Origin of the sequence: Qipengyuania mesophila (genome assembly GCF_019711655.1) — a bacterium.
GTDB lineage: Bacteria > Pseudomonadota > Alphaproteobacteria > Sphingomonadales > Sphingomonadaceae > Qipengyuania > Qipengyuania mesophila.
Genome location: NZ_JAIGNU010000001.1, coordinates 279,906 through 334,662, shown reverse-complemented (window position 1 = coordinate 334,662; position 54,757 = coordinate 279,906). Strand labels below are relative to the sequence as shown.

General features: G+C 64.7%; 62 protein-coding genes and 1 riboswitch (2 of these 63 only partly in view). Of the genes, 43 read left to right on the top strand and 19 right to left on the bottom strand.

Annotated elements, in window-relative coordinates:
- Positions 1–789: the 5' portion of a hypothetical protein gene (locus K3181_RS01655; RefSeq protein WP_221600197.1), read on the bottom strand. 84 nt of this gene lie to the left of the window's left edge; only the first 789 of its 873 coding nucleotides appear in the window; the start codon lies at positions 787–789; the stop codon falls past the left edge of the window.
- Positions 790–834: 45 nt separating this feature from the next.
- Positions 835–1,893 carry a DUF262 domain-containing protein gene (locus tag K3181_RS01650; protein ID WP_221600195.1) on the bottom strand — a complete coding sequence of 353 codons (1,059 nt, stop codon included), beginning with the start codon at positions 1,891–1,893 and terminating at the stop codon, positions 835–837.
- A 491-nt stretch (positions 1,894–2,384) separates the two neighbouring features.
- On the opposite strand from K3181_RS01650, the gene K3181_RS01645 reads away from it, so the two are divergent.
- The 26 genes from K3181_RS01645 to rpmD all read left to right on the top strand — a co-directional run bounded on the left by K3181_RS01645 (position 2,385) and on the right by rpmD (position 17,812).
- Positions 2,385–2,648: a cold-shock protein gene (locus tag K3181_RS01645; protein WP_221600194.1), complete on the top strand. Its 264-nt coding sequence runs from the start codon at positions 2,385–2,387 to the stop codon at positions 2,646–2,648.
- 86 nt (positions 2,649–2,734) lie between these two features.
- Complete coding sequence (locus tag K3181_RS01640; RefSeq protein ID WP_221600192.1) at positions 2,735–3,154, top strand: hypothetical protein; 420 nt, start codon at positions 2,735–2,737, stop codon at positions 3,152–3,154.
- Between the two features lie 350 nt (positions 3,155–3,504).
- Positions 3,505–3,876, top strand: a complete 372-nt coding sequence (rpsL, locus tag K3181_RS01635) for a 30S ribosomal protein S12 (protein ID WP_006831873.1) — start codon at positions 3,505–3,507, stop codon at positions 3,874–3,876.
- Between the two features lie 148 nt (positions 3,877–4,024).
- A complete protein-coding gene (rpsG, locus tag K3181_RS01630; protein WP_221600190.1) occupies positions 4,025–4,495 on the top strand; it encodes a 30S ribosomal protein S7 in 471 nt (156 codons plus the stop codon).
- Positions 4,496–4,631: 136 nt separating this feature from the next.
- The gene (gene fusA, locus K3181_RS01625; RefSeq protein ID WP_221600188.1) at positions 4,632–6,764 is read left to right on the top strand and encodes an elongation factor G; all 2,133 of its coding nucleotides are present in this window, start codon (positions 4,632–4,634) and stop codon (positions 6,762–6,764) included.
- Between the two features lie 94 nt (positions 6,765–6,858).
- The gene (tuf, locus tag K3181_RS01620) at positions 6,859–8,049 is read left to right on the top strand and encodes an elongation factor Tu (protein ID WP_221600187.1); all 1,191 of its coding nucleotides are present in this window, start codon (positions 6,859–6,861) and stop codon (positions 8,047–8,049) included.
- A gap of 330 nt (positions 8,050–8,379) precedes the next feature.
- Positions 8,380–8,691 (top strand): 30S ribosomal protein S10, encoded by a 312-nt coding sequence (gene rpsJ, locus K3181_RS01615; RefSeq protein ID WP_006831877.1) that lies wholly within the window; start codon positions 8,380–8,382, stop codon positions 8,689–8,691.
- A gap of 249 nt (positions 8,692–8,940) precedes the next feature.
- A complete protein-coding gene (gene rplC, locus K3181_RS01610) occupies positions 8,941–9,807 on the top strand; it encodes a 50S ribosomal protein L3 (protein WP_221600185.1) in 867 nt (288 codons plus the stop codon).
- A 3-nt stretch (positions 9,808–9,810) separates the two neighbouring features.
- Positions 9,811–10,434, top strand: a complete 624-nt coding sequence (rplD, locus tag K3181_RS01605) for a 50S ribosomal protein L4 (RefSeq protein ID WP_221600183.1) — start codon at positions 9,811–9,813, stop codon at positions 10,432–10,434.
- Positions 10,427–10,735 carry a 50S ribosomal protein L23 gene (locus tag K3181_RS01600; protein ID WP_221600180.1) on the top strand — a complete coding sequence of 103 codons (309 nt, stop codon included), beginning with the start codon at positions 10,427–10,429 and terminating at the stop codon, positions 10,733–10,735. The genes rplD and K3181_RS01600 overlap by 8 nt, the downstream gene beginning before the upstream one ends.
- Positions 10,736–10,749: 14 nt before the next feature.
- Positions 10,750–11,586 carry a 50S ribosomal protein L2 gene (rplB, locus tag K3181_RS01595; protein ID WP_221600179.1) on the top strand — a complete coding sequence of 279 codons (837 nt, stop codon included), beginning with the start codon at positions 10,750–10,752 and terminating at the stop codon, positions 11,584–11,586.
- A gap of 6 nt (positions 11,587–11,592) precedes the next feature.
- On the top strand, positions 11,593–11,868 hold the full coding sequence (gene rpsS, locus K3181_RS01590; RefSeq protein ID WP_067464762.1) for a 30S ribosomal protein S19: 276 nt from the start codon (positions 11,593–11,595) through the stop codon (positions 11,866–11,868).
- The gene (gene rplV, locus K3181_RS01585; RefSeq protein WP_221590210.1) at positions 11,868–12,245 is read left to right on the top strand and encodes a 50S ribosomal protein L22; all 378 of its coding nucleotides are present in this window, start codon (positions 11,868–11,870) and stop codon (positions 12,243–12,245) included. Before rpsS ends, rplV begins: the two co-directional genes overlap by 1 nt.
- A gap of 1 nt (position 12,246) precedes the next feature.
- The gene (gene rpsC, locus K3181_RS01580) at positions 12,247–12,942 is read left to right on the top strand and encodes a 30S ribosomal protein S3 (RefSeq protein WP_221600177.1); all 696 of its coding nucleotides are present in this window, start codon (positions 12,247–12,249) and stop codon (positions 12,940–12,942) included.
- 21 nt (positions 12,943–12,963) lie between these two features.
- Entirely contained in the window at positions 12,964–13,398 is a 435-nt protein-coding gene (gene rplP / locus K3181_RS01575; protein WP_221600174.1) for a 50S ribosomal protein L16, read from the top strand.
- Complete coding sequence (gene rpmC / locus K3181_RS01570) at positions 13,398–13,607, top strand: 50S ribosomal protein L29 (protein ID WP_221600172.1); 210 nt, start codon at positions 13,398–13,400, stop codon at positions 13,605–13,607. Before rplP ends, rpmC begins: the two co-directional genes overlap by 1 nt.
- A gap of 10 nt (positions 13,608–13,617) precedes the next feature.
- On the top strand, positions 13,618–13,908 hold the full coding sequence (gene rpsQ / locus K3181_RS01565) for a 30S ribosomal protein S17 (RefSeq protein ID WP_221600170.1): 291 nt from the start codon (positions 13,618–13,620) through the stop codon (positions 13,906–13,908).
- Positions 13,909–13,970: 62 nt separating this feature from the next.
- On the top strand, positions 13,971–14,339 hold the full coding sequence (rplN, locus tag K3181_RS01560) for a 50S ribosomal protein L14 (protein WP_006831888.1): 369 nt from the start codon (positions 13,971–13,973) through the stop codon (positions 14,337–14,339).
- Positions 14,339–14,659, top strand: coding sequence for a 50S ribosomal protein L24 (rplX, locus tag K3181_RS01555; protein WP_221600168.1), 321 nt, complete (start codon positions 14,339–14,341; stop codon positions 14,657–14,659). The genes rplN and rplX overlap by 1 nt, the downstream gene beginning before the upstream one ends.
- Entirely contained in the window at positions 14,652–15,230 is a 579-nt protein-coding gene (gene rplE / locus K3181_RS01550; RefSeq protein ID WP_221600166.1) for a 50S ribosomal protein L5, read from the top strand. Before rplX ends, rplE begins: the two co-directional genes overlap by 8 nt.
- Before the next feature lie 26 nt (positions 15,231–15,256).
- Positions 15,257–15,562, top strand: coding sequence for a 30S ribosomal protein S14 (gene rpsN / locus K3181_RS01545; RefSeq protein WP_221600164.1), 306 nt, complete (start codon positions 15,257–15,259; stop codon positions 15,560–15,562).
- Positions 15,563–15,573: 11 nt separating this feature from the next.
- Complete coding sequence (gene rpsH / locus K3181_RS01540; protein ID WP_221600162.1) at positions 15,574–15,969, top strand: 30S ribosomal protein S8; 396 nt, start codon at positions 15,574–15,576, stop codon at positions 15,967–15,969.
- Entirely contained in the window at positions 15,969–16,502 is a 534-nt protein-coding gene (gene rplF, locus K3181_RS01535) for a 50S ribosomal protein L6 (RefSeq protein WP_221600160.1), read from the top strand. The genes rpsH and rplF overlap by 1 nt, the downstream gene beginning before the upstream one ends.
- A 1-nt stretch (position 16,503) precedes the next feature.
- Positions 16,504–16,848: a 50S ribosomal protein L18 gene (gene rplR, locus K3181_RS01530; protein WP_221600158.1), complete on the top strand. Its 345-nt coding sequence runs from the start codon at positions 16,504–16,506 to the stop codon at positions 16,846–16,848.
- Positions 16,848–17,621 carry a 30S ribosomal protein S5 gene (rpsE, locus tag K3181_RS01525; RefSeq protein ID WP_247714827.1) on the top strand — a complete coding sequence of 258 codons (774 nt, stop codon included), beginning with the start codon at positions 16,848–16,850 and terminating at the stop codon, positions 17,619–17,621. The genes rplR and rpsE overlap by 1 nt, the downstream gene beginning before the upstream one ends.
- A gap of 5 nt (positions 17,622–17,626) precedes the next feature.
- On the top strand, positions 17,627–17,812 hold the full coding sequence (rpmD, locus tag K3181_RS01520; protein WP_221600156.1) for a 50S ribosomal protein L30: 186 nt from the start codon (positions 17,627–17,629) through the stop codon (positions 17,810–17,812).
- Between the two features lie 59 nt (positions 17,813–17,871).
- On the opposite strand, the gene K3181_RS01515 is transcribed toward rpmD, so the two are convergent.
- Complete coding sequence (locus K3181_RS01515; protein ID WP_221600154.1) at positions 17,872–19,359, bottom strand: hypothetical protein; 1,488 nt, start codon at positions 19,357–19,359, stop codon at positions 17,872–17,874.
- A 151-nt stretch (positions 19,360–19,510) separates the two neighbouring features.
- On the opposite strand from K3181_RS01515, the gene rplO reads away from it, so the two are divergent.
- The 12 genes from rplO (at position 19,511) to K3181_RS01455 (ending at position 30,339) form a co-directional block, all read left to right on the top strand.
- Positions 19,511–20,035 (top strand): 50S ribosomal protein L15, encoded by a 525-nt coding sequence (gene rplO / locus K3181_RS01510; protein ID WP_221600152.1) that lies wholly within the window; start codon positions 19,511–19,513, stop codon positions 20,033–20,035.
- A 105-nt stretch (positions 20,036–20,140) separates the two neighbouring features.
- Positions 20,141–21,505, top strand: coding sequence for a preprotein translocase subunit SecY (gene secY, locus K3181_RS01505; RefSeq protein WP_221600150.1), 1,365 nt, complete (start codon positions 20,141–20,143; stop codon positions 21,503–21,505).
- A 31-nt stretch (positions 21,506–21,536) separates the two neighbouring features.
- Entirely contained in the window at positions 21,537–22,184 is a 648-nt protein-coding gene (locus tag K3181_RS01500) for an adenylate kinase (protein ID WP_221600148.1), read from the top strand.
- Between the two features lie 69 nt (positions 22,185–22,253).
- On the top strand, positions 22,254–22,901 hold the full coding sequence (locus K3181_RS01495) for an SRPBCC family protein (protein WP_221600145.1): 648 nt from the start codon (positions 22,254–22,256) through the stop codon (positions 22,899–22,901).
- Positions 22,902–22,984: 83 nt separating this feature from the next.
- Positions 22,985–24,343, top strand: coding sequence for an NADP-specific glutamate dehydrogenase (gene gdhA, locus K3181_RS01490; RefSeq protein ID WP_221600143.1), 1,359 nt, complete (start codon positions 22,985–22,987; stop codon positions 24,341–24,343).
- A 278-nt stretch (positions 24,344–24,621) separates the two neighbouring features.
- Entirely contained in the window at positions 24,622–24,990 is a 369-nt protein-coding gene (gene rpsM, locus K3181_RS01485) for a 30S ribosomal protein S13 (RefSeq protein WP_221600141.1), read from the top strand.
- A gap of 54 nt (positions 24,991–25,044) precedes the next feature.
- Positions 25,045–25,434 carry a 30S ribosomal protein S11 gene (rpsK, locus tag K3181_RS01480; RefSeq protein ID WP_160607305.1) on the top strand — a complete coding sequence of 130 codons (390 nt, stop codon included), beginning with the start codon at positions 25,045–25,047 and terminating at the stop codon, positions 25,432–25,434.
- Between the two features lie 107 nt (positions 25,435–25,541).
- Positions 25,542–26,597, top strand: coding sequence for a DNA-directed RNA polymerase subunit alpha (locus K3181_RS01475; RefSeq protein WP_221600140.1), 1,056 nt, complete (start codon positions 25,542–25,544; stop codon positions 26,595–26,597).
- 224 nt (positions 26,598–26,821) lie between these two features.
- Positions 26,822–27,241, top strand: a complete 420-nt coding sequence (rplQ, locus tag K3181_RS01470) for a 50S ribosomal protein L17 (protein ID WP_221600138.1) — start codon at positions 26,822–26,824, stop codon at positions 27,239–27,241.
- 91 nt (positions 27,242–27,332) lie between these two features.
- Entirely contained in the window at positions 27,333–28,766 is a 1,434-nt protein-coding gene (locus K3181_RS01465) for a serine hydrolase domain-containing protein (RefSeq protein ID WP_221600136.1), read from the top strand.
- 133 nt (positions 28,767–28,899) lie between these two features.
- Complete coding sequence (locus K3181_RS01460) at positions 28,900–29,490, top strand: hypothetical protein (protein ID WP_221600134.1); 591 nt, start codon at positions 28,900–28,902, stop codon at positions 29,488–29,490.
- A 126-nt stretch (positions 29,491–29,616) separates the two neighbouring features.
- Positions 29,617–30,339, top strand: coding sequence for a hypothetical protein (locus K3181_RS01455; RefSeq protein ID WP_221600132.1), 723 nt, complete (start codon positions 29,617–29,619; stop codon positions 30,337–30,339).
- Here K3181_RS01455 and K3181_RS15585 read toward each other — a convergent pair.
- From K3181_RS15585 to K3181_RS01445, 3 genes are read right to left on the bottom strand one after another with little or no spacing between them, the layout of a single operon-like run.
- Positions 30,336–30,959, bottom strand: a complete 624-nt coding sequence (locus K3181_RS15585) for a trimeric intracellular cation channel family protein (protein ID WP_345725431.1) — start codon at positions 30,957–30,959, stop codon at positions 30,336–30,338. The genes K3181_RS01455 and K3181_RS15585 overlap by 4 nt on opposite strands.
- Entirely contained in the window at positions 30,956–31,657 is a 702-nt protein-coding gene (locus K3181_RS15580) for a PepSY domain-containing protein (RefSeq protein WP_247714826.1), read from the bottom strand. Before K3181_RS15580 ends, K3181_RS15585 begins: the two co-directional genes overlap by 4 nt.
- A gap of 15 nt (positions 31,658–31,672) precedes the next feature.
- Positions 31,673–33,007: an amidase family protein gene (locus K3181_RS01445; RefSeq protein ID WP_221600130.1), complete on the bottom strand. Its 1,335-nt coding sequence runs from the start codon at positions 33,005–33,007 to the stop codon at positions 31,673–31,675.
- Positions 33,008–33,136: 129 nt separating this feature from the next.
- Between K3181_RS01445 and K3181_RS01440 the strand changes: the two genes are divergently transcribed.
- On the top strand, positions 33,137–34,816 hold the full coding sequence (locus K3181_RS01440; protein ID WP_221600128.1) for a dipeptidyl-peptidase 3 family protein: 1,680 nt from the start codon (positions 33,137–33,139) through the stop codon (positions 34,814–34,816).
- Here K3181_RS01440 and K3181_RS01435 read toward each other — a convergent pair.
- The 8 genes from K3181_RS01435 to K3181_RS01400 all read right to left on the bottom strand — a co-directional run bounded on the left by K3181_RS01435 (position 34,798) and on the right by K3181_RS01400 (position 45,058).
- Complete coding sequence (locus K3181_RS01435) at positions 34,798–35,598, bottom strand: hypothetical protein (RefSeq protein ID WP_221600126.1); 801 nt, start codon at positions 35,596–35,598, stop codon at positions 34,798–34,800. The genes K3181_RS01440 and K3181_RS01435 overlap by 19 nt on opposite strands.
- A 46-nt stretch (positions 35,599–35,644) precedes the next feature.
- Positions 35,645–37,054, bottom strand: a complete 1,410-nt coding sequence (lpdA, locus tag K3181_RS01430) for a dihydrolipoyl dehydrogenase (protein WP_221600124.1) — start codon at positions 37,052–37,054, stop codon at positions 35,645–35,647.
- 120 nt (positions 37,055–37,174) lie between these two features.
- Positions 37,175–38,413: a 2-oxoglutarate dehydrogenase complex dihydrolipoyllysine-residue succinyltransferase gene (gene odhB, locus K3181_RS01425; RefSeq protein WP_221600122.1), complete on the bottom strand. Its 1,239-nt coding sequence runs from the start codon at positions 38,411–38,413 to the stop codon at positions 37,175–37,177.
- 17 nt (positions 38,414–38,430) lie between these two features.
- Positions 38,431–41,262 carry a 2-oxoglutarate dehydrogenase E1 component gene (locus K3181_RS01420; RefSeq protein ID WP_221600120.1) on the bottom strand — a complete coding sequence of 944 codons (2,832 nt, stop codon included), beginning with the start codon at positions 41,260–41,262 and terminating at the stop codon, positions 38,431–38,433.
- 99 nt (positions 41,263–41,361) lie between these two features.
- Positions 41,362–42,252 carry a succinate--CoA ligase subunit alpha gene (gene sucD, locus K3181_RS01415; RefSeq protein WP_221600119.1) on the bottom strand — a complete coding sequence of 297 codons (891 nt, stop codon included), beginning with the start codon at positions 42,250–42,252 and terminating at the stop codon, positions 41,362–41,364.
- Positions 42,253–42,286: 34 nt separating this feature from the next.
- Positions 42,287–43,249: a malate dehydrogenase gene (gene mdh, locus K3181_RS01410; protein ID WP_221600117.1), complete on the bottom strand. Its 963-nt coding sequence runs from the start codon at positions 43,247–43,249 to the stop codon at positions 42,287–42,289.
- 275 nt (positions 43,250–43,524) lie between these two features.
- Positions 43,525–43,863, bottom strand: coding sequence for a hypothetical protein (locus K3181_RS01405; RefSeq protein ID WP_221600115.1), 339 nt, complete (start codon positions 43,861–43,863; stop codon positions 43,525–43,527).
- A gap of 115 nt (positions 43,864–43,978) precedes the next feature.
- A complete protein-coding gene (locus tag K3181_RS01400; protein WP_247714825.1) occupies positions 43,979–45,058 on the bottom strand; it encodes a cell wall hydrolase in 1,080 nt (359 codons plus the stop codon).
- 157 nt (positions 45,059–45,215) lie between these two features.
- Positions 45,216–45,419: riboswitch (cobalamin riboswitch) on the top strand.
- Between the two features lie 91 nt (positions 45,420–45,510).
- On the opposite strand from K3181_RS01400, the gene K3181_RS01395 reads away from it, so the two are divergent.
- From K3181_RS01395 to K3181_RS01380, 4 genes are read left to right on the top strand one after another with little or no spacing between them, the layout of a single operon-like run.
- On the top strand, positions 45,511–47,388 hold the full coding sequence (locus K3181_RS01395; protein WP_221600114.1) for a TonB-dependent receptor plug domain-containing protein: 1,878 nt from the start codon (positions 45,511–45,513) through the stop codon (positions 47,386–47,388).
- Positions 47,385–48,200, top strand: a complete 816-nt coding sequence (locus K3181_RS01390; RefSeq protein WP_221600111.1) for an ABC transporter substrate-binding protein — start codon at positions 47,385–47,387, stop codon at positions 48,198–48,200. The genes K3181_RS01395 and K3181_RS01390 overlap by 4 nt, the downstream gene beginning before the upstream one ends.
- The gene (locus tag K3181_RS01385; RefSeq protein WP_221600109.1) at positions 48,197–49,150 is read left to right on the top strand and encodes a FecCD family ABC transporter permease; all 954 of its coding nucleotides are present in this window, start codon (positions 48,197–48,199) and stop codon (positions 49,148–49,150) included. Before K3181_RS01390 ends, K3181_RS01385 begins: the two co-directional genes overlap by 4 nt.
- Entirely contained in the window at positions 49,147–49,875 is a 729-nt protein-coding gene (locus K3181_RS01380; protein WP_221600107.1) for an ABC transporter ATP-binding protein, read from the top strand. Before K3181_RS01385 ends, K3181_RS01380 begins: the two co-directional genes overlap by 4 nt.
- Here K3181_RS01380 and K3181_RS01375 read toward each other — a convergent pair whose 3' ends face one another.
- The 5 genes from K3181_RS01375 to K3181_RS01355 all read right to left on the bottom strand — a co-directional run.
- Positions 49,876–52,125, bottom strand: coding sequence for a M3 family metallopeptidase (locus K3181_RS01375; protein ID WP_221600105.1), 2,250 nt, complete (start codon positions 52,123–52,125; stop codon positions 49,876–49,878).
- Between the two features lie 133 nt (positions 52,126–52,258).
- Positions 52,259–52,888, bottom strand: a complete 630-nt coding sequence (locus K3181_RS01370; RefSeq protein ID WP_247714824.1) for a hypothetical protein — start codon at positions 52,886–52,888, stop codon at positions 52,259–52,261.
- A complete protein-coding gene (thpR, locus tag K3181_RS01365; protein ID WP_221600103.1) occupies positions 52,885–53,430 on the bottom strand; it encodes an RNA 2',3'-cyclic phosphodiesterase in 546 nt (181 codons plus the stop codon). The genes K3181_RS01370 and thpR overlap by 4 nt, the downstream gene beginning before the upstream one ends.
- 40 nt (positions 53,431–53,470) lie before the next feature.
- The gene (locus tag K3181_RS01360; RefSeq protein WP_221600102.1) at positions 53,471–54,634 is read right to left on the bottom strand and encodes a GGDEF domain-containing protein; all 1,164 of its coding nucleotides are present in this window, start codon (positions 54,632–54,634) and stop codon (positions 53,471–53,473) included.
- Positions 54,635–54,696: 62 nt separating this feature from the next.
- Positions 54,697–54,757 carry the 3' end of a lysozyme gene (locus K3181_RS01355; protein ID WP_247714823.1) on the bottom strand. 863 nt of this gene lie beyond the right edge of the window, so the window shows 61 of its 924 coding nt (coding positions 864–924); the start codon falls outside the window, past its right edge; its stop codon occupies positions 54,697–54,699.

Here is a 54,757-nt window from a genome sequence, read left to right as displayed (position 1 = left end):
TCCAACCGCCTCATCATCGTGCTTTTTAAGACACCGTCCCGTCGGATCGTTCCGCTCACTCCATGCTCCGTCGAGGCGCTTATCGATATATCGAATGCGTGGTTCACTACCAGCTACCTTGGAAACGTAATCGTTGAAGTCGCTAGCGGATCTAATTGCTTTGACGATTTTCGCCATGACTAGATCGAAACAGACGCTCAAGATCGTCGCGTTTTCTATATGCTGCTGTACGTCGTAGGTTGGTACATTTGATGATGGATTGTGAGCGGAGGAGTTCCTTGTGCGGCTCATATTCTCGAAGTCGTTCCGTAGATTTGGAGTTCCACCGCCGACTACAGATGCATAAGAGCTAAGAATATTCCAAGGGCCTTCTATCGAGAACGCTTTCAAGGCCGTCGCGACATCACCCTGACCAATATTAGAACCGCGAGGGGAAAATCCGAAAGCGGTAAAGGTGGGATGCTGACTATCGAAATTAGAAAGTACTCTCAGATTTTGATCGGCGAAAACCAATTTGTCTGAGTTGGGAAGAAACCCCACTCGATTGCCCAAACCGATGATGCCATCAACTATGAGGAAGCTTTGTAATTCGTCACTGAAACTCGAAAATGGAAAGCCGACGTCAGCGAAAATATTGCAGATCTCCGCCAATCGGTCCTTGAAATATGTTTCTACCGAAGAGAACGAGCAAACGACAAGGCCATGCCTCAGAATACTAGCTCTTTTATTGTGGGCAGTGTGATTGGGAGCGAGATCCACGAGCAGTTCATGATCGGTCAACTCGCGCATGGCGCGTAGGCTTTGATAATAAAGAGACTGATCAACGGGCATGGCTCAATTCACCATTAGAGTGTGAATTGCATCGACACGGTACCTTATTCGTGCCGGAGTGTTGGTTCCTGTTCTTACGGCTTTATCAAAATCTTCGTCGTTTTCGAAAAGATAACGCGTCCCGTAGATAACCGCCGCATTGTTGTTGATTGCATTTTCAAGTTGTGCGTCGGTGGACTGATCAACTGCAATCATTTGCGCATCATACATCCCAGCTAATGCTTGATCACGCCAGCCATCTCCCTCGGGCCGCTTAAACGCGGCATCGTGCCAAACGGCCTCCACACCTTCTATAGCCCGCAAAAATCTTTGCCTGAATTCGCCCAAGGTCGCGTCACTAGCGTCTTGGTGTTCACGCATGAATCGATCCATCTCATTGACAAGGCTGCCACTGAAATCATCTAATTGCCTCGAGAGCGTGAGGAAGCGGAGCACGTATTCTGCATCGTACATCTCACGGTATGCAGACGATGATTTTGACGTGATTTTTAAGCGTTCGCGAAGAAAATCATTTTGCGCGAGCTCGTAAATCAGATCGTTCAATGGTCCGCGATATGCGACATTTCTGATTTCTTGAGCATTCAAGCGCTCCCCTCCTCGGTTCAACCGCAAAAAGACTTCATACTTAAGCGAGGGAGCAGTTTGCTTGAGGAGCGTGACAACCCGTAAAAAAGGCCTCAATCGAAAGGAATTTTGAATCTCTGAAGGGAGATCCTGAAAGTGAATTCCTTCGGCGGATCGGATCCGATCTAATTGTCGAAGCCTAAGCTGACCAGTCATGAAATCAGTGACAGCTCGCAACCTCTGCTTGCCATCGATTGCGGTAAATGTCCCATCGCGTTCTTCAGAAAGGTAGATCGGTGGGACGGGGACATTCAGGAGAAATGATTCAATGAGTGCCGATTGTTTCTCTGGCTTCCATCGCTCGCGACGCTGAAATCCCGGTTGGAGATCGATTGCGCCTTCATCAACCATTCCCGCCAAGGCACCCAAGGGTAGGTCCGAAGTTTGAATCACTAAGTCAGCTTGTGCACGGCGGAATTCTTCTAGAAGATCGGACATTTCTTATTCCCCTCTGGAAGTTTCGGCGACTAAACCTTTGACTAAGCGTCATCAAGCCTTGCCGAGAGTTGACTTCCCACATTCTTCACCTCCCTTGACCCATCCCCCCATCGCACTCTGTGCGCGCCCATCCGGTGTTGGACCCGCCTCGCGTGATTCCCTCGTCGGTCAGATAGAGCTGAACATTGCCGGTCATGTCCCGGGGCCTGGTGCGCGTTGCACTCGGCTCTCTTCTATTGCGGCGCAAGCTGGGGGCAGCCGTCAAAGTAACCCGCAGGCAGCGTCCCCGCGGGCGAAGGCTTCGCGGCCGGACGATTGTCTCCCGCGCCGCCTTGTAACCCCGCCTCCGGCACCCCATCTCCTATCCAGCTACCAGTCGCGATCGACGGTCCCGAGGGCGAGTTGCCCTCCCTTCTTTCCATTTCGCCTTCTAGCCCCGCGCACAAGCGGTCGCTGATGAGCGCCTGCGCGAAATCGAAGGACGGTCTCCCATGACACATTTCGGCACCATCGAGAGCTACGACAACGGCAAGGGCAGCGGCACGATCGCTCCCGAACAGGGCGGCGACGTGCTCCCCTTCGGCAAGGACGACCTGCAGCAGCAGGCCGGCGAACCCAGGCAGGGCCAGCGCTGGGGCTATGAAACCAGGCAGGTCGACGGCGGCACGGTCAGCGCGACCAATCTGCGCCAGCAGGAGCAGGAGCAGGTCCGCCAGCAGGGCGAGAAGGTCGCCGGCCGCCAGCAGGCCCACTAACCGGTCCCCGACCGTGATGGCCCGGCCGCGCCGCGAGGCGGCGGCCGGGCCGTTCCCGCATCCTCTCGACCCGGAAGGGGCGCACCATGGACCTCAACGAACTGCTTCACCAACACCAGGCCTCGGTCATGCGGGCGGGCATGGCGGGCGACGACGATGCGCGCGACAACCACTTCGCCAAGGTCGCCGAATATGCCGAGCGCGTGCGGCAATTGCGGGAGTTACGCCAGATGCCCGATACCAAGCCCCCGGTCGCCGCACCGGAAACCATTATCTACGGCACCTATGCCGGAGACCCCGCGCCCGCGCCCGCGGAGAAGGCGGTCGATTCCTGGGAAGGCGAGGGCGGCGCGCTCGATCCGCCCGAAGCGCCCTTGCCCGAAGGCGTCACCGTGAAGCTGGTGCGCGAGTATCACGTGGGCCCCTATGTCTACTCCGACCTCGGCCTGGCGCTGGCCGAACACATGCGCCAGCTGTCGCAGGAGCCCGACGAGCGACCGGCTTGACCGCGCACCCCCATCGCACTATGTGCGCGCCCATCCGGTGTTGGACCCACCTCGCGTGATTCCCTCGTCGGTCAGATAGAGCTGAACATTGCCGGTCGATGTCCCGGGGCCTGGTGCGCGATGCACCCGGGCTCTTTTCTATTGCAGCGATAAGCTGGGGGCAGCCGTCAAAGTAACCCGGTGGCCGTGTGGGCCGATGGGTGGAGCGTTTCAGGCTCGTGCGGTTAGCACCCCTCGCGGTGCCTGTCCTTCGACAGGCTCAGGACGAGCGGGAATTCGCTGATCCGCCGATCCGGACATTCCATCCCCGAACCCCTAGTCGCCGCCATCACACGGTGAAGAGAGAACTCATGCCGACGATCAACCAGCTGGTCCGCAAGGGCCGCGTTCCGCAGAAGGCCAAGAGCAAGGTCCCTGCAATGGAGCAGAACCCGCAGAAGCGCGGCGTTTGCACCCGCGTCTACACGACGACCCCGAAGAAGCCGAACTCGGCTCTGCGCAAGGTGGCCAAGGTTCGCCTGACCAACCAGCGCGAAGTCATCTCCTACATCCCGGGCGAAGGCCACAACCTGCAGGAACACAGCGTCGTGCTGATCCGCGGCGGCCGTGTGCGCGACCTTCCCGGCGTGCGCTACCACGTGCTCCGCGGCGTGCTCGACACCCAGGGTGTCAAGGACCGCAAGCAGAGCCGCTCGAAGTACGGCGCCAAGCGTCCGAAGTAAGGTTTGAGGCGCGGCAAGCGCCCGGATCCTGACCGATCCGCCGCCCGGCTACCCCAACGAGGTAGCATCTGGGTGGTCGGGCGGGGGAGCGGGCAGGAGCCGCAAGGCAACACGGAGGTGTTGCCGCACTCCGAAGGAGTTAAACGAAATGTCACGTCGTCGTCGTCCCGAGAAGCGGGAAATCCTGCCTGATCCGAAGTTCGGTGATCAGGTCCTGTCGAAGTTCATGAACAACCTCATGTACGACGGCAAGAAAGCCGTCGCCGAAGGTATCGTCTACACCGCGCTCGACACCGTCGAAGCCAAGGCGAAGTCGAACCCGATCGAGCTGTTCCACAATGCGCTCGAGAACATCAAGCCGCAGGTCGAGGTGCGCAGCCGCCGCGTCGGCGGTGCGACCTACCAGGTGCCGGTCGAGGTTCGCCCCGAGCGTGCCCAGGCGCTCGCCATCCGCTGGCTGATCACCGCCGCGCGCGGTCGTCCGGAAACCACCATGGCGGCCCGCCTCTCGGGCGAGCTGATGGATGCGGCCAACAACCGCGGCAATGCCGTCAAGAAGCGCGAAGACACGCACCGCATGGCGGACGCGAACCGCGCCTTCTCGCACTACCGCTGGTAAGGCGGGACGGATTTGGGACTGGCTCCTTCGGTTCACCGCTCATCCTGAGCATGTCGAAGGACCCGGTCTCGAAACCGTCGCATTAATCCCTACATGGGGGCCGAGCCAGCTCACCCCCGAACTCGAGGAATTCCACATGGCCCGCGAATATCCGCTGGAGCGGTACCGCAACATCGGCATCATGGCCCACATCGATGCCGGCAAGACCACCACGACCGAGCGTATCCTCTACTACACCGGCAAGTCCTACAAGATCGGCGAAGTCCACGACGGCGCCGCGACCATGGACTGGATGGAGCAGGAGCAGGAACGCGGCATCACCATCACCTCGGCTGCGACCACCACCTTCTGGACGCCCGAGGATCCGGCGATGGATCCGCGCTCGGACCCCGAGGCGCTTCGTGCTGACATGCCGAAGTACCGCATCAACATCATCGACACCCCCGGCCACGTCGACTTCACCATCGAAGTCGAACGTTCGCTGCGCGTGCTCGACGGCGCGGTCGCCGTGTTCGACGGCGTCGCCGGTGTCGAACCGCAGTCCGAAACCGTCTGGCGCCAGGCCGACAAGTACGGCGTTCCGCGGATGTGCTTCGTCAACAAGCTCGACCGTACCGGCGCCGACTTCTACTACTGCGTCCAGTCGATCATCGACCGCCTCGGCGCGACCCCGCTGGTGATCACGCTGCCGATCGGCGCCGAGAGCAACCTCAAGGGCGTGGTCGACCTCGTCGCCAACCGCGGCATCGTGTGGCAGGCCGAAGACCTCGGCGCGAAGTACGAATTCGTCGACATCCCCGAAGACATGGCCGACAAGGTCGCGGAATATCGCGAGAAGCTGATCGAGACCGTCGTCGAACAGGACGACGAGGTCATGGAAGCCTATCTCGAAGGCAACGAGCCCGATATCGCCACGATCAAGAAGCTGATCCGCAAGGGCACCATGGCGCGCGATTTCGTGCCCGTGACCTGTGGCTCGGCGTTCAAGAACAAGGGCGTCCAGCCGCTGCTCGACGCGGTGGTCGACTACATGCCGTCGCCGCTCGACGTTCCGGCCATCAAGGGCGTGCTGCCCGACAGCGATGTGGAAGAAACGCGTCCCTCGTCGGACGACGAACCCTTCGCCGCGCTGGCGTTCAAGATCATGAACGACCCCTTCGTCGGCTCGCTGACCTTCACCCGCATCTATTCGGGCAAGCTCACCAAGGGCTCGGTCCTGAACTCGGTGAAGGACAAGAAGGAAAAGATCGGCCGCATGCTGCTGATGCACTCGAACAACCGCGAGGACATCGAAGAAGCATTCGCGGGCGACATCGTCGCGCTGGCCGGCATGAAGGACACGACCACCGGCGATACGCTGTGTGATCCGGCCAAGCCGATCATCCTCGAGCGGATGGAATTCCCCGAGCCGGTGATCGAACTGTCGGTGGAACCGAAGACCAAGGCCGACCAGGAAAAGATGGGCGTCGCGCTAAACCGCCTGGCCGCCGAGGATCCGAGCTTCCGCGTCACGACCGACCACGAATCGGGCCAGACGATCATCAAGGGCATGGGCGAGCTTCACCTCGACATCCTCGTCGATCGCATGAAGCGCGAATTCAAGGTCGAGGCCAACGTCGGTGCGCCGCAGGTGGCCTACCGCGAATATCTCGGCAAGCCGGTCGACGTCGACTACACCCACAAGAAGCAGTCGGGCGGCTCGGGCCAGTTCGGCCGCGTCAAGGTCAAGGTCACCCCGGGTGAGCGCGGCCAGGGCTTCGTCTTCGAAGACGAGATCAAGGGCGGTAACATTCCGAAGGAATACATCCCCGCGATCGAGAAGGGCATGCGCGAGCAGGCCGAAAGCGGTCACCTGGTCGGCTTCCCGATCATCGACTTCACCGTGACGCTGTACGACGGTGCGTACCACGACGTCGACTCGAGCGCGATCGCGTTCGAAATCGCCGGTCGCGGTGCGATGCGCGAAGTGGCCGAGCGTTCGGGCATCAAGCTGCTGGAACCGATCATGAAGGTGGAAGTCGTGACCCCCGAGGACTACCTCGGCGACGTCATCGGCGACCTCAACAGCCGTCGTGGCCAGATCCAGGGCACCGACACGCGCGGCAACGCCCAGGCTGTCGAAGCCAACGTGCCGCTCGCGAACATGTTCGGCTACGTCAACGAACTGCGCTCGTTCACTCAGGGACGCGCCCAGTACTCGATGCAGTTCAGCCACTACGACGAGGTCCCGGCGAACGTCGCGGCCGAGGTCAAGGAGAAGCTTGCGTAAGCGAGCTTTGAGGTCTAGGGGCGGCGCCTGATTCAGCGGGCGCCGTTTCCTCCCCCGCAGAAATCCCAAATTTTAAGACAGAGGTTATTGGAAAATGGCGAAGGAAAAGTTCGAGCGTAACAAGCCGCACTGCAACATCGGCACCATCGGTCACGTCGATCACGGCAAGACCACGCTGACTGCGGCGATCACCAAGGTGATGGCTGAAGAAAACGGCGGCGCTGCAGTCGATTTCGCGAACATCGACAAGGCTCCGGAAGAGCGTGAACGCGGCATCACCATTTCGACCGCGCACGTCGAATACGAAACCGGCGCTCGTCACTACGCGCACGTCGACTGCCCGGGCCACGCCGACTACGTCAAGAACATGATCACCGGTGCCGCCCAGATGGACGGCGCTATCCTGGTCGTGAACGCAGCCGACGGCCCGATGCCGCAGACCCGCGAGCACATCCTGCTCGCCCGTCAGGTCGGCGTCCCCGCGCTGGTCGTCTACATGAACAAGGTCGACCAGGTCGACGACGAGGAAATCCTCGAACTCGTCGAACTCGAAGTTCGCGAACTGCTCAGCTCGTACGACTTCGACGGCGACAACATTCCGATCATCAAGGGTTCGGCCCTGGCCGCTCTCGAAGGTCGTGACGACGAAATCGGCAAGAACTCGATCATCGAGCTCATGAATGCAGTCGACGAGCACATCCCGCAGCCGGAGCGTCCGGTCGACAAGCCGTTCCTGATGCCGATCGAAGACGTGTTCTCGATCTCGGGTCGCGGTACCGTCGTCACCGGCCGTGTCGAAACCGGTGTTGTCAATGTCGGCGACGAAGTCGAAATCGTCGGCATCAAGGACACCCAGAAGACCACCGTCACCGGCGTCGAAATGTTCCGCAAGCTGCTTGATCGCGGTGAAGCCGGCGACAACATCGGCGCCCTGATCCGCGGTATCGGCCGTGAAGACGTCGAGCGTGGCCAGGTTCTGGCGAAGCCCGGTTCGGTTACGCCGCACACCGAGTTCAGCGCCGAAGTCTACGTCCTGTCGAAGGACGAAGGCGGCCGTCACACGCCGTTCTTCGCGAACTATCGTCCGCAGTTCTACTTCCGCACCACCGACGTGACCGGCGAAGTGATCCTTCCCGAAGGCACCGAAATGGTGATGCCGGGCGACAACGTGACCATCTCGGTCAAGCTGATCGCTCCGATCGCCATGGACGAAGGCCTGCGCTTCGCTATCCGCGAAGGCGGCCGCACGGTCGGCTCGGGCGTGGTCGCGACGATCACGAAGTAAGCTCGCGCAAGCGACTGCAAGGCTTTGGCCCGCTCCTCCTGGCGAGGGGCGGGCCTTCGCTTTTTGTGAAGGCATTTGACGGACCGCGCGCACGGTCCGTCGCGCCTGGTTTCCGGCTTTTGGACTGAGGCGGAAATCAGGGGTTGTCAGGTGGGGCTCTCCTCCGTATATGCGCGCCCACAGGCAGGGATTCGCGTCCCCGTCACACAAGAATTCATGGAAGGTCGCCCGATCCGGGAAACCGGGCCGACTAGGGCGGACCTTTCTTTTTTGCGGGTCTGAAACGGCAACGGACAAGGCTCGCTTGGCTCTTTCGCATCGGTGTAGGTAATGGAAGCTCAGAATATCCGCATTCGCCTCAAGGCGTTCGACCATCGCGTTCTCGACCAGGCAACTGGCGAAATCGCAGACACCGCGCGTCGCACGGGTGCTCTTATTCGTGGCCCCATTCCCATGCCGACGCGTATCGAGAAGTTCACCGTGAACCGCGGTCCGCACATCGACAAGAAGTCGCGCGAGCAGTTCGAGGTGCGCACCTACAAGCGGCTGCTCGACATCGTGCAGCCCAACGCCCAGACCGTCGACGCGCTGATGAAGCTCGACCTCGCAGCTGGCGTGAACGTCGAGATCAAGCTGGCCTAAGCCGCTGATCCGGTCCCCGGCAGGACCTTAAACCGGCCGGAAGTTCAGGGGCGCTCGATAGCCCCGCCGGTCCGCAAGGCCCGGCAAGACATCGGGATACCGCCGGATCTGATCCGGGCCTGCGTCCCCCGTCTCGCTTCCAAGGCATCACGCTGCGGAGGCACTCAGCCCGGACGGGGCGACGCATCACAAAACGGGCTGGCAAGCACCTCGGATGGGCCGGGGTGCCTCTGTTTTAGGAGTTTTACGATGCGCACTGGCGTTATCGCAAAGAAAGTCGGGATGACCCGCCTCTTCCAGGAGGACGGTCGGCACGTGCCGGTTACCGTTCTCGCGCTGGAAAACTGCCAGGTCACTGCTCACCGCACCGAAGATCGCGATGGTTACTTCGCGGTCCAGGTCGGTTCGGGCGAAGCCAAGCAGAAGAACGTGAACAAGCCGCAGCGTGAAGCCTTCGCCAAGGCGCAGGTTCCGCTCAAGATGAAGGTCGCCGAATTCCGCGTCGACACCGAGGACGCCCTGCTTCCCGTCGGTGCCCGCATTTCGGCCGAGCACTTCATTGCCGGCCAGAAGGTCGACATCACCGGTCACACGCAGGGCAAGGGCTTCGCCGGCGCCATGAAGCGTTGGGGCTTCGGTGGTCTGCGTGCCACCCACGGCGTTTCGCTCTCGCACCGTTCGCACGGTTCGACGGGTAACCGCCAGGATCCGGGTCGCGTGTTCAAGGGCAAGAAGATGGCCGGCCACATGGGCGACCGTCAGCGCACCCAGCAGAACCTCGAGATCGTGCGCACCGACGCCGATCGCGGCCTGCTCTTCGTCAAGGGCTCGGTCCCGGGCGCGAAGAACGGCTGGCTGCTGGTCAAGGACGCGGTCAAGATCGACCATGTCGATCTGCCGTTCCCGGGCGTGATGTATCGCAACCGCGACGAATTCGAGCACCAGGAAGCTGATGCCGGTCTCGTCGAGAGCGCTGCCCAGCACGAAGTCGGCACGGAAATTTCCGCCGAACAGCAGGAAAAGCTGCTGAAGGAACAGGAAGCCGGTGCCGAAACCGAAACCACCACCGATACCCCCGCAGCCGACACCGGCTCGGACGAGAACAAGGAGGGCTGATCCGTGAAGGTGAAGGTCCAGAAAATCGACGGCAAGGCGTCGGGCGACATCGAACTGAACGATGACGTGTTCGGTCTCGAGCCGCGTGCCGACATCCTGCACCGGGTTGTCACCTGGCAGCTCGAAAACCGCCGCGGCACCGCCCGCCCGACACGCGAGCGTTCGGACGTTGCCCGCACCGGCAAGAAGTGGGGTCGCCAGAAGGGCGGCGGCACGGCTCGCCACGGCGACCGCGCAGCCCCGATCTTCATCGGCGGCGGCAAGGCCCACGGTGCGCGCAAGCGCGACTTCAACCCGTCACTGAACAAGAAGGTTCGTGCGCTCGGCCTGAAGATGGCTCTTTCGACCAAGGCCAAGGACGGTCTCGTGATCGTCGACAGCCTCGAACTCAAGGACGCCAAGACCAAGGCTCTCGTCGCGACTTTCGGCAAGAACGGCTGGAGCGGCAAGGTCCTCGTGATCGACGGCGAAAGCGTCAACGACGGTTTCAGCAAGGCTGCCCGCAACATCCCCGGCGTCAACGTGCTGCCGGCGATGGGTGCCAACGTCTACGACATCCTGAAGCACGACACGCTGGTCCTCACCAAGGACGCGGTCGAAAAGCTGGAGGCCCGTTTCAATGGCTAAGAAGCAGGAAGTGGAAGCGCGTCACTACGACGTCGTGCTCGCACCGCACATCACCGAGAAGGCTACCCTGGCTTCGGAACACAACGCCGTGGTCTTCAAGGTCGCCAACGACGCCACCAAGCCGCAGATCAAGGAAGCCATCGAGGCGATCTTCGGTGTCAGCGTCACGGGCGTGAACACCATCAACGTGAAGGGCAAGACCAAGCGCTGGAAGGGCAAGCCTTACAAGCGCGTCGACCAGAAGAAGGCCGTGGTCACCCTGAAGGACGGCGACTCGATCGACGTCACCAGCGGTATCTGAGGGGCTAGGAAACAATGGCACTCAAGAACTACAAACCTACGAGCCCGGGCCGTCGCGGCCTGATCCTCGTCGACAAGTCGGGCCTCTACAAGGGCAAGCCGGTCAAGTCGCTCGTCGAAGGCAAGCGCAAGACCGGTGGTCGCAACAACAAGGGCCACGTCACCTCGCGCGGCATGGCCGGCGGCCACAAGCAGAAGTACCGCTATGTCGACTTCAAGCGTCGCAAGTGGGACGTCGAAGGCACCGTCGAACGGCTCGAATACGATCCGAACCGCACCGCCTTCATCGCGCTGGTGAAGTACGAAGACGGCGAACTGGCCTACATCCTTGCTCCGCAGCGTCTCGCTGTCGGCGACAAGGTCGTGGCCGGCGAGAAGACCGACACCAAGCCCGGCAACGCCATGCTGCTCGGCCAGATGCCGGTCGGCACCATCTGCCACAATGTGGAAATGAAGCCGGGCAAGGGCGGCCAGATCGCCCGCGCCGCCGGTTCCTACGTCCAGCTGGTCGGTCGTGACCGCGGCATGGTCATCGTGCGCCTCAACAGCGGCGAGCAGCGTTACCTGCGCGCCGACTGCATGGGCACCGTTGGTGCCGTGTCGAACCCGGACAACCAGAACCAGAACCTGGGCAAGGCCGGTCGTCGTCGCTGGATGGGCATCAAGCCGCTCACCCGTGGTGTCGCCAAGAACCCGGTCGACCACCCGCACGGTGGTGGTGAAGGCCGCACCAGCGGTGGCCGTCATCCGGTGACCCCGTGGGGCAAGCCGACCAAGGGCGCCCGTACCCGCAAGAACAAGGCGACGGACAAGATGATTATCCGTTCGCGCCACGCGAAGAAGAAGAGGTAATCCGACATGGCTCGTTCCGTCTGGAAAGGTCCGTTCGTCGAGCTCAGCCTTCTGAAGAAGGCAGAGACCGCCCAGGACGCCGGTGGCGCCAAGCCGATCAAGACCTGGTCGCGCCGTTCCACCATCCTGCCGCAGTTCGTTGGTCTGACGTTCAACGTCTACAACGGTCACAAGTTCATCCCGGTCTCCGTCTCGGAAGAGATGGTCGGCCACAAGCTCGGCGAATTCGCGCCCACGCGCACCTTCCCGGGTCACGCCGCCGACAAGAAGGGTAAGCGCTGATGAGCAAGCAGAAGGCACCCCGTCGCGTTGCCGACAACGAGGCGCTCGCCGTCGGGACCACGATCCGTGGTTCGGCGCAGAAGCTCAACCTCGTCGCCGGCCTGATCCGCGGCAAGAAGGCCGAAGAGGCCATGAACATCCTCGCTTTCTCGAAGAAGGCGATGGCGAAGGACGCCAGCAAGGTGCTCGCTTCGGCGATCGCCAATGCGGAAAACAACCACAACCTCGATGTCGACGCTCTGGTCGTTGCCGAGGCTTCGGTGGGCAAGTCGATCACGATGAAGCGCTTCCACACCCGTGGTCGCGGCAAGTCGACGCGCATCCTGAAGCCGTTCAGCCGCCTGCGCATCGTCGTCCGCGAGCAGGAAGAGGCGTAAGATGGGCCATAAGAGCAACCCGATCGGTCTGCGCCTGCAGATCAACCGCACCTGGGACAGCCGCTGGTACGCCGAAGGGCGCGACTACGCCAAGCTGCTCAGCGAGGATGTCGAAATCCGCAAGTACATCGTCGAGAACCTGCCGCAGGCAGCGATCTCGAAGGTGGTCATCGAGCGTCCGGCCAAGCTGTGCCGCATCTCGATCTACGCAGCCCGTCCCGGTGTGATCATCGGCAAGAAGGGTGCGGACATCGAGAAGCTGCGCACCAAGCTGTCGAAGATGACCGAAAGCGAAGTGAAGCTGAACATCGTCGAGATCCGCAAGCCGGAAATCGACGCCAAGCTCGTCGCCCAGGGCATCGCCGACCAGCTGATCCGCCGTGTCGCTTTCCGCCGCGCCATGAAGCGCGCCGTGCAGTCCGCCCTGCGTCTGGGTGCCGAAGGCATCAAGATCACCTGCGGCGGCCGTCTCGGCGGTGCGGAAATCGCTCGCGTCGAATGGTACCGTGAAGGTCGTGTGCCGCTGCACACGCTGCGCGCCAACATCGACTATGCGGAAGCCGAAGCGCTCACCGCCTACGGGATCATCGGCATCAAGTGCTGGATCTTCAAGGGCGAGATCCTGGCGCATGACCCGACCGCCCAGGACCGCCTGATGATGGAAGCCCAGACCTCGGGCGTCCGTCCGGCGCGCTGATTGCAGGATTAGGAAAGAACCATGCTGCAACCGAAGAAAACCAAGTACCGCAAGGCGTTCAAGGGCAAGATCCATGGCAACGCCAAGGGCGGCACCACGCTGAACTTCGGGTCGTACGGCCTGAAGGCGATGGAACCGGAACGCATCACCGCGCGCCAGATCGAAGCCGCGCGTCGTGCGATCACCCGTCACATCAAGCGTCAGGGTCGTCTCTGGATCCGCGTCTTCCCCGACGTGCCGGTGTCGAAGAAGCCTGCCGAAGTCCGTCAGGGTAAGGGCAAGGGCTCGATCGAATACTGGGCCGCTCGCGTGAAGCCGGGCCGCATCCTGTTCGAACTTGACGGCGTTGCCGGCCCGCTGGCCGCCGAAGCGTTCGAGCGCGCAGCGATGAAGCTGCCGATCAAGACCAAGGTCGTCGCCCGCATGGGTGACACCGCCCACCTGGGAGGCGAATGATGGCCAAGATTGAAGACCTGCGCCAGAAGTCGGACGACCAGCTGGCCGAAGAGCTGACCACGCTGAAGCGCGAGCAGTTCAACCTCCGCTTCCAGGCGGCGACGAACCAGCTCGAGGCTCCGGCCCGCATCCGCGAAGTCCGCCGCACGATCGCCAAGATCAAGACGCTGCAGACCGAGCGTTCGCGTTCGGCTGAAGCGAAGGCTTAAGGAGTAGACCATGCCCAAGCGTATCCTGATCGGGACCGTCACCTCCGACAAGACCGACAAGACCGTGACCGTGCTCGTCGAGCGCAAGGTGAAGCATCCCCTCTACGGGAAGATCATTCGCCGCTCGAAGAAGTACCATGCCCATGACGAGAACAACGAGTTCACGCTCGGCGACGTCGTGCGCATCGAAGAAACCAAGCCGATCTCCAAGACCAAGACCTGGCAGGTGATCGATCGCGTTACCGCAGGTGGCACGCAGGCTGTCGAGGCTGACCTCGAAGTCGAAGCCGCCGGTAACTGAGCTTTTTTGACGTAGGAACTGCCGGACTTGTTCCGGCAAGCCATTGAGAAGGAACCGGATCGATGATCCAGATGCAATCCAATCTCGACGTCGCGGACAACAGCGGCGCCAAGCGCGTCCAGTGCATCAAAGTACTGGGCGGCTCGAAGCGCCGGACTGCTTCCGTCGGCGACGTGATCGTGGTTTCCGTCAAGGAAGCCCAGCCGCGCACCAAGGTGAAGAAGGGCGATGTCCATCGCGCCGTCATCGTGCGCACGAAGAAGGACGTTCGCCGCCCCGATGGCAGCGTGATCCGCTTCGACAGCAACGCCGCGGTGCTCGTGAACAAGAACGAAGAGCCGATCGGCACCCGTATCTTCGGCCCGGTGGTGCGCGAACTGCGCGGCCGCGGCTTCATGAAGATCATCTCGCTTGCTCCGGAGGTGCTGTAATGGCCGCCGCTAAGATCAAGAAGGGTGACAGCGTCGTCGTCCTGTCCGGCAAGGACAAGGGCAAGACCGGCACCGTCGCGAAGGTCATGCCGAAGGATGGCAAGATCGTCGTCGAAGGCGTCAACATCGCTGCCCGTCACCGCAAGCCGACCCAGCAGAACCCGCAGGGTGGCTTCGACCGCTTCGAAGCGCCGATGGCCATCAGCAAGGTTGCGCTGGCCGATCCGAAGACCGGCAAGGCCACTCGCGTCCGTTTCGAAGAAAAGGACGGCAAGAAGGTGCGCGTTGCCGTGAAGTCCGGGGAGACCATCGATGGCTGATTACACGCCCCGCATGAAGCAGCGCTACGACGAGCAGATCGTCAAGGCGATGACCGAGAAGTTCGGCTACAAGAACGCTCTTGAAGTCCCCAAACTGGAAAAGATCACGCTCAACATGGGCGTCGGCGAAGCCAGCCAGGACAAGAAGAAGGTTCAGACCGCAGCCGAGGAAATGGCACTGATCGCCGGCCAGAAGCCGGTTATCACCAAGGCCAAGAAGTCGATCGCGCAGTTCAAGCTGCGTGAAGGCATGCCGATCGGTTGCAAGGTCACCCTGCGCCGCGAACGCATGTACGAGTTCATGGATCGCCTGGTGACCGTGGCCATGCCGCGCATCCGCGACTTCCGCGGCCTCAACCCGAAGTCGTTCGACGGCCGTGGCAACTATGCCATGGGCCTGAAGGAACAGATCATCTTTCCCGAGATCAGCTACGACCAGATCGACAAGGTCCGGGGGATGGACATCATCGTAACCACGACGGCGAAGACCGACGAAGAGGCTCGCGAGCTTCTGAAGCTGTTCGGTTTCCCGTTCCCGGCTGAAAAGTCGGAAGAGAAGGAGGCGGCGTGAGCCGCTAAGAGAGGAACTTAAGTCCAATGGCGAAACTGAGTTCGATCAACAAGAACGAGCGTCGCAAGAAGCTCGTCAAGCAGTATGCGGAAAAGTTCGCGAAGCTGAAGGCTATCGCTGACGATGAAAGCCTCGACGAGTCCGAGCGCCTGATGGCCCGGCTCAAGATGGCGGAACTGCCGCGCAATGCGAACCCGACCCGGGTGCGCAACCGCTGCTCCACCACCGGCCGCCCGCGCGGCTACTACCGCAAGTTCGGTCTCAACCGCATCGAACTGCGCGACCTCGGCAACAAGGGCCTGATTCCGGGCCTGACCAAGTCGAGCTGGTGAGGTAAAGACAGATGGCTATGACCGATCCCCTGGGTGATATGCTCACCCGCATCCGCAACGGCCAGCGCGCGAAGAAGGACAGCGTCCTCTCGCCCGCTTCGAAGCTGCGTGCGAACGTCCTCGAAGTGCTCCAGCGCGAAGGCTACATCCGTGGCTACAGCGAAGACGCTTCGGGCAAGCACGCACAGCTGCGGATCGAACTGAAGTATTTCGAGGGCGAACCTGCGATCAAGCATGTCGCTCGCGTCTCCAAGCCGGGCCGCCGCGTCTATTCGGGTTCGAAGGAACTCCCGATCGTGCGCAACGGTCTCGGCATCACCATCGTCTCGACGCCCAAGGGTGTGCTTTCGGATGCCGAAGCCCGCACCGAAAACGTCGGCGGCGAAGTGCTGGCGGAGGTGTTCTGATGAGCCGCATCGGCAAGAAGCCGGTCGCGATCCCGAGCGGGGTCGAGGCCAAGATCGACGGCGACATGCTTTCGGTCAAGGGTCCCAAGGGCACCCTGACCATGGGCCTGTCCGACCTGATCGACTACAAGCTCGAAGACGGCGCGATCTCGGTCAAGCCGGCCAACGACACCCGCGCCGCGCGTAACCACTGGGGTATGCAGCGCACGCTCGTGTCGAACCTGGTCGAAGGCGTGACCGACGGGTTCAGCAAGGTCCTCGAGATCAAGGGCGTCGGCTACCGTGCGCAGGCCCAGGGCAAGAAGCTCAAGCTTCAGCTCGGTTATTCGCACGACGTCGATCTCGACGTTCCCGAAGGCCTCGAGGTGAAGACCCCGGACCAGACCACGGTCGAGATCTCGGGTATCGACAAGCAGAAGGTCGGCCAGTTCGCTGCCGAAGTCCGTCGCTGGCGCAAGCCCGAGCCCTACAAGGGCAAGGGTATCGCCTATCGCGGCGAATACATCTTCCGCAAGGAAGGGAAGAAGAAGTAAGATGGCAAAGCTCTCTCTCTTTGAACGTCGCCGTCGCCGCGTCCGCACCGCTCTCAAAAGCGTTTCGGGTGGCAAGCCCCGTCTGTCGGTGCACCGCACCGGCCAGCACATCTATGCGCAGATCATCGACGATGCTGCCGGCAAGACCGTTGCCGCTGCCTCGACGCTGGGCGTGAAGGGCTCGGGCGCCAATGTCGAAGCCGCCAAGAAGGTCGGCAGCGACATCGCCGCTGCTGCCAAGAAGGCCGGCGTGACCACCGTCGTGTTCGATCGCGGCGGCTTCCTGTTCCATGGCCGCGTCAAGGCGCTGGCCGACGCCGCTCGCGAAGGCGGGCTGGAGTTCTGATGATGGCTGACGAAACCAAGAACGAAGAAACCGTGACCGCCGAAACGGCAACCGCGGTGACCAACGAGCAGCCGGCCGTGGCGGACACGCCGTCGGAAGCTGCCGACAACCAGTCGCCCGCTCAGGGTGCCGAAGGCCAGCCCCGCCAGGGTCGCGGTCGTGGCCGTGGTGGCGATCGTGACGGCGGCCGTGGCCGTGGTCGTGGCCGCCGCGACGACCGTCGCCGCGAGGAAGAAGACGACGGCATCATCGAGAAGCTCGTCCACATCAACCGCGTCAGCAAGACGGTGAAGGGCGGCAAGCGCTTCGGTTTCGCTGCTCTCGTGGTTGTCGGTGACGGCCAGGGCCGCGTCGGCTTCGGCAAGGGCAAGGCCCGCGAAGTTCCGGAAGCGATCAGCAAGGCGACCGCCGCTGCGCGCAAGAAGATGATCCGCGTCGCGCTGAAGGAGGGCCGCACCCTCCATCACGACGGCAAGGGCCATTTCGGTGCCGGCAAGGTCACCGTCCGCACCGCGCCTCCGGGTACCGGCATCATCGCCGGTGGTCCGATGCGCGCCGTGTTCGAGAGCCTCGGCGTTGCCGACGTGGTGACCAAGTCGGTCGGCACCTCGAACCCCTACAACATGATCCGCGCCACCTTCGACGCGCTGCAGGACCAGACTTCGCCGAAGTCGGTTGCGCAGCGTCGCGGCAAGAAGGTCGCCGACCTGCTCGGTCGTGGTGGCGCATCGGAGGCCGAGGCTGAAGCCGACGCCGCAGCTATCGCGGAGTAAGATCGATGGCCAAAGCGAAAACCATCAAGATCAAGCAGATCGGTTCGCCGATCCGCCGTCCCGAAAGCCAGCGCCAGATCCTCATCGGTCTGGGGCTGAACAAGATGCACAAGGTCGTCGAACGCCAGGACACCCCCGAGGTGCGCGGCGCGATCGCCAAGGTCCCGCATCTGGTGACCGTGGTCGACTGATCGATCCGACCTTTATCGGACAGAAGGGCCGGGCAGCGCAGAGCGTTGCCCGGCCTTTTCTATTCGGGGGCCCGGTCGCGACAGTGCCCGTAGACCAACACCTCGATATTCCAGCCCTTCATCATCGGTTCCGAAGCCAACGGCGTGCAGTGCTCGCGTTCGTAGGCGCGGACCAGTTCGGCGGTTTCCTGGTTGGTCACGGCGGTCGTCCGGTCGACGATCACGCTCGGACGCAGCGCAAGCAGCCGCTCGACTTCGGGCAGGGTGGCGATGTGGCTGACGTCGCGCTCGGACGCCTGGTGCAGGTGGTTGGGGAAGGCGAGCGGGGTGGGAAAGCGCGTGCCCGTCAGCGTGTAGAGCAGCGGGGGGCCGTCGTAGACGAGCAAGGGCCCGCCATCCCGGCCGCGCTCGACCGCGTCCTCGAGCCTCGCCATGGCGGCCTTCGCCTCGCGCGTGTCCGCGAAATCGAAGAAGGAATAGAACAGCACGGGCATGACGGCCGCCGAGCCGAGCAGGAGGGCCCCGGTTCGCGGCCAGGCAAGGCTGGCCGGCGCCAGCGCGCAGAGGGGCACCAACAGGGGAAGCGCGTAGTGCAGGTAGAAGGCCGGCACCGAGAAGAATCCGACAAGCGCCGCGAGCACCCATCCGGCGAAAAACAAGCGATAGGGCTCCCGAACCTTCGGCAACGCCACGCCGCATGCGGCGAGCAGCGGCAGCGCCATCAGGCAGAGCACCCACAGCCGCTGCAATCCACCATTGTCCTCGACCGGCTTGCGCAGGTTGGAGAGCACCATCGCGGTCCAGTATTCGTCCCAATAGCCGTAGAGCGCATACCATAGGGCGAAGGCGGCGGTCGGCAGGGCGCCGAGCGCCGCCCAGCGCGCCACGCGGAGCACGGTGGCTCGACCAAGCCCCGCCGATCGGATCTGGAATGCAGCTGCGAACAGGCCGAAGTAGAGCGCTTCGAACAGGGCGGTGGTCTTTATCGTGAGCGCCACACCCGCCAGCAGCATGGCGCCGGCAACAAGGATCCCGCCGCCTCGGCCGTCGAATCGGGGCAGGGCGGCCAGCAGCATCGCGCCCGCGAGCGCCATGAAGAGATTGTAGAACACCGGGCTCTGTCCGCCCTGGCCGTTGAACAGGCAGAGCGAGAGCAGGTAGATCGCACCGCCCGCCAGCGCCTGCCAGTGCGCAACGAGAGTGCGCGCCAGCGCATAGACCGCCAGCGCGGTCGCACAAGCGAACAGCATGGCGGCTATCTGATAGGCGAGATAGTCGTTCGAAAGCAGCGCGATGGCGGCGAACAGCAGGAAATGCCCGGGCGGCTTGCGGTCCCATACGTCGACGAAGGGAATGGCGCCCTTCGCCACTTCGACGCCCGAGGCGAAGTAGAAGGTCTCGTCGACATGCAGGTCGGGATGGCCGAAGGTCGCGAAGCGCGTGATGAAAGCCAGCGCCAGCAGCGCGACGGCGGCGATTGTCCATTCGCGCGCGCCGATCCTGCCGACGGCGTCATTCGCTACCCCGCTGCGGTGTTGCCGAAGCATATTCTCCAAGACCCTGCCCTATGCTCGTGAAACCGCCGCCTTTGCCGGCCCGATTGGGGGTCGACAAGCACGGCCAAACAGACTATCGGCGCCCACCTCCCAACAGCGCGTACCCCGTGAAGGGGCGTTAGAAAGCGAAAGCGAGTGCACTATGAAACTGAATGATATCCGCGACAACTCCGGCGCACGCAAGGACCGCATCCGTATCGGTCGCGGCATCGGCTCGGGCAAGGGCAAGACCGGCGGCCGTGGCCAGAAGGGCCAGAAGGCACGCTCGGGCGTCGCCATCAAGGGCTTCGAAGGCGGCCAGATGCCGCTGCACATGCGCCTGCCGAAGCGCGGCTTCAACAACCCGTTCGGCAAGGACTTCGCCGAAGTGAACCTGGGCATGGTCCAGAAGTTCATCGACGCCAAGAAGCTCGACGCCAAGGGCGTGCTCGACCACGAAGCGCTCAAGGCTGCCGGCCTCGCACGTGGCGGCAAGGACGGCGTCCGCCTGCTCGGCAAGGGCGAACTCAAGACCAAGGTCAGCTTCAAGGTTGCCGGTGCCTCGAAGGGCGCCATCGAGGCGGTCGAGAAGGCTGGCGGCAAGGTCGAAGTGATCGCCGCCGACAAGCCCGAGCACGAAAAGAAGGCTGCTCGTGCCGAAGCCAACAAGGCGAAGAAGGCAAAGTAAGCGGGAAAATTCGGGGGGCGGGGTTCGACATTCCGCCCCCCGCTCCCTATCTAGCCTTCCTGTGCCGGGAGGGACCGGCGCCAATTCAGGATTGAACAGATTCCCATGGCATCACGCGCCGATAATCTCGCGAGCAATATGAGCCTCGCAAACTTCTCCAAGGCCACCGAGCTCAAGAACCGCATCTGGTTCACCATCGGGGCCCTGATTGTCTTCCGCTTCCTCAGCTTCGTTCCGCTGCCCGGCGTGAACCCGCTGATCCTGAGCGACCTCTACAACCAGACTCGGGGTGGCATCCTCGACCTGTTCAACACCTTCTCGGGCGGCAGCCTTGAGCGCATGAGTCTCATCGCGCTCGGCGTCATGCCCTATATTACCGCCTCGATCGTGGTGCAGCTCGCCGCGGCGCTGCATCCCTCGCTGGCTGCGCTCAAGAAAGAGGGCACCGTCGGGCGACAGAAGCTCAACCAGTACACCCGCTACGGCACAGTTTTCCTCTGTGCCATCCAGGGCTGGTTCCTTGCCTCGGGCCTCGAAAGCTACGGCGCGCAGAGCGGCCTGCAGGCGGTCGTCGACCCCGGCATCATGTTCCGCATCGGCGCGGTCATCAGCCTCGTCGGCGGGACCATGTTCCTGCTCTGGCTCGGCGAACAGATCACCAGTCGCGGGATCGGCAACGGCGTTTCGCTGATCATCATGGCCGGCATTGTCGCCCAGTTCCCGACCTTCGCCTCGAACATGGGGTCGGGCTATGCCGAAGGCTCGATCAGCACCGGCGTGGTCGTCGGCTTCATCGTCATGGTCGTGCTGCTGATTCTCGGCATCTGTTACATGGAACGCGCCCAGCGCCGCCTGCTGATCCAGTATCCCAAGCGCGCGACGCAACGCGGCATGATGCAGGCCGATCGCTCGCACCTGCCGCTCAAGCTCAACACCGCCGGCGTGATCCCGCCGATCTTCGCCAGCTCGCTGCTGCTGCTGCCGCTGACCATCACCCAGTTCGCGGGCAATTCGGTCGATACCGACAGCGCCGTGGGCGGCGGGCTGCAGACGGTCCTGCAATATCTCCAGCACGGCCAGCCGCTCTACATGGCGCTCTATGCCGCGGGCATCATCTTCTTCAGCTTCTTCTACACTGCTATCGTCTTCAATCCGGAGGAAACGGCGGAGAACCTGAAGAAGAACGGTGGCTTCATCCCGGGCATCCGCCCGGGCAAGCGCACCGAGGAATATCTCGATTACGTGCTGACCCGCATCACCGTGATCGGTGCGATCTATCTGACGATCGTCTGCGTCGTCCCCGAATGGGGCATCGCACAGACCGGCGTTCCGCTGTTCCTCGGCGGCACCAGCCTGCTCATCGTGGTCAACGTCACCGTCGACACGATCAGCCAGATCCAGTCGCATCTGCTCGCCCACCAGTATGGCGACCTGATCAAGAAAGCGAAGTTGAAGGGACGCCTGCGTTAAGGCACAGCACGGGCGAAGGGGACTTTACGCAATGGATATCATCCTCCTGGGCCCTCCGGGCGCTGGCAAGGGAACGCAGGCTCAGCGCCTCGTCGAGCACCACGGCATGCGCCAGCTGTCGACCGGCGACATGCTGCGCGAAACGCGCAAGGCCGACAGCGAACTGGGCCGCAAGGTCGCCGACATCATGGATTCGGGCGGCCTCGTCTCGGACGAGATCGTTTCGGCGATGATCGACGCCAAGCTGGCCGAGATGGGCCCCGAGGTCGGCGCGATCTTCGACGGCTATCCGCGCACCGCGGCGCAGGCCGAACAGCTCGACGCGATTCTCGCCAAGCACGGCCGCAAGCTCGACCATGTGATCGAGCTCGGGGTTGACGAGGATGCGCTCGTCGAGCGGATCACCGGTCGCTACACCTGCGCCAAGTGCGGCGAGGGCTATCACGACGTCTTCAAGCAGCCTGCGGTTGCCGGCGTGTGCGACAAATGCGGCTCGACCGAGTTCAAGCGTCGCCCCGACGACAATGAAGAGACCGTGCGCACGCGCATGCAGGAATATCGCGGCAAGACTGCGCCGATCCTGCCGGGCTATGAGGAACGCGGGATCGTCAGCCGGGTCGACGGCATGGCCTCCATCGAGGACGTGACCCACGCGATCGACGCGATCCTGACGCGCTGAGGCGCACACAGCTTTCAAAGCCGATCGACTTCGCCTAGGACCTCTCTCCACCAAGGGGAGAGAGGAAATATGCGCCTAGCCGCCATCGTCCTGAGTGCTGCCGTGCTGGCCGGCACGGCGCCGCTGTCGGCCAAGGTCGCCGAGACGAGCGCCACCGGTTTCTCGACGCAGGACACGGCCGAGGTCGCCGCGACCCCGATGAAGGCCTGGCTGGCGCTGATCCGGCCGGGCGACTGGTGGACCGACGCGCATACCTGGTCGGGCGACGCGGCCAACATGAGCCTGACCCCGCAGGCGGGTGGCTGCTTCTGCGAACGCGTGCCGGGCGAGGACCGGCCGGACGGTTTCTCGCTCGACGGCAGCGTCCAGCACATGACCGTGATCCAGGCCTATCCGCTCAAGGCGCTGCGCATGCGCGGCGGGTTGGGGCCGCTCCAGGGCGAACCCGCCACCGGCGTGCTGACGATCACGCTCGAGGAGATCGACGGCGGGACGAGGATTCGCTGGGAGTATGTCGTCGGCGGCCACATGCGTTATGAGATTCCGACGATCGCCAAGGCGGTCGATGGCGTGATGAGCCAGCAGCTTGCGGCATTGCGCGACCATCTTGGCGCGCTGGCGGGCGGGGACGCGCCCGATGCCGGATCGGACGAGGGCGACGCCGGCGAGGAGCCGAGCATCGAATCGCAGATCGATGCCTTGCAGGATACCGAATAACACAGACTGAAGAGCGCCCGTCACAAGGGCGCCGGGGTCGCAATGGTCAACTGGCCCGCAAGGGTATGAGGGGGAATTGCGACATGGCATCCGTTTACGACAGGCACGTGGACCTTCCGACCTTCATGGAAGGGGTGAAGAAGCGCAATCCGGGGCAGGACGAGTTCGTCCAGGCGGTCCAGGAAGTGGCGCAGGACGTCTTCGACTTCATCGAGGACAAGGAAGAATACCACGAAGCGCAGATTCTGCGCCGGATCGTCGAGCCCGACCGGATCGTCAGCTTCCGCGTCTGCTGGGAGGATGACAACCACTGCGTCCGCGTGCAGCGCGGTTGGCGGGTTCAGAACAACAATGCGATCGGGCCCTACAAGGGCGGCATCCGCTTCCATCCCAGCGTCAACGAGAGCGTGCTCAAGTTTCTTGCCTTCGAGCAGACCTTCAAGAATTCGCTCACCGGCCTGCCCATGGGAGGCGGCAAGGGCGGGGCGAACTTCAACCCCAAGGGCAAGAGCGACAGCGAGGTCATGCGCTTCTGCCAGAGCTTCATGACCGAACTCTATCGCCACATCGGCCCCGATACCGACGTGCCCGCGGGCGACATCGGCGTCGGCGCGCGCGAGATCGGCTATATGTTCGGCCAGTACAAGCGCATCACCAATCGCTGGGAAGGCGTGCTGACGGGCAAGGGGACCGAATACGGCGGTTCGAAGATGCGACCCGAGGCGACCGGCTACGGCGCGGTCTACTTCCTGCGCAACATGCTCCAGCACCAGGGGCAGGACGTCGAGGGCAAGACTGCCGTGGTTTCGGGCTCGGGCAACGTCGCCACGCATGCGGCGGAGAAGATCGTCCAGCTCGGCGGCAAGGTGCTGACACTGTCCGACAGCGGCGGCTTCATCCACGATCCCGACGGCATCGACCAGGAGAAGATCGACTGGGTCAAGGCGCTCAAGAACGAGCGCCGCGGGCGCATCAGCGAATATGTCGATCATTTCACCGGCGCCAGCTTCCACGAGGGCAAGCGTCCCTGGGACGTCCCCTGCGACGTGGCGCTGCCTTGCGCGACGCAGAACGAGCTCAACGAGGCCGAGGCACGCGAGCTGGTCGGCAACGGCTGCATGGCGGTGGCCGAGGGCGCCAACATGCCGACCACGCTCGAGGGCGTGAAGGTGTTTCACGATGCCAGGATCCTGTACGGTCCCGGCAAGGCGGCCAATGCCGGCGGGGTGGCGGTCTCGGGCCTCGAGATGAGCCAGAATTCCGAGCGGATCAGCTGGAACCACGAACGGCTCGGCCAGATGCTGACCGAACTGATGGAGGGCATTCACGGCAAATGCGTCGAGTTTGGCGAGAAGGGCGGCCATGTAGACTACGTGCGCGGGGCCAATATCGCGGGCTTCAAGAAGGTCGCCGACGCCATGCTCGCCTTCGGAGTCATGTGAGGGCTTTGACGTTTCCGGCGCTCTGCGCTACAAGATGCCCAGCGACTGGCGGCCGCCGCTACGGCGGCTCCGTCGTTTTGCGTGCGCTGGACGGTTGACGCGTCCTGCGAATCCGCCTAAGCGCGCGGTTCATTCGACATTGCGGTGAGTCCGGCAGGCGGCAGCCTATGTGCGCCATCCGGGCTTTTTGCGTTAGGCAAGTCCCGCCAATGCCGGTGAATTGAGCGATGAGATAGGGGATCCCGACTGTTCGGCCCCTGTGGAGCATGGAGATTTAAGTGGCTCGTATTGCCGGGGTAAACATCCCCACCAACAAGCGCGTTATCATCGCGCTCACCTATATTCACGGTATCGGCCGGACCAAGGCCGTCGAGATCGCCGACAAGCTCGGCATCGATCACGCGCGCCGCGTGCAGGACCTGACCGACGAGGAAATCCTGCGTGTTCGCGAAACGATCGATGCGGACTTCACCGTGGAAGGCGACCTTCGTCGCGAAACCGCGATGAACATCAAGCGGCTCATGGACCTCAAGTCCTTCCGCGGCCTGCGTCACCGTGCCGGTCTGCCCGTTCGCGGCCAGCGCACCCACACCAACGCCCGCACCCGCAAGGGCAAGGCCAAGCCGATCGCCGGCAAGAAGAAGTAAGCGCGGTTCGTCCGTACGCTTTTCCCTTCTTGAGAATATAGAGGAACACACACCATGGCACGCGAACCCGGCCGTATTCGGCGCCGCGACAAGAAGAACATTTCTTCTGGCGTCGCGCACATCAACGCCAGCTTCAACAACACCATGATCACCATCACCGACGCGCAGGGCAATGCGATCAGCTGGTCCAGCGCCGGCATGATGGGCTTCAAGGGCAGCCGCAAGTCGACTCCCTATGCCGCGCAGGTCGCCGCCGACGACGCGGGCCGCAAGGCCGCCGAACACGGCGTGCGCACCCTCGAAGTCGAAGTGAAGGGCCCGGGCTCGGGCCGTGAAAGCGCACTGCGCGGTCTCGCCGCAGTCGGTTTCACGATCACCTCGATCCGCGACGTGACGCCGATCCCGCACAACGGGGTCCGTCCTTCCAAACGTCGTCGCGTCTGATCCGTACCTGCCTGGCGGCTCGCTAGCGGGCCGCCGACACTCCTCACGGACCGGACGCTCTCATCGAAGAGCTCCGGTCCTGCCCGCATCCGAACCAGGGGATTTTCATGTCCGTCAACATCAAGAACTGGCAGGAACTCAAGAAACCCAATGTCCTTGATATCAAGGATTCCGGCGACAAGGCGCGCAAGGCGACCTTCGTGGCCGAACCGCTCGAGCGTGGCTTCGGCCTGACGCTCGGCAATGCGCTGCGTCGCGTGCTGCTCAGCTCGCTCCAGGGCGCCGCGATCACCTCGATCAAGATCGAGAACGTGCTCCACGAATTCAGCTCGCTCGCCGGCGTGCGCGAAGACGTGACCGACATCGTCCTCAACGTGAAGCAGATCGCGCTCAAGATGGAAGGCGAGGGCATGAAGCGCCTGCAGCTTTCCGCCACCGGCCCGGCCGAAGTGAAGGCCGGCGACATCGCCGTTTCGGGCGATATCGAGGTGATGAACAAGGATCTCGTGATCTGCCACCTCGACGAAGGCGCGACGCTCAACATGGAGCTCACCGCCGACACCGGTAAGGGCTACCGCCCGGCCGTGATGAACCGCCCGGCCGATGCGCCGATCGGCCTCATCCCCGTCGACAGCCTGTATTCGCCGGTTCGCCAGGTGAGCTACAAGGTCGAGAACGCTCGCGTCGGCCAGGAACTCGACTACGACAAGCTTTCGCTGACCGTTGAGACCGACGGCACCGTCACCCCGGAAGACGCCGTGGCCTATGCCGCGCGCATCCTCCAGGACCAGCTGACGCTGTTCGTCCACTTCGAAGACGGCATCCCGCAGCCCACCTCGGCCATGATCGGCCAGGCCGCGGAACCGCAGGAAAGCGACACCAACCAGCTCAACCGCTACCTCCTCAAGAAGGTCGACGAGCTGGAACTGTCGGTGCGTTCGGCGAACTGCCTCAAGAACGACAACATCATCTACATCGGCGACTTGGTCCAGAAGACCGAGGCCGAGATGCTCCGCACGCCGAACTTTGGCCGCAAGTCGCTCAACGAGATCAAGGAAGTCCTTTCCTCGATGGGCCTGCGCCTCGGCATGGACATCCCCGGCTGGCCGCCGGAGAACATCGAGGAAATGGCCAAGAAGCTCGAACAGGAGCTGCTCGGCTAATTTGAAGGTGCGGATCGGACCTCCGTCCGATCCTTGCGGCACCAACCCACTCCCCCACCCAGCCACCCGATCAGGATGGTCCCGTGGGTGGCCGGGTGGGGGAGTGGGCCGGCACCGACCCGACCGCGAGGTTGGCCAAGAAATGGGGATTGGGCCGGACCCCTTATTCCGGCCCGTACCGGGCTACCTAGAACGGGCCCCTTACGAACGAAGGACAAGTTGAAATGCGTCACAAGATTTCCGGCCGCAAGCTGCAGCGCAAGACCGGTCACCGCAATGCGATGTTCCGCAACATGGCTGCCGCGCTGATCAAGCACGAGCAGATCATCACCACGCTGCCCAAGGCGAAGGAAATGCGCCCGTACATCGAAAAGCTGATCACGCTGGCGAAGCGTGGCGGTCTTTCGAACCGTCGCCTGGCGCAAAGCCGTCTGCAGGACGAAACGCAGCTCAAGAAGCTGTTCGACGTCCTGGCCGAGCGCTATGCCGACCGTGACGGCGGCTACACCCGCATCATCAAGGCCGGCTACCGCTCGAGCGACGCCGCCCAGATGGCGGTCATCGAGTTCGTCGACCGCGACGTCGACGCCAAGGGCCAGGATTCGGGCCCGGTGATGACCGAGGAAGAATTCGAAGACGCCTGAGGCGCCTCTCGATAGAGACAAGCGGGGCCGGGAGGGAAACCTTCCGGCCCTTTTGTTTTGCGCTCTGCGCGCGGCATGCCACAAGGGCTGCATGATCAGACACGCCTTCGCAGCCGCCGCGCTGCTCGCCGCCGCCCCGCTCGCCGCCCAGTCGACCACGCAGGAGCAGCTCGACACCCGTTACGACCGCGCTCTGGCTGCAGGCTACAAGGCGCTGTTCCTGTGCAGCGCGATCGCCAATGCCGAACGCAATGGTGCGACGCGGACACCCGAGAGCGTCGAGCAGTGGGAACTGACGGGCATCCAGGCGCCCTTGGATGAGATCGTGCACAATCTCGAATATCGCCTGCTACCCATTCCTGATGGTGAAGGATTAGGAGCAGTTGAGGTCGACTGGGAAATCGATATGCCGCCACGTGTGGCGGTGGCCGAGAATGGACGTGGCTGTTCAATCCAGCCGATAGGATTCGAGCCTAGTAGGTTGGACACCGACAGCGGCACGGTCGAAGTTTCCGGATCGTACCGTTCCTACCCTCCCACTTCCGACAAATTTGTCGAACGGTCTGTTCAGACTGCTCGTCCGGGTTCTAGCAGCGAGACAGCAAGCCTGATGATCGCGCGCAATCTAGCCGACCCTTTGAATAATGCCTTTACCGAACACTTCGGGGAAGGGACTCGTACAACCTCAGTTTTGGTGAAACGGGGCGATGCGCTCGTGGAGCAATATGCGGAAGGCTTCGATCCACAGACCCCGCAACGCACCTGGTCGGTCGCCAAGAGTATCGCGGCGACGCTCGTCGGCACGGCAGTGCAGCGCGGCGAAGCGGATGTCACCAAATCGGCGGGGCTGGGCCTCTTCTTCAACGATCGACGCAAGCAGATCACCATCGACAATCTGCTGCGCATGGCGTCGGGTCGCTATTCCGATACCCCGGGCAATCGCACCGACCCGCTCTATTTCGGCGGCGCGACGGTCGAGGAGACCGCGCTGCACTGGCCGCTCCTCCACCGGCCCGGCACGGTCTACCGCTATGCCAACAACGACACGCTTGCGGCGGTGAAGGCGATCGGGGCCTCGCTGAAGGATCACCCGCCTGCCGAACTGTTCGCCCGGCTCGGAATGCACGACACGGTCGCCGAAACCGACTGGCGCGGCGACTACATCCTCTCGAGCCAGGTCTGGTCGACCGCGCGCGACCTCGCGAAGCTCGGCCAGCTCTATCTCGACGACGGCGTGTTGAGCGACGGCACGCGCATCCTGCCCGAGGGCTGGGTGGACTATGTATCCGCGCCTTCGGGCCCGCAGCCAGATGGCCCGTTCGGCTATGGCGCGGGCTTCTGGCTGCTCAACAAGTCGGACGGCGTCCCCGCCGACACCTTCGCCGCCATGGGCAATCGCGGGCAGTATATCGTCATCGTTCCGAGCCTGAACGTCGTGATCGTGCGCAGGGGCGAGGATCCGACCGGATCGCGCTTCGATATCGCGGCATTCACGCGCGATGTGCTTGAATCCCTGGAAAAATAGACATTCAGAAAAATGGGCATTTAGCTGAACATCGGCTGTAGCCAGAGTTCAGCGTCATCTCAGTGCGACTCCTCTAGAACCCTATTCAGAGCCGGGGCAGTCCCGCCGCGGCCCCAATGAGGAGGACCTCGAGATGAAACTTTTGACCAAGACGTTCGCGAAGGGTGGGATCGCAACGGCTGCCGTCGGCGCTATGGCGCTGGCCGGAGCCACCCCTGCCCAGGCCCGCGACCGCAACGACGATGGAATTTCGGTCGGTGACGTGATCGCCGGCGCAGTCATCATCGGCGGCATCGCCGCTATCGCCAGCGCGGCGAGCAAGGATCGCGATCATTATCGCGACGGCCGCTACTATCGCGATGGCCGCTATTATCGCAACGGCGACGACTATCGCCGCAACGCCTATTCCTATCGCGGCAACCCGCGCGCCGCCGTGCAGCAGTGCATCAACGCCGCCCGGAGCGACGCGCGCCGCTATGGGTATCGCTATGCTCAGGTGACCGACATCCGCGATGTCGACGACAAGCGCTATGGCTGGCGGGTCAAGGGCCGGATGGTCGTCGATGGCAACTATCGCGGCGGTCGCTACGACCGCTATGGCTATCGCGATCGCTACAATCGCTACCAGCGCTGGAACGACCGCGACAGCGGCAGCTTCACCTGCGATGTCCAGCGTGGCCGGGTGACCGATCTCGACTTCCACGGGATCCGCGGCCTGCGTTGATCGCTTCCGCAAAAACCAGAATGGGCGGTTCAGCTATCATTTAGCCTGGACCGCCTATTTCCATGCAATCGACAATTGCGTGCTTTGGTGGAGGCTCGCTCAGAGGGGTACCGGACCATGCCGTCCATGAAGAAGCTTTCCACCGCGCCGGCACTGCTTGCGCTCGTCTCGCTCACCGCCATTCCCGCGCAGGCCGCCGAACTGCCGCGCCCTGCTGCTCCGACCGCATCGCGCGCTGCTCCTGCCTGGGCGCCCGGCGACGATGTCGCATACGATCATCGCTATTATCGTTACCGCCGCCACCGGGGCGTGAGCGCCGGCGACGTTCTTGCCGGTGTCCTCATTCTCGGCGGCATTGCCGCCGTGGCCAACGCGGCCAAGGGGTCGCGCGACCGCTACCCGCAGCCCGTACCGCGCTATCCCGATCCGCGCCGTGGCGACTATCGCTATGACGACGGCCGGGGGATCGATCGCGCGGTGTCGATGTGCGTCGACGAAATCGAGCGCAATGCGCGGGTGGAAACGGTCGATGCCGTCAACCGCAATGCCGACGGCTGGAGCGTCAGCGGCTCGCTCTACGACGGGCAGGGCTTTACCTGTTCGATCGGCGAAGACGGCCGCATCGAGGCGCTCGACTACGGGCAGGGCACGAGCGGCTATTCGGGCGCCGATGCCGACTATGGCGCCGATGAGGACCGCCAGTACGCCGACGATTCCTATGCCGCCGCGCGGGCCCGCGCCGACGATGCGCAGCCTGCCTATCCGGGCGGGCCGTTGCCCGGCGAGGATGAGGGCGAGGTCGATGCCGATCTCGACATCGGCACCGGCTACCAGGGCCGCTCGATCTAGTTCCGCTCGTAGGCGGGTAGAGCCAGGTTCCACTTGATCGCGGCGAGGCGCAGGCCGAACCCTGCGCCCGTCGCGGCCAGCCATGCCCATTCGCGCTGGATCCCCGCGAGGTCGCCCAGCACGGTCACGCTCGCCGACAGCGCCGCCGCGGTCACGTAGAGCTCGGGCCGCATGAGGATTGAGGGACGCCCGGCGATGACGTCGCGGATGATCCCGCCGACGCAGCCCGTGATCACGCCCATCAGCATCGCCGGGGTCGGCGGCAGGCCGTATTCGAGCGCCTTGGCCGATCCGAGCACGGCATAGGCCGCGAGGCCGAGACCGTCTGCGATCGAGAGAAATCGCCGTCCCTCCCACCAACGCGTGGGCGTGAACCAGGCGAACAAGGCCATGGCGAGGCAGATCGCGGCGACCCAGGCGTCGTGAATCCAGAATACCGGGGCGCCGATCAGTATGTCGCGCACCGTGCCGCCACCGACACCCGTCAGCAGCGCGAAGAAGGCGAGCGTGACGAAGGTCTGGCGCTCCTTGGCGGCGACCAGCGCGCCGGTCAGTGCGAAGATCGCCACGCCCGCCAGGTCGAGCCAGTCGAGGACGGGGGTGAGGACCTCGGGATTCACTTCGCGACTATGCGCGCCTTGCGGCGGCGGAACATGAGGACGCAGCCGAGCAGCGCGCCGATCACCGACAGCAGGGCGAAGAAGATCAGGATCGGATGATGCGTGTCCTCGCGCGTCTGCAAATCCATGATGTGCAGGCCCCAGACAAAATCGAAGACCCGCCACCAGCGCGTGCGCACGGCCTCGATCTGGCCGGTGTCGGCCCCGACATAGACATGGGTGCCGTCCTCCAGCGCCACCTGCCACACCGGCATTGGGCGGCGGAAGTCGAACGGCACGGCATCGGCGTCGAAGCGGGTGCTGCTGACGACCTTGTCGCCACCGTCGATACTCTCCGCGACGATCAGGCGCGCTTCCACTTCGGAAAGCGGCCCCATGGCGCTGCCGTCGGGCCGGAAGCGGGCAGTGGACCCGTCCATATAGGCAATGCGGGTCACCGTCTCGCCGCGCTCGACTTGCGTGGTGACCGAACGCACGGGCCTTGTGCTCTCGGCCGGCAGGGACACTGCGATCTGCGTATCCGAAGGCAGGGCGCGCTCTGGCACTTCCTTGCGCAAATGGTTGCCGCGCACTTCCTCGATCGGCTTGGCGACCATGACGAGCCCGGTGACGGTCCACATCAGTACCGGAAAGCCGACCAGCCATCCCAGCCAGATATGCCATTTCGCGAAGCGTCGCATCGTACGCTGATGACCCATTTTTCGTGCGATCCCTTATCCGTGCAGAATGTGTCCGATCGCTTCTGCCGCGGCAATGCAATCGAGGTCCGCCCACCTGCGCGATATGACCTGCATCCCGCAAGGGAGGCCTCCCGTCTCGCCCACAGGAACGATGGTGGACGGCAGGTTGGGATAGGTCGCCAGGCCCGCCCAGGCGAGCCCGTCGGCGAAGGCGCTGTCCTTGCCGTTGATCGTGATCCGGCGCTCGCCGATGGGCGTCGCGTCGTGCTCGAAGGCGAGGAAGGGCAGCGGCGGGGCGAGCACGAAGTCGTAGGTGTCGAACAGCGCCTGCCAGGCATATTCGCAGCGTGCCTGCCGGTCGAGCAGCAGGTAGTAGTCGGCCAGCGTCATCGCCTTGCCGTCGGGGGCCGGTTGCCCCCGTGCCATCGCGACATTGAGCAGGCGGAGATAATCCTCTTGCTGTTCGACCAGGTCGGGCACCAGCTCGCTGCTGCGATCGACCGTCGCGCCGGATGCCGCAATCGCCTCGAGCGCGGCCTCGATGGGAGTGCGCACGGCTGCGTCGACCTCGCTCAGCGGATGGTCGAGCAGCGCGAGGAAGCGGCATTGCTCGATCGGCTTGCTGCGGGATGTCATCGGATGCGTGGCGGTGATCTCGAGCAGCAGGCGCAGATCGGCGGCCGAGCGCGCGAGGGGGCCGACGACCGAGAGCGGCCCGTCGTGAACATCTTTGCCGCCGGCCATGGGATGCGTGTGTCCGCGTCGGCTGACGAGGCCGAAGCTGGTCTTGTGGCCATAGATACCGTTGAAATGCGCCGGGTTGCGGATCGAGCTGCCGATGTCGCTGCCGTATTCGCAGGGGACCATGCCGCTCGCGACCGCCGCCGCGCTGCCGCCCGACGATCCGCCGGCGACGCGGGCGTGATCGTGCGGGTTGTTGGTCCGGCCATAGAGCGGATTGTTGCTCTGCAGGTCGGCGAGATCGGGCGGGACATTGGTCTTGCCGAGGATGATCGCGCCTGCCGCCTTGAGCTTCAGCACGACGTCCGAGTCCTTCGCGGCGATATTGTCGGCAAACCGCTCGTGCCCGAAGGTCGTCGGCAGGCCCGCGACGTTGAAGCTCTCCTTGACCGTCATGGGCACGCCGAACAGCGGCTGGTCGCCCTGGGGACCGCGCTCGGTCATCGCGTGTGCGGTCTCCAGTGCGCGGTCGAAATCGGTCACGACAACCGCGTTGATATGCGCATCGAGGTGCTCGATTCGCGCAATCGCCGCCTCGACCGCCTCGATCGGCGAGATTTCGCCGCGTGCGATCTGCGCCGCGGTCTCGATGGCACCGGGTTTGTCGGTCAGTCTCGGATAGGCCATGCGTGTATCCCCCTTGGCCTCCAATGTCGGCGATGCCTGCGCTTCGGTCAATCGCGCACTTGCACGGGACACATCACCGCCGCATGGCGTTTCCCCAGCACGATAAAGACAATTTTCGGAGGTCCCTTCATGCGCCGCGCCATCCTGCCCCTGCTGCTCGCCAGCACCGCCTGCGCCCCCATCGCCAGCGAAACCGACGTCGTCTCGACCGAGGCGCCGCCGCCGGCGCAGGACAGCTACGACCTCGCCGCGCAATACGCCAAGCTGGCGCGGATCGAGATGGCGCCCGACACCTCCTATCTCAGCGCGGAAGAGCGCGACGTCGTCAACCTGCTGATCCAGGCCAGCGGCTACATGGACGAAATCTACCTGCGCCAGCGCTTCGCCGCCAATCCGCAGATCCGCAGCGCCATCGAACGCAGCCGTCGCGCCGATCGCGACCTGCTGCTCAAGATGTTCGACCGCTACTACGGCGCATGGGACGACCTCGAGGAATTCCACCCCTTCTGGGGAAGCGATCCGCTGCCCGAGGGGGCGGGATTCTATCCCGCCGACCTGACGCGCGAGGAGTTCGACGCCTATCTCGCCGCGCATCCCGACCAGAAGGAGGCGCTGCTGAGCCCCTATACGGTGGTCAAGCGCGAGGGCGACCGGCTGGTCGCCGTGCCCTATTCGGTCAAGTATCGCGAATTCCTGGTGCCCGCGGCGCGGCTGCTCGAACAGGCGGCGCAACGCACCAGCAATCCGAGCCTCAAGAAGTTCCTTTCGCTGCGCGCGGCAAGCTTCCTGACCGACGATTATTATGAGAGCGAGATGGCGTGGATGGACCTCGCCGATACGCCGATCGAGGTCGCGATCGGGCCCTACGAGGTCTATACCGACCGGCTCTACGGCACCAAGACCGCCTTCGAAAGCTTCGTCACCCTGCGCAACCCGGAAGAGAGCGCGGCGCTGGCGAAGTACAAGCATTATCTGCGCGACATGGAGGGCAACCTCCCGATCGAGGACCGCTACAAGAACTTCCAGCGCGGCTTCGAAAGTCCGATCGCGGTGGCCGACCAGATCCATGGCGGCGGCGACAATGTCCCGGGCGTCCAGACGATCGCCTTCAACCTGCCGAACGACGAGCGCGTGCGCGAGGCCAAGGGCGCGAAGAAGGTCATCCTCGCCAATGTCCTCGGCGCGAAATACGAGCGCATCCTCGATCCGATCGGCGACGTCGTCCTCAAGCAGGAGCAGGCGGCGCTAGTGGCGAAGAAGTATATGGAACTGGAAACGTTGTTCCACGAGCTGTCGCACAGCCTCGGGCCGGGCACGATCACGGTCGACGGCCGCGAGACTACGGTCAACGAGGAGCTGAAGGAGCAGTATTCGGCGCTCGAGGAAAGCAAGGCCGACGTCATGGGTGTGTGGAATATCCTCTACATGATGGACAAGGGCGAAATCCCCGCGGCCGAGAAGCAGCAGCTCTACGCGACCTATTTCGCCGGCATCTTCCGCGCGATGCGCTTCGGCATTGACGAGGCACATGGCAAGGGCGCGGCGCTGCAATACGGCTATCTCAAGGAGAAGGGCGCCTTCACCTGGGACGCTTCGGCCAATCGCTACGTCGTCGATTACGCGAAGATGGAAAGCGGGCTGCGCGACCTGCTGCACGACCAGCTGATGCTGCAGGCCAACGGTGATTACGAAGGCACCAAGGCCTTCTTCGCGCGCTACGCTAAGCTCGACGACTGGGCGCGCGGTCGCTTTGCCGCGATGGACGAGATCCCGGTCGACATCCAGCCGATCTATCCCGACGAGGTCTGACGCGCGAGCGCCAGCGCCAGCCCGTAGCCCAGGATCGGCGCGGCGCCGTAGCCGATGAGCACGCTGGGATAGTTGGAGACCAGCGCTGCGAGCGAGAAGCCGAACAGGCTGCCCGCCAGCGCATGGCGGACGGGCTTCGGCGCAGCGATGGTATGCGCCATCAGGAAGAAGCTCGCGAGCAGGGCGAGCGCCAGGGCGAAGGCGGCGAGCGGCATGACCATCGCGAGATGCACGAGGATGCGCTCGACATGCGGCTGGGCAGGCAATTCGCCGCGAAGCCCGGCCACCATGCTGGCGAAGAAGGCGATCCCCGCGACCGGGACGAGCCGCCAGTCGCGCGTCGCATTGTACAGCCCGACCGCGGCCATCATCACCGCGAGACCGAGCGCGGCATCGGGCTGGAGCGAGGCGGCGAGCAGAGCGGCGAGCAGGATCGGCGGGGCATAGTCCTCGTCGCGCGCCGCGAGGACGGTGATCGCGGGAAAGATCAGCGCGCCCGAATGGAGGATGACACCGCCGAGCGGCAGCCAGCGGGCGATGCCATTGACGTAGGGACCACTGGCGAGCGGAACGAAGAGCCCGATGATGAGAGCGACCACGAGCACGCGGCGCGCCTTTTCGCTCTCAATGCCGGGTAGGAAAAGGACCGCCGCGCTCGCCAACAGCACGGCCAATGCGTTCATCAGGGCATAGGACTGGGGCGCACCGGTGAGCGCGAGATAGGCGATGCCCGCCAGAACGGGAAGCGCGAGCGACAGGATCGAGATCCCGCGCCCGCGCATCTATCGGGCCATGCAATCGGTGTTGAGGCCCGCGGGTTGCATCATGTCAGATGTGGATCGGCTTGCCCTGGACCGCCATCGCCGCTTCCTTGATCGCCTCGGAATGCGTCGGATGGGCGTGGCAGGTATAGGCGATATCCTCGCTGGTGGCGCCGAATTCCATCGCCTGCGCGGCCTGCGCGATCATCGTCCCGGCGACGCTGGCGATCGCCCAGACGCCGAGCACGCGGTCGGTCTCGGCATCGGCGATGACCTTCACGAAGCCGTCGGGCTCGTGATTGGTCTTGGCGCGGCTGTTGGCCATCATCGGGAACTTGCCGACCTTGACCTTGGCCTTGTCGCCCAACTTCTCGATCGCTTCCTCCTGCGTCAGGCCGACACCGGCGAATTCGGGCCAGGTATAGACCACGCCGGGGATGACGTCGTGGTTCACGATGCCGGTCTGGCCGGCCACGTTCTCGGCGCAGGCGATGCCCTCGTCTTCGGCCTTGTGCGCGAGCATCGGGCCGGGGACGACATCGCCGATGGCCCACACGCCGTCGACCTTGGTGCGGAAATCGTGGTCGGTTTCGATCTGGCCGCGCTTGTTGAGCTCCAGCCCGATATTTTCGAGGCCGAGACCATCGGTGTTCGGGCGGCGCCCGATCGAGACGAGCACGCAATCGGCTTCGAGCGTTTGCTCGTCACCGCCCGCCGCGGGTTCGAGCGTCAGAATCGCCTTCTTGCCCTTGACGGTGCAGCCAGTGACCTTGGTCGACAGGCGCAGTTCCATGCCCTGCTTCTTGAAGATCTTGGCCGCTTCCTTGCGGACATCATCGTCCATGCCGGGCAGCAGCTTGTCGAGATATTCGACCACGATGACTTCCGCGCCGAGACGGCGCCAGACCGAGCCGAGTTCGAGCCCGATCACGCCTCCGCCGATGACGACCATCTTCTTCGGGACCGAAGCGCGTTCGAGCGCGCCGGTCGAATCGACGACCACCTGCTTGTCGTTGTCGACCTCGACGTTGGGCAGCGGCGTGACCGAGGAGCCGGTGGCGATGATCACGTTCTTGGCGGTGACCGTCTCGTCGCCGACCTTGATCGTGTGCGCATCCTGGAAGGTCGCGTGACCCTTCTTCCAGTCGACCTTGTTCTTCTTGAACAGGAACTCGATCCCGCCGGTGAGGCCCTTCACGGCGTCGCGGCGCTGCGCGTGCATCTTGTCGAGGTTGAGCTTCGGCTTCACCTCGATACCCATGTGCTCCATCGTGCCGTTGGCGGCGGCGTCGAAGAACTCGCTCGCGTGCAGCATCGCCTTGGAGGGAATGCAGCCCACGTTGAGGCAGGTCCCGCCCAGCGTCTCGCGGCTTTCGGCGCAGGCGGTCTTGAGGCCCAGCTGCGCAGCGCGGATCGCGGCGACATAGCCACCCGGGCCAGCGCCGATGACGAGGACGTCGTAGTCGTATTCAGCCATTTTGGCCTCCGTTCCGCGTGGCCTTCGACAAGCTCAGGCCGAGCGGTTCTGGGTTCAAAGCGTCTACGCACATCATCCGCTCATCCTGAGCCTGTCGAAGGATCTTGTGCGACGTTGGAGTCAAAGGTCGATCAGCATCCGGGTGGGATCCTCGATCGCTTCCTTGATGATCTTGAGTGCGGTGACCGCCTCGCGGCCGTCGATCAGGCGGTGGTCGTAGGACAGGGCGATATACATCATCGGGCGGATGACGATCTCGCCGTTCACGACGACCGGGCGGTCCTCGATGCGGTGGAGGCCGAGGACGGCGCTCTGCGGCGGGTTGATGATCGGGGTCGACATGAGGCTGCCGAACACGCCGCCGTTGGAGATGGTGAAGGTGCCGCCCTTCATGTCGTCCATCGTCAGCGTGCCTTCCTTGGCGCGCTTGCCGAAGTCGGCGATGTCCTTCTCGATGCGGGCGAAACCCTTGTCCTGCGCGTCGCGGATGACGGGGACCACGAGGCCATTGGGAGCCGAGACGGCGACCGAGATGTCGACATAGTCGTGATAGACGATCTCGTCGCCCTCGATATAGGCGTTGACCGCGGGCACGTCCTTCAGCGCGAGGCAGGCGGCCTTGGCGAAGAAGCCCATGAAGCCGAGCCGGATATCGTGCTTCTTGGCGAACAGGTCCTTGTACTTGTTGCGCGCCTCGATCACCGCCGACATGTCGACATCGTTGAAGGTGGTCAGCAGCGCGGCATTGTCCTGCGCGCCCTTGAGCCGCTTGGCGATCGTCTGGCGCATGCGCGTCATCTTGACGCGTTCCTCGCGGCGTTCACCGCCGGTGGAGGCGGGCGCCGAGGAAGCGGCAGGCGCGGACGCGCCGCCGCCCGACTTCTTCGCTTCGGCTGCGGCGATCACGTCTTCCTTGGTCAGGCGACCGTCCTTGCCGGTGCCCTTGATGGTCGAAGGATCGACCCCGTGTTCGAGCACGGCGCGGCGCACGGCGGGTGACAGCGTCTGCGAGGCGTCCGAACCACTCGCTTCCTTCGCCTGCGCGGGGGCGGCCTTCTCGACACCCGCGTCGGGTGCAGCAGCCTTGGGCGCGTCGCCGCCCGAGGACTTGGCCGGAGCGGCGCCTTCCTCGATCACCGCGATGACCGCGTCGACCTCGACCGTGTCGCCTACGCCGACCTTGAATTCCTTGATCACGCCCGCGACGGGCGAGGGGGCCTCGACCGCGACCTTGTCGGTCTCGAGGCTGATGATCGGCTCGTCGACGGCGACGGCATCGCCGACATTCTTGAGCAATTCGCCGACGGTCGCCTCGGTGACCGATTCACCCAGCGTGGGAACCTTGACTTCGGTGGTCATAACTTCGTTTTCCCGGATTACTTGCAGTCACTGCGGACGTTCGGCGCGTGGCCGTTCAGTCCGAGCGCGATGTTGACGAGGGCTTCCTGCTGCACCTGGTGGCGGCTGGCATAGCCGGTGGCGGGCGAGGCGGCGACTTCGCGGCCGGCATAGCAGGGGCGCATGCCGCTCTTGCCCGCAGCCTCGGCGGCTTCCTCGATCGCGCGATCGACGAAGAACCAGGCGCCGTTGTTCTTGGGCTCTTCCTGGCACCAGACGATCTGCTCGAGCTTGGTCATCCGCTTCAGACGTGCGGCGAGCGGCTCGCCGGGGAAGGGATAGAGCTGTTCGATGCGAACCACCGAAACATCCTCGAGTTCCGCTTCGTCGCGGCGCTGCATCAGGTCGTAGGCGACCTTGCCGCTGCACAGCACGAGGCGCTTCACCTTCTCGTCGGCGATTTCCTTCATGTCGGACTTGATCCGCATGAAGTGATGGTCGCCCATGAACTCCTTCGCTTCCGACTTCGCCAGCGGATGCCGCAACAGGCTCTTGGGAGTCATGATGACCAGCGGCTTGCGGAAGCTGCGCAGCATCTGGCGGCGCAACACGTGGAAGTAGTTCGCCGGCGTGGTGATGTTGCACACGCACATATTGTCGTTGGCGCACAGCTGCAGGAAGCGCTCGAGACGCGCCGAGCTGTGCTCGGGCCCCTGGCCCTCGAAGCCGTGCGGCAGCAGCAGGACCAGTCCGTTCGCGCGCAGCCACTTGACCTCGCCCGCGGCGATGAACTGGTCGATCATGATCTGCGCGCCGTTGGCGAAGTCGCCGAACTGTGCTTCCCACAGAACCAGTGTCTTCGGGTCCGCCATGGCGAAACCGTATTCGAAGCCGAGCACGCCGTATTCGGACAGCGGGCTGTCGTAGACCTCGAACTTGCCGTGCGGCAGCGTGGTCAGCGGGATGTATTTGTGCTCGTCCTTCTGGTCGACCCAGACGGCGTGGCGCTGGCTGAAGGTGCCCCGGCCCGAATCCTGGCCCGACAGGCGCACGCCGAAGCCTTCGGTGACGAGGCTGCCGAAGGCGAGCGCCTCGGCGGTGGCCCAGTCGAAGCCTTCGCCGCTGTCGAACATGTCGTTCTTGGCCTTGAGCACGCGGCCCAGCGTCTTGTGGATCGTCAGATCGTCGGGGACGGCGGTGAGCGTGCGGCCGAGGCTGTCGAACAGCTTCTTCTCGATCGCGGTCTCGACATTGCGGCGCGCGGTCTCGGGATCGGCGGGCTTGTTCATGCCCGACCAGCGTCCGCCGAACCAGTCGGCCTGGTCGGGCTTGTAGTCCTTCGCCTCCGCGAATTCCTTTTCGAGCAGGTCGGTGAATTCGGCGCACAGCCCGTCGGCATAGCCGGCCTCGATCACGCCTTCTTCCTGGAGGCGCGCCGAGTAGATCTCGCTCACCTTCGGGTGTTTGCGGATCTCGTCATACATCAGCGGCTGGGTGAACTTGGGTTCGTCGCCCTCGTTGTGGCCGAAGCGGCGATAGCACCACATGTCGATCACGATGTCGCGGCCGAAGGTCTGGCGGTATTCGACCGCCAGCTTGCAGGCGAAGGTCACCGCTTCGGGATCGTCGCCGTTGACGTGGAGGATCGGTGCCTGGACGCCCTTCGCGACGTCGCTCGGGTAAGGCGAAGACCGCGCGAATTGCGGGCTGGTGGTGAAGCCGATCTGGTTGTTGATGACGAAGTGCAGGCAGCCGCCGGTGTTGTAGCCGCGGACGCCCGAGAAGCCGAGGCATTCCCAGACGATACCCTGGCCGGCGAAGGCGGCGTCGCCGTGCAGCAGGACCGGAAGGACCTGCTCGTGCTGCTTGAGATCGTCGCGGATCGCCTGCTGCGCGCGGGTCTTGCCGAGCACGACCGGATTGACCGCCTCGAGGTGGCTCGGGTTGGGGACCAGCGACATGTGCACGTTGATGCCGTCGAATTCGCGGTCGGTGCTGGTGCCGAGGTGGTATTTCACGTCGCCAGAACCGCCGACATCGTCGGGGTTGGCGCTGCCGCCCGAGAATTCGTGGAAGATGACCTTGTAAGGCTTGCCCATGACGTTGGCGAGCACGTTCAGGCGCCCGCGGTGGGCCATGCCGTAGATGATTTCGCGCACGCCCAGCTGGCCGCCGTACTTGATCACCGCCTCGAGTGCGGGGATCATCGATTCACCGCCGTCGAGGCCGAAGCGCTTGGTGCCGACGTATTTCTTGCCGAGGAAGGCCTCGTATTGCTCGCCGCGGATCACGGCGGCGAGGATCGCCTTCTTGCCTTCGTCGGTGAACTGGATCGTCTCTTCGGGTGTCTCGAACTTGTCTTGCAGGAACCGGCGTTCCTCGGTGTCCGAGATGTGCATGTATTCGAGGCCGACATTGCCGCAATAGGTGGCGCGCAGCGCGTCGAACAACTCACCGACGGTGATCCATTCGAAGCCGAACACGCCGCCGACATAGACTTCCTTGGCCTCCTGGCCGGCGAAGCCGTGCCATTCGAGCGTCAGGTCCTCGGGCACCTCGCGGTGCGACAGGTGCAGCGGGTCGAGATTGGCCGCGAGGTGGCCGCGCACGCGATAGAGCCGCACGAGCAGCATGGCGCGGATCGAATCGTCCGCCGCCTGCTCGATCGCCTTGGGATCGGTCGCCTTGCCCGCCTTCTCCGCCGCCTGGGCGACGGCGATGCGCATCTGCGTCGGATCGAGCGCGGCGGTCAGGTCGGCGCCGCTGTCGACCACTTCGGCCAGCCAGCGCGGGTTGCCCCAGCTCGGGCCCTGCTGCGGACCGTCCTGGTCGCCCAGTTCGGGGATGAAATCGTGGCTTTCGTTGCCCATCCGGGGTCACCTTACTCGCGCCGACTCGTTGTCGGCTCCTAATGGCAATGCCTCAGCGGCGCGGACGGTCCCGGGGAGGAGGGCGGTCCGCGCCGTATGTCAGGCGAGTTCCTTGAGCAGCGCGTCGAGCGTGGTGCCGAGTTCGCTCGGCGAGGGGCTGACGCGGATGCCCGCGGCTTCCATCGCCGCGATCTTGTCCTCGGCGCCGCCCTGGCCGCCCGAGACGATCGCGCCGGCATGGCCCATGCGGCGGCCCGGAGGCGCCGTGCGGCCCGCGATGAAGCCGACCATCGGCTTCGAACGGCCCTTGGCGGCTTCCTGCTTGATGAATTCGGCGGCTTCTTCCTCGGCGCTGCCGCCGATCTCGCCGATCATGATGATGCTCTTGGTTTCCTCGTCGTCGAGGAAGAGGTCGAGCACGTCGATGAAATTGGTGCCGTTGACCGGGTCGCCGCCGATGCCGACCGCGGTGGTCTGGCCGAGGCCGACCATGGTGGTCTGGTGGACGGCTTCATAGGTCAGCGTGCCCGAGCGGCTGACGACGCCGACGCTGCCCTTCTTGAAGATGCTGCCGGGCATGATGCCGATCTTGCATTCGCCGGGGGTGAGGACGCCGGGGCAGTTCGGGCCGATCAGGCGCGACTTCGAACCCTGCAGCGCGCGCTTGACGCGGACCATGTCGAGCACCGGAATGCCCTCGGTGATCGCCACGATCAGCTCGACCTCGGCGTCGATCGCCTCGAGGATCGAATCCGCGGCGAACGGCGGCGGCACGTAGATGCACGAAGCGGTCGCGCCGGTTTCGGCCTTGGCTTCGGCGACGGTGTTGAACACCGGCAGGTCGATATGGGTGGTGCCGCCCTTGCCGGGAGTCACGCCCGCAACCATCTGCGTGCCATAGGCGAGCGCCTGCTGCGTGTGGAAGGTGCCGGTATCGCCGGTCATCCCCTGGGTGATGACCTTGGTGTTCTTGTCGACGAGAATGCTCATTGAGTCTCTACTCCTGTTCGGTGGGATTCGCCGTTCAGGCGAGCGAGCTGTCGAGGCCCTTGCAGGCTTCGAGAAGTTCCTCGACCGCGTCGGTCGAGACCTTGAGGTTCTTGGCTTCTTCGTCCGAGAGTTCGATCTCGATCACTTCCTCGGTGCCGCCCGCGCCGATCACGGTCGGGACGCCGACATAGAGGCCGTCGAGGCCGTATTTGCCCTCGACATAGCTGGCGCAGGGCAGGATGCGCTTCTGGTCGCCGAGATAGGCTTCGGCCATGGCGATCGCGCTGGTGGCGGGCGCGTAATAGGCCGAGCCGTTGCCGAGCAGCTGGACGATTTCGCCGCCGCCCGCGCGGGTGCGCTTGACGATCTCGTCGATGCGGTCGGGCGAAACGCCCTTGATCTTGGCGTAGTCGTTGACCGGGATGCCGTTGATCGTGGTGTAGCTGGTGACGGGGACCATGGTGTCGCCGTGGCCGCCGAGGACGAAGGCGTTGACGTCCTTCACCGAGCAGCCGAATTCCCAGGCGAGGAAGGTGGCGAAGCGCGCGCTGTCGAGCACGCCGGCCATGCCGACCACCTTGTTGTGCGGCAGGCCGCTGAATTCGCGCAGCGCCCAGACCATCGCATCGAGCGGGTTGGTGATGCAGATCACGAAAGCGTCGGGGCAGTTGTTCTTGATGCCTTCGCCGACCGCCTTCATCACCTTGAGGTTGATGCCGAGCAAATCGTCGCGGCTCATGCCCGGCTTACGGGGGACACCGGCCGTAACGATCACCACGTCGGCACCGGCGATGTCGGCATAATCGTTGGTCCCCTTGATCGAGGCGTCGAAGCCTTCGATCGGGCCGCACTGGCTGAGATCGAGCGCCTTGCCCTGCGGCATGCCCTCGGCGATGTCGAACAGGACGATGTCGCCCATTTCCTTCTTCGCCGCGAGGTGCGCGAGCGTGCCGCCGATCATGCCGGCGCCGATAAGGGCGATCTTCTTGCGTGCCATGGGGGTAGGGTCCTTGTTCCTGCCGTGCGGGACAGTGATGATACCCGGACCGATGATGGGCCATGCATCAGGTGTCCCGCAAAGGAGGCACGGCGCCCGGTCGATTGCGAGAGGGGCACTAGGACGGTGCAGGGGTGAATGCAACCGCCAATGATCGGCGGCGCAAAACTATCTTTGCAAATGGTTCGCAATTTCAATAATGGCGTTTTACATGGCTGTCCAGTGCCCTCGGTACCGCGCGAACGGGTTGTGGGCGGCAGCTCGGCGCCGGGGCTCTAGTGGGCCAGCAGATCCTCGATGGCAAGCGAGCGTTCGAGCCGTTCGGCGAGGCGCCGGTCGAGCGTGCGGCAGATGTCGAGCCACCAGCGATAGGCATCGCCTTCGCCCGCGAAATGGGCCTTCTCGGCCTGGTGGCGGGCAATTCCCGCCGCCGCCATGCCGTGCGAGGCGAATTGCCTCAGCGCGGCGCGCATCGCGGGATCGATCCGCGAAGTCGGCGAGACCAGCGGCGCATCGCCATTGTCGTTTGCGGGGCGACCGGGGGATTTTCGCGCCAGGGCACGGGCGATCGGGGAAGTGGCGGGGGTGCGGGCGGCGGCAAAACGGAGGGGCATGCCTGGATTCCTATGGAAACGACCGGGGTACCGGCGCTTCTAGCGGGGCCGCGCTAAGCTTCGGTGTTGTGACATGGTTGTGGAGCCGTAAAGGATAATTTCCGAGGCTGCGCGCCTACTGCTTGCCCGGCTGGCTGATCCACTTGCCCGAATTGGCATATTCCTCGCGGATACGGCCCGATTGCGGCAGCTTGCCGTTCGCTGGCGCCGCCGCAGCAGCGCCGACCGGCGGATCGCCTGAGGGGCCGAGGCCGATCGCATCGTTCGAAGGGGGGGCGGGGGCCACGGGTCCGGGCACGTCGGCTTCGGCGCGGCGCACGCTCGGCGCGGCAAGCGGTTCGCTGCCGGCATAGGCGTCGCTGAAGGCACCCGCAGTGCCGGCGCCACCCTTCCAGCGATAGAAGCGGTGCGCGCCGATCGCGCCGATATAGTCGAGGCTCGCCGCCCAATAGGGATTGACGTAATTGGTGTGGTAATGCGTCGCCAGGCCGATCGGCTTGTAGACTTCGCCCGCCAGTGCCGCGAGCGCGACCGATTGCGCCACCGCCCAGCCGCGCCGCGAGGGCTTGCGCGCCATCGAGCCGTCGCAGGTGAAGCTGAACTGGCAGCCGGTCTTGCGCTCGGAACCCTGGAACACCACCCCGCAGACGCTCGCCGGATAGGCGGGATGCGCGACGCGGTTGAGCACCACCTGCGCCACCGCCTGCTGGCCCGAATAGCTCTCGCTCGCCGCTTCGTAATAGACCGCCATCGACAGGCATTGCAGCGCGCGCGCCTTGTCGAGCCCGCTGCCCGCCTGGCGGAAGGCCTGCGCCGCCGCGCCCGCACCGTGGCTCTCGGCGAACTCGACCGTCTCCAGCGTTCCTTCACTCTCGCGCAGGTCGGCAAGGTCCATCGTCAGTCGCGGAGCATCGTCGAGATAATAGAAGGCCGAGCCCGGGAAGCTCTCGCCCGCGGTCTCGAACGGCATGGGCGCCAGCGCGACGCGCTCGTCCCCGAGCCCCAGCGACCGCCCGAATTCGCCCCATTCGCCCTGCGCGGCGACCGTCGGAAGCGCGACCGCGCCGGCCAGCAGCGCGCCGCGCGCGAACAGCTGGCGCCGGTCGCGCTGGCGCGCCTGGCGGCGCTGGACGCGCGGCGAGGAAGCGTCCGCTGTGCGCGGCGCCATCCCCTTCTTCGCTTGCGTCCTGGCCAAATCGCTTCCTCGCATTGCTTCCCGAACATAGGCGTTTGCGCGCCATTCCGGTAGGCGCGCGCGCACGCCATCCCGATGCGGGACGGCGCCTGCGCCGATCCCTAGCATCGCAGAGCTTAACGAAGAGCGTCTTGTGCGATGTGAAATCGGACGGTAGGTGGCACCGCGTGTCACGGGTTGGCCTGTTCGCGCAGGCCCGAAGAAGGGAAGAGGGTGGAGACCTGTCTCCGTAGGCCCTCGCTGCCCCCGCAACTGTGACCGGGGAGCGATCCCGCCACAGGCCACTGGGCACAAGCCCGGGAAGGCGGCGGGAGAGCGTCGATCCGGGAGCCAGGAGACCTGCCCATGACCGTCGTTCGGCCGCGGGCGGGGTGTACCGATGGCAAACGTGGAAAGGCGCAATTCCGCCCTTTCCCGTCATGGACGGCACTTCGTCTATGATGGGAGGTTTTGTGCGTAAATATCTGTTTCTTGCTTCGGTTTCGCTGTTTTCCTCGACTGCCTTCGCTCAATCGGTGGAGGATGAGGATGGCGCAATCGTCCTTGCCGATGCCACGCAGCCGACGATTACCGTCACCGCCAATGGCCTGAGCACGAATGTCGAGAACACTGGGCAGGCGGTCATTGTGGTGGATCGCGCCGAAATCGAGGCCGTCCAGGGCGGCGATGCAACGCGCGTGCTGCAACGTACGCCTGGGCTTTCGCTCAGCCGTAGCGGCGGGGTCGGCGGCTTCACCGCGGTCAATATCCGCGGGGCCAATGCCGAACAGCTGCTCGTGCTGGTCGACGGCGTGCGCGTGGCCGACCCGGCCGCGCCCGGCGGCGGGTTCGATTTCGGCAACCTCCTCCTCGGCACGGCGGGCAAGCTCGACATATTGCGCGGGTCGAACAGCACGATCTGGGGTTCCGACGCAATCGGCGGGGTGATCGACATCTCGACCCGCGGCGAGACCGGTGCCAGCGGCAATATCGAATATGGCGCGCGCGACACGCTCTTCGCCAGCGCGGCGGGCGGGCTCAGCGGCGAAGGTTATTACGCCGGCCTCACTGGCTCGTGGTACCGCACCGATGGCTTCTCGACCGCGGCTTCGGGAACCGAGCCCGACGGGTTCGAGCAGCTCGCGCTCGGCGGCCAGCTGTTCGTCGACGTCACCAGCAATCTCGAAGTCTTCGCCCATGCCAACTGGAGCGAGGGCGATCTCGATCTCGACGGCTTCCCGCCGCCGACCTACGCCTTCGCCGACACGCTCGAGACGCAGGAGACGCGCCGCCACTGGGGCGATCTCGGCTTCGCCTGGTACGGCAACGACCTGACGCTGCGCGGCTCCTACAGCCTCTCCGACACCGAGCGCGACAATCGCGACGCAACCGGCGCGACCACCTTCGCTTCCGACGGCCATTCCGAGCGCGTGGCGCTGCGCGGCGAATATCGCGCCATCGGCCCGGTCACCGTGGCCTTCGGCGCGGAGCAGGAATGGACCGACTATGCGGCGAGCTTCAGCCCCGCGGGCGAGGCCGACATCTTCGGCGCCTATGTCCAGCTCGGCTTCGCCATGGGCCGCGTCGCCGCGCATGTCGGTTCGCGGGTGGACGACCATTCGCTGTTCGGCAGCAATGCCAGCTATGGCGCCGACCTGTCCTATGGTTTCGGCACCGACTGGCGGCTGCGGGCGAGCCTTGGCGAAGGTTTCAAGGCCCCCACGCTGTTCCAGCTGTTGTCGGATTACGGCAACCCGCTGCTCCAGCCCGAGGAAAGCACCAGCTTCGACCTCGGTATCGAGAAGGGGACACGCGGGCGCGGGACGCATCTGGCGCTCACTGCCTTCCGTCGTGACAGCGAGGATTTGATCGGCTTCGTCTCCTGCTTCGGGGTGAGCGGCGGGATCTGCACCGACCGCCCCTTCGGCACCTACGACAACACCGCGCGTGCGCGGGCGCAGGGGATCGAGGCAGAAGCGGGGTTCGACCTCGCGCCGGGCCTGCGCCTCTCGGGCGTCTACAGCTTCGTCGATACCGAGGACCGTACCACCGGCCTCGACCTCGCGCGCCGGCCGCGCCACACGGCCACGCTCTTCGCCGACTACGAGGCGCCCTTCGGGCTCAAGCTCGGCACCGACCTGCGGCTGGTCGGCGCGAGCTTCGACGATGCCGGCAATGCGGTGCGGCTCGATGGATACGAGGTCTTCGACCTGCGCGCCGCCATGCCGCTGTCCGACGCGGTCGAGATCTACGGCCGGATCGAGAACGTCTTCGATGCCGACTACCAGAGCGTCGCGGGATACAATTCCCCCGGTCGCGGCGCCTTCGTCGGGGTGAGGGCGCGGATGTGAGGCGCCTCCTGCCCGCGCTGGTACTCCTGCTTGCGGGATGCGCGGGCGCGGAGCCGACGCGGGTCGCGGAAAGTGAGCGGCCCACCATCGTCAGCCTCAATCCCTGCACCGACGCGGTGCTCGCCGAGGTCACCGTGCCCGGTCAGCTGCTGGCGATCTCGCACTACAGCAAGGATCCGCGCTCGAGCTCGATGGATGCACGCACGGCCGCGCGCTTCGCCGCGACCGGCGGCACCGTCGAGGAAGTGCTCGCGCTCGATCCCGATTTGGTGGTGGCGGGGAGCTTCCTTGCCCCCGCCACGCGCGCCGCGCTCGAGGATTTCGGGGTCGAGGTGGCGACCTTCGACATTGCGCGCGACGTTGCCTCGAGCGAGGCGCAGGTGCGCGACCTCGCCGCGCTGGCGGGCGACCCGGAGGCGGGCGAGGCGCTGGTGGCGCAGATCGAGCATGCCCTGAGCGAGGCGGCACCCGCGACAGGCGAACCGGTCGAAATCCTCCTGTGGCAGCCGGGGGGGATCGTCGCGGGCGAGCAGGAGCTGGTCAGCGACCTGTTACGCCGGACCGGCTTCGCCAATGTCGCGCCCAGGCGCGGCCTTGGCCAGGCTGACTACGTCGCGCTCGAAGATGTGGTCGCCACGCCGCCGCGCGTGCTGCTGGTCGCGGGCGGCGAGGTGGGGCAGCGTCACCCGGTGCTCGACCGCCTGCCGCAGATGCGCCGCGAGGCCTTCGACACCAGCCTGCTCTATTGCGGCGGTCCGACGATCATCCGCGCCGCCGAACGGCTGGCCGAAATCCGCGAGAATGCTTCGTGACGCGCGCAACGCTCATCTTCGCCGCGTTGCTGGCCCTCGCGCTGCCGCTCTCACTTCTGGCAGGACGCGTCTGGCTCGATCCCGCGACCACCCCCAATGCCGCGCTGATCCTCGCCGACCTGCGCCTGCCGCGCGCGCTGCTCGCGGTGGTGGTCGGCGCCGGGCTGGGGGCGAGCGGCGCGGCGATGCAGGGCTATCTGCGCAATCCGCTCGCCGATCCGGGACTGTTCGGCATTGCGCCCGGCGCCGCGCTCGGCGCAGTCGCGGCGCTGTGGTTCGGCTATGCCGCCGCGCCCTTCCTCCTGCCGCTGTTCGCGCTCGTCGGCGCGGGCGGGGCGATGGCGCTGCTCGCCGCGATTGCCGGGCGCACCGGCGGGATCGCGCTGTTCACGCTCGCCGGGCTGATGGTGGCCAGCCTCGCCGGCGCGCTGACAGCGCTGGCGATCAGCCTCGCGCCCAACGCCTTCGCGATGAGCGAGATCGTGATGTGGCTCAACGGCGCGCTGACCGACCGCAGCTGGCGCGAGGTCTGGCTCGCCGCGCCGCTCGTGGCGCTCGGCGTCGTCCTGCTCTGGCGCAGCGGGCGCGCGCTCGACGCGCTGACATTGGGCGAGCCGGTGGCGCGCTCGCTCGGTGTCGATACGCGGCGCCTGCTGTGGCTGCTCATCGCCGGTATCGGGCTGACCGTCGGCGCGAGCGTGGCGGTGGCGGGGATCATCGGCTTCGTCGGGCTGATCGTGCCGCATCTCGTCCGCCCGCTGACCGATCGCCGCCCGTCGCAACTGATCGTGCCCAGCGCGCTTGCCGGGGCACTGCTCGTCCTCGTCGCCGACAGCGTGGTGCGGATCCTGCCGCTCGTCACCGAACTGCGGTTGGGCATCGCCTTGAGCCTGCTCGGCGCACCCTTCTTCCTGTGGCTGCTGCTGCGCCTGCGCCGGGGGCTCGCATGAGGCTGGTGGCGCACGATCTGTCGATCGCGGAGCGGCTGTCCGGCGTTTCGCTCACGCTCGAACCCGGTTCGATCACGGCCATCTGCGGCCCCAACGGCGCGGGCAAGTCGACCCTGCTCGAAGCGTTCGCGGGGCTCCTGCCGCCCGATGCCGGCAGCGTGGCGCTCGGCGACCGTGACCTGCATTCGACGCCTGCAAAGGAGCGCGCACGGCTTCTCGGATACCTCCCGCAAGCGCATGAAATCGCGTGGGATGTTCCGGTGCGCAGCCTGGTCGAGCTGGGCCGCCTGCCGCATGGCGACCGACGCGCCGAACCTGTCGACACCGCGCTCGCCGCGCTCGACATCGCAGATCTCGCCGATCGCCGGGCACAATCGCTCTCGGGCGGCGAGACCGCGCGCGTGCTGCTGGCGCGCGTGCTGGCGGGCGAGCCGCGCTGGATCCTCGCCGACGAGCCGCTGGCGGCGCTCGACATCGCGCACCAGCTCGCACTGCTGCGGCATCTGCGCAGCGCGGCCGACGCAGGTGCGGGCGTGGTCCTCGTGCTCCACGACCTCGCGCATGCGATGAACAATGCCGACCGCGTGGTCGTGCTCGACGAGGGGCGGATCGCCGCCGACGGCGCATGCGACAACGCGCTCGACCAGCAAGTGATCGAGCGCGTCTGGAAAGTGCCGGTGCGGTGGATCGGCGAACCGGGCCACCGCGCCCTGGTTACCGGCTGATCATTCGGTTACGTCGGTAGCCGCATCGCCGACTTCGGCCGGGCCGTCGTCGGAGACCTCGCTATCGGCAGCCGCATCGCCTCCGGTAAGGCCGCGTGCTTCGAGCATCGGGGTCACGTCGGGTTCGCGGCCCGCGAAATTGCGGAACATCTCGAAGTAATCCATCGTGCCGCCGGTGCTCAGCACCGTTTCGCGGAAATGGTCGCCGTTGGCGCGCGTCAGCCCGCCGTTGTCGAGGAACCACTTGCGGCTGTCGCGGTCGAGCATTTCGGTCCACAGATAGCTGTAATAGCCCGCCGAATAGCCGGTAGGGCCGCTGAAGATGTGGTTGAAATAGGTCGTGCGATAGCGCGGCGGGACGAGGTCGATCTCGAGCCCGAGCTCTTCGAGCGACTTGCGTTCGAAGGCATCGACCTTCTCCGGCGTGTCGATCGCCGCAGCCTCGTCTTTCGACAGGGCCGCCCACTTCATGTCGAGCAGCGCGGCTTCGACTACCTCGCCGAAGTCGTAGCCCTGGTTGAACTTCGAGGCGGCGTCGATCTTGTCGATCATCTCGGTCGGGATCGGGGCGCCGGTCTTGTAGTGCTTGGCGTAATTGGCCAGCACCTCGGGATAGGTCGCCCAGATCTCGTTCACTTGGCTCGGATATTCGACGAAGTCGCGCGCCACGGCCGTGCCCGAGAGGCTCTCGTAACGCTGGTTGGCGAAGAAGCCGTGCAGCGCGTGGCCGAACTCGTGGAACATGGTGTTGACGTTGTCGAAGCTGACCAGCTGCGTCTCGCCCGCGGGCGCCTTGGGGATGTTGAGCACATTGTAGATCACCGGCTTGGTGCCCCACATGTGGCTCTGGTCGACGAAATTGCTCATCCACGCCCCGCCGCGCTTGGACTCGCGCTGGAAGGGATCGAAGTAGAACAGGCCGAGCTCGCTGCCGTCACGGTCGTAGACGGTGTAGGTCCACACGTCGGGGTGGTAGACCGGCAGGTCGGTGCGACGCTTGAAGTTGAGCCCGTAGAGCTTGTTCGCGGCATAGAACACGCCGTCTTCCAGCACCTTGTCGAGCTGGAAGTACTCGGCCACCGCATCCTCGTCGAGGTCGTAGCGCTCTGCCTTGACCTTGTTGGCATAGCGGTACCAGTCCCACGGCTGGACTTCGTAATTGCCGCCGTCGGCCGCGATTGCCGCATTGAGCATCTCCGCCTCGCGCCGCTGCGTCGCGGCGAGGGCGGGGACCATGCGCTCCATGAAGCCCAGCGCGGTGGCGGGCTTTTCGGCCATCCGGTCCCACATGGCGTAGCTCGCCCAGTCGGACTCACCGAACAGCGCGGCCTTCTCGGCGCGCAGCGCGGCGATCTTCGCCACCAGTTCGCGCGTGTCGATGTCGGTGGTGCCGTCGGCGCGGTGATAGCTTGCCTGGAACAGCTTCTCGCGCGCGGCGCGATTGCTCATGCTCGGCAGCAGGGGCTGCTGCGTGGTGTTCTGCAGCGCGACGGCATATTTGCCTTCGAAGCCTTTCTCGGTGGCGAGATCGGCGGCTGCCTTGATGTCGGAATCGGACAGGCCCGCGAGCTCTTCGCGGGTGTCGAAGATCACCGGCTGGTCGGCCATCGCATCGCGTGCGGCCTGGCCGAACTCGGTGGTGATTTCGGACAGCTCGGTGTTGATTTCCTTCACCCGCTCGCGCTCGGCCGCGGTCAGCAAGGCGCCGGCATGGACCATGCCTTCATAGGTGTCTTCGAGCAGCTTGGCGTCTTCGCGGGTCATCGTCATCGCGGCGCGCTGGTCATAGACCGCCTTCACCCGCGCGAAGAGCTCGGGATTGAGGGCAATGGCATCGCCATGCGCAGTCAGCTTGGGGCTGACTTCGGTGTTGATGTCGTCGAGCTTGTCGGTGGTGTTCGATCCGGTCAGCGCGAAGAACACCCGCGCCACGCGGCCGAGCATGCGGCCCGACCTCTCCAGCGCGACAATGGTGTTCTCGAAGGTCGGCGCGGCGGGATTGTTGATGATCGCGTCGATCTCCGCCTTCTGGATCGCCATGCCCTTCTCGAACGCCGGGAGATAGGCGTCTTCCGAGATCTTGGTGAAATCGGGCGCGTTGAACGGCAGCACGCTGTCGTTGGCGAAATAGGCGACGTCCCAGTCGAGCGACTGGCTGTCCTGCTTGCTCTGGGCCATGGCCGGGGTTCCCGTGAATGCGACAAGCGACAGTGCGGTTGCGGCGGTGGTGGCCAAAATGCGGGCCTTCATGCTTTTCCCCTCTTACTGATGTGAGTGCGCGCGGCGGACGCCGGGCGCAGGAATGCGATAATGGATGCGCGCTTGGACCGCTTCGCACGCCCAGGCAAGGACGTGCAAGTCGCCGGTCGGCGCAAAGTTGACGTTAGTCGAACGGGACGGGGTCGCCCTGGTTCCGCTCGGCCTGGTCGCGCGCGGCCTCGAGCGCTTCGTCCAGCACCTGCCGGTTAACCGTCATCAGTCGCGGCCGGCCGCCTCCCTGATCGACCACGAGCCACAGCGCGCCGAGTTCGAAATAGCCGCCCTGATCCTTCGCCACGCTCATCCGCGAAAGGTCGAGGCGCTGGAGCAGCGCGAGCATGGAAGGATCGAAGATCTCGTCGAAGACCGCCTCCACTTCGGCGCGATCCTCGATCTCGCGGCGCTCGCCCTGTGCGTCGATATAGAGCAGCGGCAGGCCGAGCTGTTCGAGAAGCCGGGCCTTGTTGCCGCTCTTCGCAGCCTCACGCAGCGCCTGGATCGCGGCGTCGAACTGGCTCGCGCTGGTCCCGGTGGCGCAGGAAATGGCCCCGCCGTCGACGAAATCATGGTCGCGATCGAAGCGCGCGTTGCGTTCCTTCTGGTTCGACCACACCAGCAGCAGGCAATCGTCCGCCTGCGGCTCGGCGGCTTCGGGCGCTTCGGTCGGGCGTTCGGCGGGGGTTTCATCCGTGGGCGCGCAACCGGCGATGAGGGCGGCGGAACAGGCGGCAAGGACGAAGGAGGTGCGGGTCATGGTGCGGGTTCGAGCGGATAGCGCAGGACAGGCTCGTAAAGCGAGCCTCCTGGATGCAACGTGCTTTCGTAGAGGATATAGGAATCGACCGGCCACGGACCCAACCGCAGTGCTGCGGTGCGGGCGAGAAACGGGGCGAGCGGTCCGGTTGCGCGGTTGAGCCGCGCCAGCGTGACATGCGCGTGGTACTTGCGCGGCTCGGGTTCGAGCCCGGCGGTGATGCACAGCCTCTCGATGCGCTGCTGCAACCGGGCGAGCGCAGGGGAGGGCGCAATACCCGCCCAGAGCGTATGCGCATGCCCCTTGCGCTCGAAGATGCCGGTTCCCTCGATCGCCAGTTCGAAGCCCGGCGTGGCAGCGGCGCGCAGCCGTTCGGCCAGGTCGTCGGCGATGTGGGTGTCGACCTCGCCGATATAGCGCAGCGTCAGGTGCAGCTGCTCCTCGTCCTGCCAGCGGGCATGGTCGACGCCCTCCATCAGGTCGATCAGCGCATCGCGGATCGGGGTGGGCGGGCGGATTCCGACGAAAAGGCGGTGGGACATGGTCGGGTGGCGCCGTTTCGGTCGGCGCATGGCTAGAGGATCAGGCGGCCTCGCGGCAAATCCGGTCGCGGCCGTCGCGTTTCGCCTGATAGAGCGCATGGTCGGCGCGGTGCAAGGCATCGCAGACCTGTTCGCCGCGATAGATCGGCGAAATGCCGATCGAGGCGGTGCCCAGCTTGGGCGGCAGGCCGATACTGACCGCAACGCCGCTCATCGCCAGATGCAGCTGCGCGGCGATGCGGTCCGCCTCGTCATCGTCCGAGACCGCGAGGAAGACGGCGAATTCCTCGCCTCCCAGACGCGCGGCGAAATGGCCATCGCCCGGTGACCTGGCGACGAAGTCCCCCAGCACCTGCGCCACCTCTATCAGCACGCGGTCGCCCGTCTCATGGCCGAACCGATCGTTGACCTGCTTGAAATTGTCGAGGTCGATCAGGAGCATGTGATGCTTGTCGCCCGGGGCATCGAGGTGGATCTGGCGATCGAACAGCGCGCGGCGGTTGAACAGCCCGGTCAGCGGGTCGTGGTCGGCGAAGAATTCTGCGCGCGCCAGCGCCTCCTCCAGCTCCTCGGACAGGCGCTGGTTCTCGACCAGCGTATCGGCTGCGTCGAGCCGCTGGTGCGCGCTGCCGATGCTGAAGGTGCCGACACCCGTGGCGATGAAGGCCAGCCCGCCGAACAGCCAGACCGCCGTGTTCCACGGGGTCAGGGCGGCCGCGCCGAGGAAGGTCACCACGAACCCGGCTGCGAAGGGCAGGGCGATGCGCTTGATCGCCGAGGTGTTCGCCAGAACGAGCGAAACGCCGATGAAGACACCCGCCGTGACGATATAGGAGGCCGGGTGAAGATGGGGTCGGAGGAACACCGGAATGATCAGCCCGGCCCAGCTGGCCCCGCCGAAGGCCGCGAGGACGGCGGCGGAGCGCAACGAAACGCGTATGTCGGTGCCTGCGCGGAGGCGTCTGCGGATATGCTGGTAGAGGATGGCGTTGCACAGGATCGCCGCGAGACGCAGCACCAGCGGGAACAGGAAGTCGCGCGCGTTGGGCAGCCACTGGGCGGCGCCGACGATCAGCGCCGTCCCGATCACATTGGCGAGAAAGGTGCGGCCTTCAAGGTCGGCGACCGAGTGCACGAGCACGCGCAGGCGCTCCCGGCGCCACTGCTCGTCCCGCTCGCTGGTCTTCCCGGCCACGTCGCTCATTTTCCTCGCTGACATGAGCGAGTGTTAGCCGGTTAATGTAAAAACAGTGTAACTTCGAACGATCAGGCGGAATTGTCGGGGGATTTTCCCGCTTCGCGCGGATCGCCATAGGCAGAATTGGTG

Excerpts from the sequence above, each read along its gene's own strand:
- K3181_RS01650 (WP_221600195.1), bottom strand. The coding sequence starts at position 1,893 with ATGTCCGATCTTCTAGAAGAATTCCGCCGTGCACAAGCTGACTTAGTG.
- K3181_RS01645 (WP_221600194.1), top strand. The coding sequence starts at position 2,385 with ATGACACATTTCGGCACCATCGAGAGCTACGACAACGGCAAGGGCAGC.
- K3181_RS01640 (WP_221600192.1), top strand. The coding sequence starts at position 2,735 with ATGGACCTCAACGAACTGCTTCACCAACACCAGGCCTCGGTCATGCGG.
- rpsL (WP_006831873.1), top strand. The coding sequence starts at position 3,505 with ATGCCGACGATCAACCAGCTGGTCCGCAAGGGCCGCGTTCCGCAGAAG.
- rpsG (WP_221600190.1), top strand. The coding sequence starts at position 4,025 with ATGTCACGTCGTCGTCGTCCCGAGAAGCGGGAAATCCTGCCTGATCCG.
- fusA (WP_221600188.1), top strand. The coding sequence starts at position 4,632 with ATGGCCCGCGAATATCCGCTGGAGCGGTACCGCAACATCGGCATCATG.
- tuf (WP_221600187.1), top strand. The coding sequence starts at position 6,859 with ATGGCGAAGGAAAAGTTCGAGCGTAACAAGCCGCACTGCAACATCGGC.
- rpsJ (WP_006831877.1), top strand. The coding sequence starts at position 8,380 with ATGGAAGCTCAGAATATCCGCATTCGCCTCAAGGCGTTCGACCATCGC.
- rplC (WP_221600185.1), top strand. The coding sequence starts at position 8,941 with ATGCGCACTGGCGTTATCGCAAAGAAAGTCGGGATGACCCGCCTCTTC.
- K3181_RS01600 (WP_221600180.1), top strand. The coding sequence starts at position 10,427 with ATGGCTAAGAAGCAGGAAGTGGAAGCGCGTCACTACGACGTCGTGCTC.
- rplB (WP_221600179.1), top strand. The coding sequence starts at position 10,750 with ATGGCACTCAAGAACTACAAACCTACGAGCCCGGGCCGTCGCGGCCTG.
- rpsS (WP_067464762.1), top strand. The coding sequence starts at position 11,593 with ATGGCTCGTTCCGTCTGGAAAGGTCCGTTCGTCGAGCTCAGCCTTCTG.
- rplV (WP_221590210.1), top strand. The coding sequence starts at position 11,868 with ATGAGCAAGCAGAAGGCACCCCGTCGCGTTGCCGACAACGAGGCGCTC.
- rpsC (WP_221600177.1), top strand. The coding sequence starts at position 12,247 with ATGGGCCATAAGAGCAACCCGATCGGTCTGCGCCTGCAGATCAACCGC.
- rplP (WP_221600174.1), top strand. The coding sequence starts at position 12,964 with ATGCTGCAACCGAAGAAAACCAAGTACCGCAAGGCGTTCAAGGGCAAG.
- rpmC (WP_221600172.1), top strand. The coding sequence starts at position 13,398 with ATGGCCAAGATTGAAGACCTGCGCCAGAAGTCGGACGACCAGCTGGCC.
- rpsQ (WP_221600170.1), top strand. The coding sequence starts at position 13,618 with ATGCCCAAGCGTATCCTGATCGGGACCGTCACCTCCGACAAGACCGAC.
- rplN (WP_006831888.1), top strand. The coding sequence starts at position 13,971 with ATGATCCAGATGCAATCCAATCTCGACGTCGCGGACAACAGCGGCGCC.
- rplX (WP_221600168.1), top strand. The coding sequence starts at position 14,339 with ATGGCCGCCGCTAAGATCAAGAAGGGTGACAGCGTCGTCGTCCTGTCC.
- rplE (WP_221600166.1), top strand. The coding sequence starts at position 14,652 with ATGGCTGATTACACGCCCCGCATGAAGCAGCGCTACGACGAGCAGATC.
- rpsN (WP_221600164.1), top strand. The coding sequence starts at position 15,257 with ATGGCGAAACTGAGTTCGATCAACAAGAACGAGCGTCGCAAGAAGCTC.
- rpsH (WP_221600162.1), top strand. The coding sequence starts at position 15,574 with ATGGCTATGACCGATCCCCTGGGTGATATGCTCACCCGCATCCGCAAC.
- rplF (WP_221600160.1), top strand. The coding sequence starts at position 15,969 with ATGAGCCGCATCGGCAAGAAGCCGGTCGCGATCCCGAGCGGGGTCGAG.
- rplR (WP_221600158.1), top strand. The coding sequence starts at position 16,504 with ATGGCAAAGCTCTCTCTCTTTGAACGTCGCCGTCGCCGCGTCCGCACC.
- rpsE (WP_247714827.1), top strand. The coding sequence starts at position 16,848 with ATGATGGCTGACGAAACCAAGAACGAAGAAACCGTGACCGCCGAAACG.
- rpmD (WP_221600156.1), top strand. The coding sequence starts at position 17,627 with ATGGCCAAAGCGAAAACCATCAAGATCAAGCAGATCGGTTCGCCGATC.
- K3181_RS01515 (WP_221600154.1), bottom strand. The coding sequence starts at position 19,359 with ATGCTTCGGCAACACCGCAGCGGGGTAGCGAATGACGCCGTCGGCAGG.
- rplO (WP_221600152.1), top strand. The coding sequence starts at position 19,511 with ATGAAACTGAATGATATCCGCGACAACTCCGGCGCACGCAAGGACCGC.
- secY (WP_221600150.1), top strand. The coding sequence starts at position 20,141 with ATGGCATCACGCGCCGATAATCTCGCGAGCAATATGAGCCTCGCAAAC.
- K3181_RS01500 (WP_221600148.1), top strand. The coding sequence starts at position 21,537 with ATGGATATCATCCTCCTGGGCCCTCCGGGCGCTGGCAAGGGAACGCAG.
- K3181_RS01495 (WP_221600145.1), top strand. The coding sequence starts at position 22,254 with ATGCGCCTAGCCGCCATCGTCCTGAGTGCTGCCGTGCTGGCCGGCACG.
- gdhA (WP_221600143.1), top strand. The coding sequence starts at position 22,985 with ATGGCATCCGTTTACGACAGGCACGTGGACCTTCCGACCTTCATGGAA.
- rpsK (WP_160607305.1), top strand. The coding sequence starts at position 25,045 with ATGGCACGCGAACCCGGCCGTATTCGGCGCCGCGACAAGAAGAACATT.
- K3181_RS01475 (WP_221600140.1), top strand. The coding sequence starts at position 25,542 with ATGTCCGTCAACATCAAGAACTGGCAGGAACTCAAGAAACCCAATGTC.
- rplQ (WP_221600138.1), top strand. The coding sequence starts at position 26,822 with ATGCGTCACAAGATTTCCGGCCGCAAGCTGCAGCGCAAGACCGGTCAC.
- K3181_RS01465 (WP_221600136.1), top strand. The coding sequence starts at position 27,333 with ATGATCAGACACGCCTTCGCAGCCGCCGCGCTGCTCGCCGCCGCCCCG.
- K3181_RS01460 (WP_221600134.1), top strand. The coding sequence starts at position 28,900 with ATGAAACTTTTGACCAAGACGTTCGCGAAGGGTGGGATCGCAACGGCT.
- K3181_RS01455 (WP_221600132.1), top strand. The coding sequence starts at position 29,617 with ATGAAGAAGCTTTCCACCGCGCCGGCACTGCTTGCGCTCGTCTCGCTC.
- K3181_RS15580 (WP_247714826.1), bottom strand. The coding sequence starts at position 31,657 with ATGGGTCATCAGCGTACGATGCGACGCTTCGCGAAATGGCATATCTGG.
- K3181_RS01445 (WP_221600130.1), bottom strand. The coding sequence starts at position 33,007 with ATGGCCTATCCGAGACTGACCGACAAACCCGGTGCCATCGAGACCGCG.
- K3181_RS01440 (WP_221600128.1), top strand. The coding sequence starts at position 33,137 with ATGCGCCGCGCCATCCTGCCCCTGCTGCTCGCCAGCACCGCCTGCGCC.
- K3181_RS01435 (WP_221600126.1), bottom strand. The coding sequence starts at position 35,598 with ATGCGCGGGCGCGGGATCTCGATCCTGTCGCTCGCGCTTCCCGTTCTG.
- lpdA (WP_221600124.1), bottom strand. The coding sequence starts at position 37,054 with ATGGCTGAATACGACTACGACGTCCTCGTCATCGGCGCTGGCCCGGGT.
- odhB (WP_221600122.1), bottom strand. The coding sequence starts at position 38,413 with ATGACCACCGAAGTCAAGGTTCCCACGCTGGGTGAATCGGTCACCGAG.
- K3181_RS01420 (WP_221600120.1), bottom strand. The coding sequence starts at position 41,262 with ATGGGCAACGAAAGCCACGATTTCATCCCCGAACTGGGCGACCAGGAC.
- sucD (WP_221600119.1), bottom strand. The coding sequence starts at position 42,252 with ATGAGCATTCTCGTCGACAAGAACACCAAGGTCATCACCCAGGGGATG.
- mdh (WP_221600117.1), bottom strand. The coding sequence starts at position 43,249 with ATGGCACGCAAGAAGATCGCCCTTATCGGCGCCGGCATGATCGGCGGC.
- K3181_RS01405 (WP_221600115.1), bottom strand. The coding sequence starts at position 43,863 with ATGCCCCTCCGTTTTGCCGCCGCCCGCACCCCCGCCACTTCCCCGATC.
- K3181_RS01380 (WP_221600107.1), top strand. The coding sequence starts at position 49,147 with ATGAGGCTGGTGGCGCACGATCTGTCGATCGCGGAGCGGCTGTCCGGC.
- K3181_RS01375 (WP_221600105.1), bottom strand. The coding sequence starts at position 52,125 with ATGAAGGCCCGCATTTTGGCCACCACCGCCGCAACCGCACTGTCGCTT.
- K3181_RS01370 (WP_247714824.1), bottom strand. The coding sequence starts at position 52,888 with ATGACCCGCACCTCCTTCGTCCTTGCCGCCTGTTCCGCCGCCCTCATC.
- thpR (WP_221600103.1), bottom strand. The coding sequence starts at position 53,430 with ATGTCCCACCGCCTTTTCGTCGGAATCCGCCCGCCCACCCCGATCCGC.
- K3181_RS01360 (WP_221600102.1), bottom strand. The coding sequence starts at position 54,634 with ATGAGCGACGTGGCCGGGAAGACCAGCGAGCGGGACGAGCAGTGGCGC.